This is a genomic window from Streptococcus marmotae, from assembly GCF_001623565.1.
GTDB lineage: Bacteria > Bacillota > Bacilli > Lactobacillales > Streptococcaceae > Streptococcus > Streptococcus marmotae.
Map to the genome: position 1 here is coordinate 1137501 of NZ_CP015196.1, position 57671 is coordinate 1195171.

Here is a 57671-nt window from a genome sequence, read left to right on the forward strand (position 1 = left end):
GTCTTCTCTTTTTTGATGTTGACGCAATCAAAATCCGCTTTTTGAAGTTTTCATCTTCCGAAATCCAAAGGCATTTCGTTTAATGACTTTGATAAGATTGTTGGTAGCTTCCAATTTAGCGTTGGAATAAGGTAATTCCAAGGCGTTTAAAATCTTGTCCTTATCCTTTAGAAACGTCATAAATACCGTCTGGAAAATAGGGTTAACAGTGGCTATTTCTTGTTCAATTAGGTCAAAGAAATGATCTGAGTTTTCTCTTGGAAATGGAATAAAAGAAGTTGATAGAGTTCATAATGTTGTCGTAACTCATCTGAGTAGGATAGGAGCTTGTCTAAGATTTCCTTATTGATCAAATGCATGCGAAAGGTCGGGCGGTAAAACCGCTTGTCACTGAGTTTACGACTGTCCTGTTGGAGTAAATCAGTCCAGTGGACTGATTTAGCCCGAGCTCAGAAATAAAAAAGCGAGGTTTCCAGTAGCGTTTTAAGACACAGTATTTCTGGGATTTTCTGTCGAATTGATTCATGATTTGTATGCGGACACGGTTCATAGCACGACTGAGGTGTTGTACAACGTGGAAGCGATCAAGTACTATTTTGGCATGTAGGAGTGAAACGGTCTGGGAATAGACTGTTTCAGCCTGAGCTCAGAAATTGGCTCTTTTCAGAGTTTGATGTTAAATGAGTGTGACTTGAATTTTTTCTATACTTGTTTAAAGATGCAAAACCGATTCTTAGTTTGAGTAAGAATCGGTTTGTATTTGATTTAAAAATGTAATTCATCTGGTAAGACAATTGTTTCCTGGCCTTTTTTATCAATTACAAGTAATTTTCGTGGATAGAGTGGGTCATATGGAATCTGTAAGTCAATGGAGATAGCATTTTGATAATGCTCTTGTGAAAAGGTGATAGTTATTTTTCCTTTGTTATTTGTGAGTTGAAATCGGATAATGGATTTCAAGGGGATAACGTGTTTTAGGTAGTTGTCAATGATATACCAAATGCTATCTATGACGTTTCCTGGTAGTGAGGTGACAGTGCTGAAGCTAGCATATCTGCCGGTAGTATTTGTAAATGCCATAATTATTCCTCTTATTTGTAAGAAAAAAGCCTGAAAATCAGGTTTTTCTGCATGCAACTTTAACGATTTCGTAGTTCTAAATATCGTTTGTACCAAATATTGACATAGGCTTGAGAGAAGGGGCCGCGTTTGTTATTGATCCAGTCTACGAGGATTTTGACGTTTTCTTTGAGAATGAAGTCAATGTCAGCTGGATACTTCATCTGTCTACGGTGACGTTCGTATTCATCAACATCTAATAAGCGTTTTTCCCCATCGACAAAGACTTTGACATCAAGGTCGTAGTCAATGTATTTGAGGGCTTCGTTGTCAAGAACGAAAGGACTTGCTAGATTGCAGTAATAGGAAACACCGTTTTCACGGATCATGGCAATGATGTTAAACCAATATTTCTTATGAAAATAGACAATGGCGGGTTCTCTAGTGACCCAACGTCTGCCATCATTTTCGGTGACCAAGGTATGATTGTTTACACCGATAATAGCATTTTCTGTTGTTTTTAGTACCATGGTATCGCGCCAGGTGCGGTGCAATAAACCATCATGTTTATAACTCTGAATTGTAATAAAGTCGCCTTCTTTTGGTAATTTCACTTGGTTACCAACTTTCTACAATTTAAGTTTAATCTCCATTATTATATCATAACTTTTAAGGAATAGGAAAAATTTTTACTGGCTCTTGTTCTTTGTTCGGAAATTGAAGGCTTATTTGTCAGAGAAATTCGCGTAAGGCACTTTTTAGTTGCTGGTAATCGTAACCTTTGCGCATGAGAGCTTGTATTAAGCGTTGTTTCAATTCATAACCGTCGTATTTGCGACTATATTTGCGGTATTGTTTCTCAAGTTCTTTTTGAAGGAGTTCTTCTTCTAGTTCTTCATCGGATGTCAATTCGAGAGAGCGTTGAGCAGCCTTCGCTTGTGTATAGGTAAATCCTTTTGTCATCAACGATTGGATTAACTTATCCTGCAAAGCTTTATGAGGGAGTTTGCTGGAATATGTTCTGCATACCTTTTGGGCAACACGCTCTGCAATTGCTGTAAAATCCATCTTTTGGAGTTCTTCTTCAATGAGTGAAAGAGCAATACCTTTTTGAGACAGTTTTTGCTTGAGAACGTGTGGTCCCTTGTCGCCGGATAATTGGTTTTGGTATAGAAAGGTTTCAACATATTTTGAGTCATTAATCCAATTGTCAGCCTCAAGGTTGTCAAGAATTTTAGGAATAATACTTGGTTCAAGCTCGTATTTCTCCAAATAGAGTTGGACTTCCTTGCGGGTACGTTGTTTGAAAGAGAGATAGTAGAGTGCAAGATTTTTTCCGTAGGATAGCTGGGCAAAGGTTTGAATTTCAATCAGTTCTGCTGGTGTGATGTCCTTGTCTTTGCTGAGCATGAAACGAACAATGGTATCTTCTGTAATGTAGAGTTGCTGTTCCTTATCTAGTTCGAGGAGATAGAGTCGCTTTTTCTTTTCAAGTTTTGTAATTTTCATTCTTTCATTATACACGAAATTTAGGTAAAATAGTATCATGAGAATACAAGTAAAACAACGGTTTGCCCTAAAGATTAAGCGAATGGGGATCAATGGCGAAGGAATTGGTTTTTATCAGAGGACCTTGGTTTTTGTTCCTGGAGCTTTAAAGGGTGAGGAAGTCTATTGTCAGGTGACGGCTGTCAAACGAAATTTTGTCGAGGCTCGGTTGCTCAAGGTCAATCGTCCTTCCAAGTTTCGAGTAGAGCCAGAATGCCCTTTATATGAGGCATGTGGTGGCTGTCAAATCATGCATTTGCGATATGATCGTCAGTTGGACTTTAAAACAGATTTGTTGCAACAAGCACTGAAGAAATTTCAACCAGCTGGTTTTGAAGGGTATGAGATTCGGCCGACAATTGGGATGAAAGAGCCGAAATATTATCGTGCTAAATTACAGTTTCAAGTGCGTCCGATTAAAGGGAAAGTACAGGCTGGCTTGTATGCGGAGCATTCTCATCGCTTGATTGCCATTCAGGATTGTTTGGTACAAGATCAGGTGACACAGGCTGTAATCAATCACGTGACGATTTTATTAACCAAGCACCGGATTCCGATTTATGATGAGCGTAGGAGTGGTGGCATTCGGACGGTCATGGTAAGACGAGCTCGGGAGACTGGTGAGATTCAGTTGATTTTTGTGATCTCTAGTCAAGTTAACTTAACTCGATTAGTAAAAGAACTTGTAGAGGAATTTCCAAAAATTGTGACGGTAGCAGTCAATTGGCACACCAAGAAGTCCAGTGAGATTTATGGCGATAAGACAGAAATTATTTGGGGTCAGGAGGCTATTCGTGAGTCTGTCTTGGATTATATATTTTCCCTTTCTCCGCGTGCTTTTTACCAGTTGAATCCAGAGCAGACAGAAATTCTGTATGGGGAAGCTGTTAAGGCACTAGATATTCAAGGGCATGAGCAGTTGATTGATGCCTATTGTGGTGTAGGAACGATTGGCTTTGCCTTTGCAAAAAAGGTGAAGAGTTTGCGTGGAATGGATATTATTCCAGAAGCCATTGAGGATGCGAAACGCAATGCGGCAGTGCTAGGATTGGATAATACCCATTATGAAGCAGGATTTGCGGAGGAGATTATTCCACGTTGGTACAAGGAAGGGTATCGGGCTGATGCCCTCATTGTCGATCCGCCGAGGACAGGATTAGATGAGCGATTACTTGAAACCATTGTGCGTTATCAACCAGAAAAAATGGTCTATGTATCCTGCAATGTATCAACCTTGGCACGTGATTTGGTTCAGTTGGCAAAGGTCTATCAAGTAGACTATATTCAGTCAGTTGATATGTTTCCCCATACCGCAAGGACCGAGTGTGTGGTGAAGCTACAAAAAAGGGATGCTGAAAAACCTGTATTTTAAGCAGATTCTCCACTATTATATTTTTAGTTAGACATTAGTTTTGAAGATTTACGTAAAGATGATATGTTAGATTTATTTTTTGGCTTGCTAAATTTCAAGTTCAAGTTAGCCAGTCTGTAAAAATTCTCTAGGAGATTTGTAACCCAATATCTTCTTTGGATAGTTATTAATCCAGTTTTCAATAAATGCGACTTGTTGCTGCGTCGCAGTTTTGCTTCCCTTAGGCAACCAACGCCGGATGAGTCTATTATGATTCTCATTAGTTCCTCTCTCCCAAGAGGAATAAGGATGGGCATAATAAATGTTCTCAGGATCAAAAACATCTGCCAAGCGACTGAATTCAGGCCCGTTATCAGCTGTGATTGAGTTAATTTGATACTCTCTGAGGATCATTTTCAGAGCTTGATTGACTGAAGACGCGGACTTATCGGGAATAAGCGGGAATAAGTCGGATGATTTGATAACGACTCTTTCTATCAGTTAGAGTCAACAGACACTCGTTTTTTGCCCGTGTTTGAATAACCGTATCAATTTCAACATCACCAACATTCTCACGCTGATTAATGCTTTTTGGCCGTTCCTCAATCGATTTTCCAGCCGGCTTAAAGTTGGGACTCGCTTGCTTTTTCTTCGTTTTCTCTTTTCGAGGATAAAGCATGTCATCCTTGGTCAATCCTAAGTGTCCATGATGAATCCAGTAGTAAATGGTGGAGACGGAGACAGGTATCCCTTTTGCTTTTACCATCATCTCAGGAGAGTATTTCTGTTTGATGTAGTGAAGAATCTTTTCTTTGAGTCCCTTGGTTAGGGAAGCCTGCTTCACAGAATGTTTACGATTGTTTTGATAGGCTTCTTGAGCGAAGTCAGCTGAGTAGATTATTTCAAATTTTCCTTTACGCACTTGTTGTCTAACCTGACCACGTTTGACTTCGTTGTGAATAGTTTGAGGAGCTTTTTCTAATCTTCTAGCGATTTCACGATTTGAGAACCCTTCTTGAAGCCAACGCTCAATCATTCTACGCTCAGCTAGTGTCAAATGTCTTCTTTTTGGTGTATAATAGTTTTGCATCTCAGAATCTTTCTAATTGTTGTTGTGGTGATTACAATTATATCTTTCTGAGATGTTTTTTAATGCCCTTGACTGGCTAACTTCATTTTAGAACTTTCGTTATTTTTTGGCTTGAGTGGAGTTTTCATTCGTTTTTTAGAATTACCATCATACTGAAAGATAGTACATTAAAAGAAAACGAATATCCTAGCACTGCACTCCAATAATGAGGCAATAGAAAAACATTTTTTATGCACCCAATTTCCTGTACTTTACAGGAGACGGGTCAGTTAATCTCTGTTGAATTCTATAAATCAAAAAATCTAAAGCTGTATAGTGCTAACTCTGATACAATAGATGATTTTTTAAGGTTTGTTTGATTAGAGTAAGTAGATGACAGTTTGAGGAAAGAACTTAATAAGATCCAGAAAACCTTAAATAATCTACATCGTCAGGGGAAACAACTGGTAACGATGAGACTAGAGAATTGAGTGATGCAATATATCAAGCTAAGTATTCCAAAATACCAAACATACTAAGAGTAGTAGTGAAGAAAGCTCCGACGAGAGAGAGTACTCACTACTTTTTCTTTATGTTAAAGTAGAAGTGTCTTATTAAGTCGTGCTCTCTTTAGGGGCTAGACGTCGCATCAAAAACTGGCAAGACACCTGTTTGACATGTTATAAAAAATAAGTTGCCAAATACTTGCTTATCACGTTTAGATTCAAAAAGATTGACTATTATTGATTGCGTTATAATTTGGTTAGGATTCTTTTTTATACTGGAAGTGTAAAAAGATGAGGAGGTACAATATGACCATTCTTTTAGAAATCAAGGGGTTGACAAAACAATATCACAATCAGCTAGTGCTTAATCAAGTTTCCATTCAGGTGGAAAAAGGGACAGTTTATGGTCTATTAGGCCCGAATGGTGCTGGGAAGTCAACCCTCTTAAAATTGATTACAAGGACGATTCCAAAAACTTCAGGTGAGATTCTATTTGAAAATCACCCCTTAGAGGTCAGTGATCTACGGCGGATAGGTGCGATTATTGAACATCCAGCTATTTATCCTAACCTGACTGCTTATGAAAATTTAGAAGTGTTAGCTACCTTATTGCAGATAGAAAAGGCTAGAATCAATGAGGTACTCATGATTGTTTCTTTGAGTCAGACAGGTAAGAAATTGGTTAAGGAATTTTCCTTAGGGATGAAGCAACGGCTTGGAATTGCTATGGCCTTGTTGAATCATCCTTCTTTGTTGATTTTGGATGAGCCGACAAATGGTCTAGATCCTCTTGGTATTCAGGAGCTGAGAGAACTGATTCGTAGTCTTTCGCAGGAGGGGATGACCATCATTTTATCAAGTCATATTTTAAGTGAGGTTCAGCAGGTAGCAGATAAAATTGGCATTATCAATCAAGGGCATGTCAGCTATGAGGGAGAAAATAGTACTAGCCAAGCTGAATTGGAGAACTTGTTTATGGAGATAATCAAACGAGAAGGAGTGTCACAATGATGCGATACCTAAAAACCGAATGGATAAAAGAAAGGAGAGCTGCGAATGCCCAACTAGTCTATCTTGTACCCATTGTTTTTGTTGTTTTTAATGTGCTCATGGTCAGTCTTATGGGGGAAAGTCCAGCTGGGAAAAGTTATCTAATGGCTACGTCTTTTAATTGGTACCCTATTCTCATTTTACCGATTGTATTGAGTCTTTTAGTGGTCAATATCATTGGGAAAGAAAAAACAGAGCATCTTGATCTGTACCGTAGGCAAAATGTGAGTATGGTAGGGCTGTTGCTATCTAAGCAACTGATGGTCATTGCTGAACTCCTACTGATTTTTGTTTTGTCCTCCCTTGCAGTCTATGCTGTTGGAAGACTCATGTTTCATGAAGTTATCTTTCTTAGTATGCTTGCGTTAGCAACGCTATGTCTCTTTATAGGGAGTTTACCGATTGTTGCTCTATCATTTTTGTTAATGAAAGTGATCCAGAAAAAGATACCAGTTATTCTCATCAATTTTATCTGTACCTTTCCAGCTGCGCTGATTGCACCGACTAGCAAATGGTTTTTCTTTCCTTGGTGCTACAATTTGCGAATATTGAGCCCAGTGGTTGGCGTACATCCAAATGGAACCTTTCTGGAAACAGGCTCTCCCTTGTTGCATTTAGAGGCGACTTATCTGGGATTGGTTCTGAGCTTACTGGTTTTTCTTCTTACTATCTTGTTGACAGTAGTCATAGAAAGGAGGTTCAGTCATGCTTAGGATGCTCCAATCGTACTGGCAGAGAACTAAGCGAACACCCGTAAGAATAATCATCTGGCTCTGTCCGTTAGTGTTTGCTCTCGTCTGTATTGCCTATATGTCTAGTTCACCAGCCATCAAAGGCCATGAAGTTGATGCTTTCTTTGAGGGGTATGCTATCGTTGCTTCTTTTTCGATTAGCTTTTTTGTTCCGATGTTGTACGAAATTGATCAACAAGCAGGTCGCTATGGCAATGAATTGCGCTCTGGCATATCTAGGACAATACTCTTTATAGCTCGTTTTTTATTTATCGCCTTGCTGCTAGCTGTGATTGAATTATTAGCGGTACTTCCTTTTCTTATGTTTCTACTATTTACAGGAATCACTGTGCACATCTTTGATTTTCTATGTTTACTAGCGCTGTGTCTTATTACGCTAATGAGCATAATTCCTACTTATCAATTTCTGAGCTTGAAATTCCAGTATTCAGGCAGTATCGGACTGGGGGCTTTCTTTACCCTAGCAAGTTTATTACTCGGGACAACGGAGTTAGGGCAGAATATTTGGTATTTCTTTCCCTATGTTTATCCGATTAAATTAGTATTTAGTTATGCGAAGCAGACACTTAGCTTAGAGGAATTGATGATGTTTGGCGTTTTTTCAATCTTTTTTATGTTCATTAGTCTTTTCCTATTTTCTTTTTGGTATAATAAATGGGATGGCACGGTCAAATTGGAGGAATAAAATGAAGCTGCTAATCATAGACGACGATGTGGATTTGTTGAAGTTGTTAAGACAGACCTTTGAAAAAGAATATCAGGTGGAGACTCTTGATGATGCTCGAAAACTTGAGCCGAACCAATTAAATAGATATGATTTGATGATTCTAGATGTGATGATGCCTGGAATGAGTGGTTTTGATTTTTTAGAGAAATACCGCTCGCTTATTGATGTCCCAGTTCTCTTATTAACGGCAAAAGATTTTGAACAAGACAAGGTTGAGGGCTTTGCCCTAGGAGCGGATGATTATATAACCAAACCGTTTTCTCTGAAAGAAATCAGAGCAAGAGTTGCAGCGCATTTGCGGAGGGAACGACGAGAAAAGCATACAAGACTGGTTGATTACCCAGTATCTTGTGATTTGCTCTCGAGACGAATCTATGTAGACAATCTTGAAATTCCTTTAACCAGTAGCGAATATGAAATTTGCATATTATTGTTGAACAATAAGTCACAAGTATTTTCCAAGGAGAGAATCTACACAAGTGTCTATGGATATGATGCAAGTGGTGATAGTACAACGACTATTACAGAGAGGATAAAGTTGATTCGCAGTAAATTTGAAGAGGGACAAATCAATCCAATTAAAACAATTTGGGGAGTGGGCTACAAATGGGAAATACAAAGAGTTTGACGTATTTAATCAGCAAGTATGCTATCTTAGAATTGCTGTATACCCTGTTGGTTATTGTGTCCTTTTTTCTTAGCTTGAATTTTCTCATCAATAGGGGCTGGATTTATCCCGCTAATCATGCAGATAGGGTCTCAAGCAAGATTGGAACAGCCTTTCAAGATCCTGATTGGACACCGACAGAAGTCCCTTTTTATTATGATATACTCTACGTAGAGAATGGAGAAGTTCTAAAAAATACCATAGAGAAAAGATTTGATGATCAGGTTATCAAAGCCAGGAAAGATGGACAGGTTATAGGAGATGAGATTATTGGCTCCCGCGTTTTTAAGTTCTATCAAGTAAATCAGAAAGAACTAGTTCTCAGCTATACGATTAGTGTCATACCAACTTCTGAAAAAATGTATCGATTCTGCAAGAATTTTGAAGTCGTGTATCTGACGACTTTTTTCGCTGTTTGGTTATTAGGATTTGCCGGCATGATTATCCGCTCTTCAGGCATTTTAAAAAAGGAAATTCGGAAGATTTCCGAAGATAATGATCATATCAAGAATATGGAGTTAGATTATGAACGTTCCTTTTCTCAGTATGAAGAGATTGATGGAGTGCTACAGTCGCTAGATATTCTGTCTCGTGATTTAAAGGAGACCTTGAGTGCGCAGTGGGATATGCAGATGCGGCAAAAAGAGATGATTGAAGCTGTTACCCACGATATTCGCACTCCAATTACCTTGATTAGAGGGAATATCGAACTATTGCAGGAAGACTATCCTGACCTTTCTAGCGAGCGTGTGTCTGATATTGTTAATGGCATGGAGCGCCTAGAAAGCTATATTGAAAAGTTGAAACATTTCTCCTATTTGATTGAAAATAAGAAGGAAGAGGTGCGCGCAGAAGTTTTGGATTATTGGATTGCTCTCTTATCTAGTATGTGCCGTGCCAATGGTGTTGAATTAAGCATTCTTCAAAGAGAGAAGAGTCTAGTTCAATTGGATAAGGAGGCAATTGCGGTTGCTTTACAAAATCTCCTAACGAATGCTATGGAACATTCAGACAAGGGAAGTTGCATTTCGGTATCCTTTTGTGATAGCAGAAATGAGTTTTCCATTCTGGTCAGAGATGAAGGAAGCGGATTTGATCGAGCTCTATTGCCTGTTTTGACCAAAAAATTTATTTCCAGTAAGACCAGCGAGGTGGCTAGTAAACACGGTTTGGGCTTATCTATTGTCAATAAGATTGTCACCGCAAATAATGGCAAGCTGTATTTGAGTAATCGTGTAGATGCTCCTAGAGGTGCAGAAGTGAAAATGGTGTTTCAAAAAGAAATGAAAGCTTAGTTTTTTAAGGAAGCAAGTACCTATCGGGCTTCCTTTTTTATTTGACTGTCTTTCAGATTTCATGTATGACGTCGTTGTCTTTCCTTATCGAATGCCAATGTTAAATTAAAACGGCGAGTTAGCAAATATAAAACGTTTTCTTTTGAAAAATTCTTACATGAAATTTTCAAATATGATAGAATAGTCCTTTAGTAATATAAAGGAGATAAAAATGCCGAAAAATTTTAAGGAAGCATTCTTGTTTACCACCTTGATGTGTGGTTTGATGGTTTTTGGAATGAGCTGTTGGAATCTGTTTTTGGTTGGGAAACTGTCATGGAGTTCCCTTGTGATGGGGTTTGGCCCCGCTTTTCTTGTTGCTTTTGCCCTAGATATGCTAGTTGTAGGACCAGTTGCGAAAAAAATTGCCTTTAGCTTATTGGGCAAGCTGCCCGCTCCTGTCAAGGATTGGCAGAAAATCCTTATCATTTCAGGGACAATTGGCCTTTTTATGGTGTCGTTCATGTCCTTTTATGGACTTGTCATAAATGGAGTTCCTTTAAGTTTTGCTCTTTATGGTAAGGCTTGGTTGAGCAATGCAGTTATGGCGCTACCGTTAAATTTCTTGGTAGCAGGTCCACTCGCACGTTTGCTATTCAGGCAGATGATGTTTCTTGTTGCGTCACGGCCAGAGGGAGCCTAGGGAATTTTTTGAAGTGGGGGGCTCTTTTAGCTTGCATTTACTAGGGAAATGCCCTATACTTAAGGTGGTTATGACCAATAAAGGAGAAGATGACATGGCTGAGATATCTGGAACAAAGCCTCTTTACCTTCAGCTTGTTGAGATACTTGAAGCAAAAATTCGTGAGACGATGGAGGCAAATGAGAAACTACTTTCTGAGAGAGAATTGACTCATGTCTATGGAGTCAGTCGGATTACAGTTCGGTTAGCCTTGCAAGAATTAGAGAAACGTGGCATGGTTTACAAAGTTCATGGGAAAGGAACCTTTGTTTCAGAAGTAAGTAGCCCGGCGGTTGACTTATCTACGGCTTACAGCTTTACAGATCAGATGCGACGTGTCGGTCGTGTTCCGAAAACGAAGATTTTATCTTTCCAGCGCATTCAGGCAACCGATTATTTAGCTCAGCGTCTGCAGGTCGCACTTGGTGAGCCAATCTTTGAATTGGAGCGTTTGCGGTTGGCGGACGGTATTCCAATGATGCTGGAGCGGACTTATGTACCTGCTTTGATTTTTGATTCTTTGTCGGAAAAAAAATTGCAATCAAGACCCTTGTATGAAATTTTTGCGGAAGATTTTGGGCAAATTATTCGCCTTGCGGAAGAGGAATTTTATGCTAGTATAGCCTTAGAAAATGAGGCCCGCCTACTCGGCATTCAAAATGGTGATGCAGTGCTGCATTTGATTCGTAAGACCTATAATGATAAAAATCGTATCATTGAATATACGTTTAGTATTGCGCGTGCTGACCAATTTCGCTATAAGATTAGCCATACACGTGGAGAATAGTACTTGTCAACTCATCTTGAAAAATTGTTGGGAAAGCATCTCTCACAATTGTCAATAGTATAAAAGAACTGTAAAACGGAGCCGAAACAGGCTCCGTTTTAATGTTTATTCGCAACAATTTCAAATTTAAAGAACTTCCAATGCTTGTAGGTTTCAATATATTCCAGTACTTCCTCACTTCCATTTCTTTTAGTGGTCCGAATTTGAAGAATACTTGGTTCATTGGGCTGGAGTTTTAGATGTTTAGCTACTTCTGATGGAGTTGGGAAGGCTACTTCGTTTGTTTCAGAATAAAGTTCTTCTGACATGTGAAGATTAAAGTCCAATTTGAAGCGTTGATAGATAGAGCGGAAATGCTCTAAGGGTGCTTCTGGCTCTTGAATGTAACGAGTTGGGATATAGGATTGATGATAGATGTAAGGAACACCGTCGGCAGATCGGACTCGGATAATTTTATAGTAGTAATCATTTTTATCAAGATGCAATTTCTCTAAGATGCGTGGGTCATTCCCCTTTTCACAAGAGAGTACCGATACGCTATCCTGCTCAAGCGGAAAGATCTCTACATCAGAAAATTCGACCAGTTTCCCTTTTCGCGAACGAGAAACAAAGGTGCCTTTTCCCTGCTGGCGGACGAGATAGCCGTCTTTTACGAGCTCGGTAACGGCTCGGATAACAGTGATTGAGCTGACATTATAGAGTTTGGTTAATTCTGTTTCAGTATAAAACTTATCTCCGTTTTCAAATTTTCCTGAGATGATTTGTTGACGCAAGTCATTTTGCACCTGTTGGTACTTAGGGATTTTCATGATGATTCCTTTCTGTTAGTATTTTCTATTTATTATACTAAATTTTTTCAAAAAAAGAAACTTTTTTCAAAAAAACAACTGGACATAACCACACATTTGTGTTAATATATTGATAAAGATAAGAAAACGGTTACAAGGAGGGTATTGTGGATACTTTTCAAGTTAAAGAAGACTTTTACCTAAATAATCAACCGTTTAAGATTTTATCTGGAGCGATTCATTATTTTCGGGTACATCCAGATGATTGGTATCATTCCCTGTACAATTTGAAAGCACTAGGCTTTAATACAGTAGAAACCTATGTTCCGTGGAATTTACATGAACCACAAAAAGGGGCTTTCACTACAGAGGGAATAGTGGACATCGAACGCTTTTTAAGCATAGCGCAGGAACTTGGTCTATATGCCATTGTTCGCCCCTCACCTTACATTTGTGCAGAATGGGAGTGGGGTGGTTTACCAGCCTGGCTATTAGCGGAGCAGGTGCGTGTACGGTCAAGTGATCCAAGCTATTTGAGGCATGTAGAAGACTATTACGCTTTCTTATTGCCAATACTAGCTAAGCACCAATTATCGCAAGGTGGCAACATCTTGATGTTCCAAGTGGAAAATGAATATGGTTCCTATGGAGAAGAAAAAGCCTACCTGAGAGCAATCGCAGAATTGATGAGAAAGTACGGCTTAACAGCACCTTTCTTCACCTCAGATGGTCCATGGAGGGCAACCTTACGAACTGGAACGTTAATCGAAGATGATATCTTGGTGACTGGGAATTTTGGTTCTAAGGCAGCTGAGAATTTTGACCAACTACAAGCCTTCTTTGATGAACATGGCAAGAAGTGGCCGCTCATGTGTATGGAATTCTGGGATGGCTGGTTCAATCGTTGGGGTGACGAAGTTATTCGCAGAGATCCAGATGAGCTAGCTGTAGCTGTCATGGAGACCATTGAACGAGGAAGTATCAATCTCTATATGTTCCATGGTGGCACCAATTTTGGCTTTATGAATGGCTGTTCGGCCAGAGGTCAGGTGGATTTACCACAAGTCACTTCTTATGATTATGATGCGATTTTAGATGAAGCAGGAAATCCAACTAAGAAGTTTTATAAATTACAAGAGCTGATGAAAAAAAGCTATCCGCAACTTGATTATGCAGAGCCATTGGTCAAAGAAGCGAAGGAGTACCCAACGGTATCCTTAAATGATAAGGTGAGCTTATTTTCTGTTCTTGAAAATGTAAGCGATCGCCAAGAAGCCTTCTACCCCAAATCAATGGAAGAACTTGGTCAGAATGTTGGTTATACGTGTTATCGCACGCGGATTGAGAAAGATAAGGTAGAAGCAGAACGCTTGAGAATTATTGATGCTAGGGATCGCGTGCAGGTATTTCTAGCAGGTGAGAAAGTTGCGACACAATATCAGGAAGAAATCGGTGAGGATATCTTCTTGAATCAGCTAGCAAAAGAAACAGACTTGACGATTTTAGTCGAAAATATGGGGCGCGTGAATTATGGTCATAAGTTGACCGCACCGACGCAACGAAAAGGACTAGGTCGTGGGGTTATGGCAGATTTACACTTTATTGGTCGGTGGGAAATGTATCCACTGCCACTTGATAGGATTCAGGAGCTAGATTTTACCAAAGCATGGCAAGAAAATCAGCCAGCCTTCTATCGCTATCAGATCCATGTGGAACAGCCTCAAGATACCTATCTTGATATGACTGGTTTTGGAAAAGGTGTTGTCTTTGTAAATCAACAAAATATAGGTCGTTTCTGGGAACGAGGACCAATCCTTTCCCTCTATATACCAAAAGGATACTTAAAGAAAGGAGAAAATAACATTATTGTCTTTGAAACAGAGGGCACATATAGAGAGAATCTTCGTTTCTCATCAGAACCAATCTATAAAGATATATTATAAAATGCAAAAGGAGAGTATACTATGGCAATTATAGGAGTTCGTATTGATGGTCGGTTGATCCATGGACAAGTAGCCAATCTTTGGACTACAAAATTAAATATTTCACGGATTATGGTAGTAGACAATGATGTTGTCAACAATGACATTGAAAAATCTGGTTTAAAACTAGCTTGTCCAGCAGGAGTGAAATTGTCTATTTTACCGGTTGAGAAAGCTGCAGCAAATATCTTAGCAGGAAAATATGATTCCCAACGTCTCTTTATCGTGGCAAAACGTCCAGCTCCAATCTTGGGCTTGGTCGAACAGGGCGTGACAATTCCAGAATTAAATGTCGGAAATATGTCTCAAACACCTGAAACACGTTCTGTCACTCGTTCAGTAAACGTGGTAGATGAGGATATCAAGGTCTTTGATGGCTTGAATGCCAAAGGCGTGAAATTGATTCATCAAATGGTGCCAGGTGACACTGCAAAAGACTTCTTACCATTGCTTGCGAAGGTGAGATAAGATTATTCGGTTACATTTGTCTTTGTTTCGACTTCGGAATGAGGGCATGAAACAATTATAAAAAATTTTTAGGAGGTTACATCATGATTCAATGGTGGCAAATTCTTTTACTTACCTTGTACTCAGCTTATCAAATCTGTGATGAGTTGACCATCGTATCATCTGCTGGTTCACCTGTATTTGCAGGATTCATTACTGGTCTTATTATGGGAGATTTGAAGACTGGTTTGTTTATCGGTGGTTCACTTCAATTGGTAGTGCTTGGTGTTGGTACTTTCGGTGGTGCATCTCGTATTGATGCGACATCTGGTGCGGTCTTGGCAACTGCCTTCTCAGTAGCGCAAGGGATTGAGGCTGAGCTTGCAATCTCAACAATTGCGGTACCAGTAGCAGCGCTCCTTACTTATGCCGATATTCTCGGTCGTTTCTCAACTACTTACTTTGCTCACCGTGTGGACGCTGCAGTTGAACGCTTTGACTACAAAGGAATTGAGCGCAACTATCTTCTAGGTGCGATTCCTTGGGCAGCTTCCCGTGCAGTTCCTGTCTTCCTTGCTCTAGCTTTTGGTGGTGATTTCGTTCAAACCATGGTTACAGCTATTGATAGTGTAAAATGGGTTGCAGCTGGTTTGACTCTTGCAGCTCGTATGCTTCCAGGTCTCGGATTTGCAATCTTGCTTCACTACCTTCCACTTAAACGCAATCTTCACTACCTTGGTATGGGATTTGCGATTACTGCCATGATGACAACTGTATTTGGTGGTCTTCAAACTCTTAGTGGTGCTGTTGGCACACTTGCAGGTGCTTACAATGAATCAGCAGAAGCAGCAATCGGCTTCTCATCATCAGCATTTGATAAAGGTTTACCAATGGTTGCAATCGCCGTAATCGGTATCGGTCTTGCAGTTCTTCATTATAAGAATGGCCAAAATGTGACTGTCGTTGCAGCTCCGACTAATGCAGAAAGTGGGGAAATTGAAGATGATGAAATCTAATTACAAACTGACTAAAGAAGATTTTAATCAAATTAACAAACGTAGCATGTTCACCTACCAACTTGGTTGGAACTATGAACGGATGCAGGGTTCAGGTTATCTCTATATGCTTTTGCCACAACTTCGTAAAATGTACGGAGATGGCACTCCTGAGCTAAAAGAAATGATGCAATTGCATACCCAATTCTTTAATACATCACCATTCTTCCATACGATTATCGCAGGGATTGACCTTGCCTTGGAAGAAAATGAGGGTGTTGCTTCTAAAGATGCGGTAAACGGTGTGAAAACTGGCTTGATGGGACCATTTGCTCCTATCGGAGACTCAATCTTTGGTTCTCTTGTTCCGGCGATTATGGGATCTATTGCAGCGACTCAAGCAAAAGCTAACTCTCCTATCGGTATTGCCATGTGGATTGCTGTAGCAGTTGTCTATGATATCTTCCGTTGGAAACAGTTGGAGTTCGCGTATAAAGAAGGGACAACTCTTGTCACAACAATGCGCAGCAAATTGACTGCCCTTGTTGATGCAGCTTCTGTTCTTGGGGTCTTCATGCTTGGTGCGATGATTGCAACCATGATTAACGTTGATGTGACTTGGACACCACATATCGGTGACAAGGCAATCATGATTCAAGACATGATCAACCAAATCTTCCCACGCTTGGTACCAGCAGTGATTACAGGTGCTATCTTCTGGTTGCTAGGTCGTAAAGGTATGACTTCTACAAAAGCAATCTTGTTGATTATTGCAGCAGCACTTACTCTATCAGCTCTAGGTCACTTCGCATTTGGAATGATGTAAGGTATCCTCTATGAGTAAACATTTAGTATTAGTAAGCCATGGACAATTTTGCGAGGGCTTGAAGCAAAGTACCGAAATGATTATGGGTCCACAGGACAATATTCATACTGTATCTTTGCTCCCTGCAGAAGGTCCAGAAGAATTTCAGGCAAAATTTTTAGATACGATTGAAGGATTAGACGATTTCGTTGTCTTTGCAGACTTGCTCGGTGGGACACCTTGTAACGTAGTTAGTAAACTCATTTTAGAGGGACGCACGATTGAGCTATACGCAGGAATGAATATGCCAATGGTCATTCGTTTTATCAACGATGCTCTTCTTGGTACGACATCACGCTATGATGAAAGCACGTCAGAATACGTCCAATATGTGAATGATGTATTAAAAGGCATGTTAGATGACGACGATGATGAATAGTCTTTAAGTATCCAAAGGGTGACCCGTAATGAAGCGGGTCCTCTTTGATTTTTTCTTGTTTTTGCTGATGCTCAATGAAAATCAAAAAATAGCTATTTCATCTTATAAATATTTATTCTTTAAGAAAATGGATTAAACGAAGTGATCTAAAGGGTACATTCGAAATAGTGGAAAGGCTAGCAATAGCAAAGTAGTTGCTAGTCACGGCATTTTTGAGACCCTGGGATCAAGATTGCTTGCGAGCGCACTATTTAAGAAAGTATCCCAAAGTGCTGATTTTGATTTTAATTGAGTATGAATTGGTGTATAATAAAAAATAAGAGTAAAGGAGAAACGATGATTGAAATTTGTCCATTTGGAAGTGAGAAAGCTAAAAAATATTGTTTGGTCAACGCAAGAGGAATGCAGGTGACTGTGACGAATTTTGGAGCACGGATTGTGGAAATTTTGCTTCCTGTTGAAGAAGATGGTAGCTTACGCAATATCAGCCTATCTGCTTCTTCAGATGAAGAATATAAGACAAAAGATCCCTATCCTGGAGCGACGATTGTACCAGTTGCAGGTCGCATTTCAAAGGCACAGGCAGAGATTAAAGGAAGGATCTATCACTTTACAGAAAATGAACCAGGTCGAACTTTGCATGGTGGTGTGAATACGGCTAATGAACAGTATTGGGATGTGGAACTTGATGAAGTGGCTAATGCTGTTTGTTTTTCAATCGAGCTGGCCGATGGTTTCAATGGCTTTCCGGGGAATGTGCGGGTCAAGGCCTGCTATCGCTTGACCGAGGAGAATGCACTTGAGATTAGCTATAAAGCTCAATCAGACAAGGATACGATTTTTAATCCGACTAATCATGTCTACTTTAATCTAACCGGAGATGTTCGGCAAGATGTGGCTGACCACCAGATTCGCATTGCAGCCGAAACCTATGCGCCACTAGGAGAGGATAATCTGCCTCTTGGAAGATTAGAGCCTGTTGAGGGGACACCATTTGATTTCCGACTTGGAGGAACGTTTGCCCAAGGATTTACCTTGGAACATCCGCAAAATCAATTGGTTAAAGGTTATGATCATCCTTGGGTCTTGAATCAGGTAGCAGAGCCAGTTGAGGTGATTAGTCCAGATCAGCGTATTCGTTTGACGGTTACAACCAATCAACCAGCAGTTGTGATTTATACCTATAATTTTCCAAGTCAGGATATGGCAGTCTTTCATGGTGCCTTTAGTTTGGAATGTCAAGGGCTACCCAATGCTTGTAATCTAGCTGATTTTGGTCCAATCTTATTAGAGAAAGATCAACTATTCCAGCATAAGACGATTTATAAATTTACGTGGGAGTGAAGTAGACAATAAAACACAGGAAGTAGTTCCTGTGTTTTATTGTTTAAATTTATACTGACTATATCCACCAAATACGATAATCCAAATTGTTGATCCGATTGCTCCCCAAATGGTTGCTTCTTGGAGGAACAAGGTTGCAAAGACAAAAAGGAAGAAAGTAATCGTAAGGGGATTCAGGATACGATAGGCGGGCATTAAGTAACCGTCTGCGAGAAAATCTGTTGATTTTCGGTAGTTGAGATGGGCGAGCATGACGAGGATATAAATAGCGATATAGACCCCAGAAGAAGAGGCTGTAATGAGGGTAAAGGCGTCAGATACTCCTGGTAAGACACTGATAGCAGCGGCAAAAGCAATGACAATTGCCGAGGCAATAATGGCATTTTGTGGAACATTTTGCCGAGAGAGGGTATGAATGTTTAGTCGTTTCAAGAAGCTGTTAGGCGAATCATGAGCAATCTGATAGAGATGACGTCCTGTTGAATACAACGTTGAATTGAGGGCAGATGCTGCAGAAGTCAAAACCACAAAATTAATCAATCCAGCAGCCCATTTGATACCGGCTAATTCAAACACAGTTACAAAAGGAGAACCAGCAGTTGCTAAGTTTCCCCAAGGGATGATTGCCATAATCGCAAGCAAAGCTCCTCCGTAAAAAAAGACAATGCGTAAAGGGATTTCCTTGATAGCTTTTGGAAGAACTTGACGGGGATTTTCTGTTTCAGCTGTTGTTACACCGATGAATTCCATCATGAGATAGGCAAAAAAGACCATTTGAAAGGCAACGATAAAGTTTAGAGTCCCATTTGGAAAAAGAGTAAATCCTTCGCTGATATTGCTTAGACTAGCAATGCCGAATGGTGTTTTGAACCCAGTTAAAACCATGAAAATAGCAGTAGCAATGAGGGCTAGGATAGCGATGATTTTAATCATTGCAAACCAAAATTCGACTTCCCCAAAGATACGTACCGCAATTAAATTGACAAGGCTTAATAGTAACAAAAAGACTAGTTGAATGATCCAAGAGGGCCAAGTTGGAAACCAGAATTGAACATACTCAGCGACAGCAGTAATTTCTGCCATGCCAATAAATACAACAGATAGCCAGTAGGACCAGCCGGCAAAATATCCCCACCCTTTTCCAAGGTAATGGGTAATAAAATTAATAAAGGTATGCTGGTCTGGATCACGATAGAGCATCTCTCCAATCGCTCGCATCATGAGATACATAAAGCCGCCTGTTATCATATAAATAAAGAGGATAGAAGGACCTGTCAAACTGATAGAGCGGCCTGCTCCAAGGAATAATCCGGTTCCAATTGTGCCTGCGATGGCCATGATTTGGACGTGTCGATTTTGAAGGCTCCTGTCCATCTTATTCGGTGTCTGGTGCGATTTCTCACTCATAGTTTGTCTCTCCTTAACGTCATTGTATGGTATGAATTTTATCATAAATTGTGCTTATTGTAAGCTATGGGACATTAAGTAAAACGTTTACCTAAAATGTTGTCAGAAGAAAGCGTTTTTTACTGTAAAACTTCCCTATTTTTCTCCCTTTTCCCATTGGAATATGCTATAATGGGGGAAAAATGAATAAAGGTGGAAACATGAATACGATTGATCTTTCCATTCCTGTGGCTCAAGTCATTGAAGAACATCCTGAGGTACTTGAGATTTTAGTTGAACTTGGTTTTACTCCGCTAGCAAATCCTTTGATGCGTCAGACACTTGGAAAAACGGTGTCGCTCAAGCAAGGAGCTAAGATGAAAGGGATTGATTTGACCTATATCCAGTCAACTTTAGAGTGGAATGGCTATGATGTCATTGGAGGACAAGCATGACAGACGAACGCATTCAGATCTTAAAGGATATTTTACTGGATTTGCACCAAGGGGCGAGTCCAGATAGTGTTCAAGAGCGATTTAATCAAGCCTTTGCTGGGGTATCTGCCATTGAAATTTCGCTTATGGAGCATGAATTGATGAATTCTGATTCGGGAGTGACCTTTGAAGATGTCATGGCCTTGTGTGATGTCCATGCCAATCTATTTAAACAAGCGATTCAGAATGTAGAGGTGGCAGATGCTGATCAGGCAGGTCATCCGGTACGTGTTTTTAAAGATGAAAACTTAGCCTTACGAGCAGCTCTAATCCGGATTCGCCGTTTGTTAGAGAGTTATGAGCAGGCAGAAGATTCGGCCATTCGCACGGAAATCATCAAAGGCTTGCAGCGTCAACTAGTCTTGTTAGGGCAGTTTGACAACCATTATCGGCGCAAGGAAGAATTGTTCTTTCCCTTGATGGAGAAATACGGACATGATTCACCACCCAAGGTGATGTGGGGAGTGGATGATCAAATTCGGGACTTGTTTGCGCTTGTACAAAAGGACAGTCAGCAATTAGAAGAGCAAGGAATTGAGGCTTTACAAGAGAGTTTTGAAGCTTTTGCAGTCGAATTTGAAAGTATGATTTTCAAGGAAGAATCAATCTTATTGCTGATTCTGCTCGAATGCTTTACGCAAGATGATTGGCTACAAATTGCAGGAGAAAGTGATACATTTGGCTATGCGATTATTCGTCCCAAGGAGAAATGGACACCAGAAAGACAACACTTTACCTCAGAGAGAAAAGAAGAAGCTGTTTCAGAAGTCGTAGGGACTGAGCAGGTGATTCATCATAGGATTGATACACCTGATGGAGAATTAAGCATTTCCTTTACGCCTAAAAAGCAATCAGAACAAGAAACACAGGCCTTTGGAAATGGCTATTTGTCTGTTGAACAGGCGAACTTGATATTGAATCATTTGCCCATGGAAATTACCTTTGTGAATAAGGATGATATTTTCCAGTATTATAATGATGCGGTACCGAGCGAGGAGATGATTTTCAAACGCACGCCAAGTCAGGTTGGACGGAATGTAGAGCTGTGCCACCCGCCTAAATTATTACCAAAGGTACGGGCGATTTTCACCGCCTTGCGTGAGGGGCGTAAGGACAAATTTGAAATGTGGTTCAACTCTGAATCCCGTGGTCAATTTGTTCATGTGACCTACAAAGCTGTACGTAATGCTACTGGTGAATTTCAAGGAGTCTTGGAATATGTTCAAGATATTGCGCCCTATCGGGCAATTGAAACAGATGTGTATAGGGAGATTGACGAATGAGTTATGAACAGGAATTTCTAAAAGAATTCGAGGCTTGGGTCAATACTCAAGTGATGATCAATGAAATGGCTATGGAAGAAAGCCGCCGCGTCTTGGAAGAAGACAAGGATGAGCGTGCAGCGGATGCCTACATTCGCTATGAAAGCAAGGTAGATGCCTATCGCTTTATTCAGGGAAAATTCGCCAACTATGCTGCGGGCAAAGGATTCCATGATTTACCGGATGAACTGTTTGGCAAACGAAGTTATTAAGGATAAGATAAAAGGAGATTAGGAGAAAAATGGCAAAGAAAAAAGTAAACCGTAAAAAACAATTAAAACGTGAATGGGCAAAATTGAAAAAAGCAGGTCGTGAGCGTTTGGAACAAGTTGTTGATGTAGCTGAAACAGTAGTTGATAAGGCTGTTGAGCAAGTTAAGGAAGCTGTTGCAGAAATCAAGGAGCAGGCGACGACAAGTTTAGAGGATTTCCAAGCACTGCCAGAACTTGAGGCTATTCCTGCTAGTCGTTTGGAAACATTCTACCAAGCAGGCATTCAGAGTGTGGCTGATTTTGCAACATGGACAGAAAAAGATTTGCTAGCTTTAAAAGGAATTGGTGCAGCAACGATTAAGCAATTGAAAGAAAAAGGGATTGCTTTAAAGGATTAAGACTGGTTTGAAGTAAGAGAGGGCTAAGGGATGAGTTGGCTTGCAGAGTTGATTGGTGAGTTGCTGATAGGGGTATTGTTTGATCGGGATGCAAAAGAATTTCGCTCTTCTAAAACTCTCGTCTTCTACGCAATCTGTCGGAATCTCTTTCATCTTGTTTTGATAGCTCTTTTGGTTACGCTAATCTGGTATACAACCACTCAAGGGGGCTGGGTCAACTATTTCTTTGCTCTATTTTGCTTGATCGTACTGCTTTTTCAGATAGGCTCTTTTTATTCATGGAATAAACAGTGTGTTAAGCAATTTCGCTTACTGAAATCAAGAAGAAGCTGAGTGGATACTTGCAGGCAACAGAGCTAACTCACAATGAAATCACAGGTGAAAGCTCTTAAAGGGGCAATCTTGGAGCCTGGGGCCAGCAAAGCACCCAACCAAACCAATTAAGCTTGAGCTAGAAAATGTTCAGGTTGTAAAGAGCCATATAACAGGCTCGGGCTTTGCCGAAAAGGCAGATAGCTTATGGGAACCCACTGAAAAATTCATCAAATTGATGGCTTTTTCAGTGGGTTCCTTTCGTGCTCCTTTTTTTTCTTCAGAAAGTAGTTTTTAGGCTACTGTTTTGATTTGATATGTGACAGGTTGAGAACCAGAGGTGTAGCCCCTCATTACTATAAAACTAGTTACAGCTGCACCTTCGTTGTTGCTATCTCTTTTTTGTAGGATAGCGACATCATAACAAGATTGAATTGGAGATTTTATCACAAGAAAAGGGCTCTTTATCGCCTGTAGTGGGTGACAAAGAGCAATATTTATGTGAATCGATATCTTTCCAAATCAATTATCTGATTATAATCCGTTTCTGAATCAATATGATGAGCAACTTCAATCAAAATGATAGGTAATTGCAACAGCAATTGCCTCACTTGATGTGCGTTGTCTTTATCCAAGGATGCTGTAATCTCATCTGCCAGCACAATATCTTTTTTCCGAAGCAGGCAACGGACTAATTCTAGCCGTAGACGTTGTCCACCTGAAATGTTTTCTCCGTTATTTTTTAGTTGATACTCTAGAATATTTGTGATTTCATTCGTTAAACCAACCTGTTCTAGATAATAGAGTAATTCTTGGTCTGAAATCTCCTGACCTAAAGTCAAGTTTTCCCGAATGCTCCCATGGCTGAAAAATGGATTCTGAGAAATATAAGCCACATTTCCTTGATAGTGATTAAATTCTTGTCCAGCTTTGTCACGCACGAAGATTCGACCATTATTCGGGGCTACCTTTCCTGCCAACAGGCGTAGGAGAGTTGATTTTCCAGTACCACTAGCTCCCTTTATTAAAACTTTGCTTGGCTTCGATAATCTGAGTGAAAAATTGTAAAAGAGTACTTGCTCTCCAATCTGTTTTGAAACATCGACTGCAACAAGTTCTGCCAAAGATTCGACTGTCGTATAAGATGTTTCTAAACAAGGTTCTTCTAGCAAAGAAAATATTTTTTCTTTTACTGCCTGTGAACGCTGAATATCAGATACACTATACATAATCTTTTGGATAGGTCCGCTAAGATTCATTGTGGCTATATACATAGCGACTAAACTGGCTGTTGATAGCTCTCCACCCTTTTTTTGTAGTAACAGACCAAGAGCAAGAGGTAGTACCTGACTAAGAAATTCTAAAGGCCCATTGAAAAAATAAACGACATTACCAGTCCATTCATTTTTCCAGCGAGTGTTCTCATAACATTCATTGTTTTTTGTCAACTTGGCAAAATTTTCTTTGATAGCACCATAAAAATAAATCGTATCAGCTCCCTTAAAAAAGTCTCCTACAGATAGATGGAAAGCCTTTTGCTTTTCAGAAAAATCTGCTCCACTGTCTATTAAACGATTGTTCATCAACCATTGAGGTAAAGGACGAAGAAAAGAAAAGACCACAAAAACTAGACCAAGCCAAAAATTTTGAACCAAAATAAAAGTAATTGTTGTACAAAGTATAAACACTCTTCCAACTATCATATCTAAAGGTAAAAAGAAGCGGTTATACAGTACTTCCATATCTTGTGTAACAATTGAAACTTTTTCATCATACACAAAGGATTCTTGAAAAAATAATTTAGTAATAAGCTGATTTTTTAAGCGAACTTGAAGATGGCGTTGCAGATTATTACTGACAAAATTTGCTAACAACATCGTGCTATAAAAAAATAAATGCAGACAAAATCCATATATAATAAAGTTTAGTATCGTATCAATTGTAAGTTGTCCTTCACGAATACTCAACAACTTATCCAATAGTAATGGCTTAATGAGAATCATCCCACTATTCAAAAACACTCCGATTAAAAAATAAACAAAGATGTTAGTTTTTATATATTTTAGCAATTTCATAAATAAACCTATCTAAAAATGAAGCGAATATTCATAAAAACCTCAGTATAATAGTTGTACACAAGCCAACTTTAACTGAGGCTATCTAATATTTTAGTGAGCTAGTATCTGATGTTACTTATTAAGAGTGATTATCTTTTGAATCAGACTCACCAAATTGCAATTAATTATTAAAAAATAAACTAAAACTCATTTCCATCCTCATCGCAATAATGATCACGCATTGCCAATATATCAAATTGAGTAGTGTTCTTATTTTCAATTACAATCATTTTTACACCTCCTCTCTTTTTACATCAAGATAATCACAATATTCCTTGTTTAGTATAAATAATTCAAGATTTTTATCAATTTTCTTTTTTACTTGATTACATAATGTTCTTTGTTTATTACTTCTATGTTTAGGTGGGCAAAAGCCTGACTTACAAATTAAAGCATTTGGACACTTCTGACATTCTGAATCTATAGTCAAGTACCATCTGTCAAATTTTTCATGATTAAATTTACCATGTACACTTCCAAAGATATTAGAATTAGAATACAAGGCAATAGTACATGTTTGAATCACACCTTTTACGTTAAAAGTATAGTGATTTTTTCTGTTTGCATAACAGTTGAACAAATTCGTTATTATACCTCTAGCAGCGGGGACATTATATCCTTTTTTTATAGCAAATTTTGATAATTCAAAGCTAGCATCTGGATCAGGCAATGTCACTTTATAATTTCGAGAACGCTCCCCACATCCCCAACTACCTACGTTATAAAAAAAAATCTAAATCGTTTATCATGCTTAAAAGATTCCCCATCTGATTCCAAAAAAATCTTAACATTATTGAAATTTTCTTTTGATATATTAAATCTTAAATTACAACAAAAATTCAAATTTGAATTTTGTAAACATCTAATATTCTCGAGTATCTTACTATATGAACCTTTTCCATTGTGTAATACTCTTTGGAAATTATGACTTTCCTCATCTCCATCAAGTGTTATTTGAAAACTACTAACGCTATATCCTAAAATTAACTGATGAATAATTCGTTCATTAAGCAGATATCCATTAGTTGTTATACTAGCAGAATAATCAAGTCCATTTTGAGAACAAATAGTCATAAATTTTTCTGAAAGATTCTTTATCGTTTTTAGCCCCAATAAAGGTTCTCCTCCAAACCATGATACATGCATATATTTAAACATAGATTCAGCTAATAATTTTTCTGTAAATTCGACTATCGCAGCCTCAGTTTCCTCGCTCATTTTTATATTTTCAAATTTTTCATAACAATATTTACATCTAAAATTGCAGTCTCCATGTGTTAAAATTGTAAATTCTAATGTCTCCATTTCAGTATTTCTAACATACTCTATTGTCTTCTCAAATTCATTTTCTTCTTGAAAATAATTATACTTACTCAAATAATTTTCATACTGCCCCTTAACCACTAAATCATTTTCAACAGCATCTAATAAATCATTTGTAATGAAGCAAGAGTGATTATTTTTACTATTAAAAAATAGCTCCCCTGTTTCGGTTTTCTTTCTTAAAATATATGGAGATAGTATCTGCATTTTAAATACCTCAAAATTCATAATAATGGTAATAACTTCTATCACTATAGACAATTCAATACAGCTCAACTAGTACATTACTTTTGTGTTACCTAGTGAATTTCCAATGATAATTTTACCAAATCATCATTTCGAGGTGATTTTTTCCCATATATGCTGACTAACTATTTTCGGTTAACATTTTTTTCAAATGTCCTTCATAGGTCTGTGCCAAGTGGTCACTACCTGCTAACTTCATGGCTCCAATGCACTTCTTCATTTCAATAATCGCCAATTTACTTCCTGTTTTGCGATAACGATAAAGACTTTGAGCATAAAGAAAAACAAGTCTTTCATAAATTTCTGTTTCGATAAAGAAGGACTGTTTCAATTGCTTCTCAAAATACAATGCATCCATAAAATTTTGTCGCTCAATACAGGTAATATAGGCATTAAGTAACATGGTCGAAATCAAGCGTCGATTAGTAGGAATTTCTTTATAAAAGTCTGAACGTCTAGACATTTCCCTTGCTAAAATCATGAAAACATCATGTTTAAGGACATCTAAAGTGTTTGAAAAAATCAAAAGTTCATAATAACCCCAGTATTCTACACTAAATAAATAATCAGTTAAATTCTCTAAATCCTGTTCATCGTAATAATTTTCTCCTGATAAATCTTGCAGGCGAATTTTCAATAAAATAATATTGATTTGATGAAATTTCTCACGTTTTTCTTCCGCTTCCATCTGAGAATAAAGAAGTTTTTTCATTCCTTCTACGTCTCGAGTAGACACAAAATGACGTACTTTCGATAAGAGTTCATTTAATTCATCTCTATGAAAATCATGAACTGCATACATAAATTCATCAACTGGCATGTTTATTACATCTAAAATGAGCATAAACTTTGAAATGGTTAAATCAGTTTCTCCTTTTTCAAACCGAGATAGTTGAGATGTTGATATGCCAGCATTTGCGACATCTTTTAATCGTAATCCCCTTGATTCTCGAAACTTTTTAAAAATTTCTCCAAAATTTTTCATCTCTCTTCCTCCTGCACGCATATATGGGAATAATTTTTAGTTTGTTTCATAATAGCATACAATAAAGAAAAACAAAAGTGAGGATTATCACATGAAAAACACCATTTCTTAGCTCTTCTTCTTGCTGTTTTAGAAGGTATTATCGTCATTGTTGTAGGTTAAAAAAATCTAGTTGCTCGAAATGAACAACTAGATTTTTTGTTCCTGTTATAATAAAAAATAAGTAGTAATAGACGAAATGATCATTTTTGAAATTAAATGAGTATCAGAGAAAATCTTAGTCTAGAACTCAAGTAAAGGATTTTTCGTTAAACAATCCTATCCTAAGATTTCAGTCCGTTATTTTTTAGTGAAACACTCTATTCTAGGGTCACAGTAAAGTGCTTTCAATAGATAACTTTTCTTTTTATTTTTCAAAGTCATTAATTGATTTATACCTATATTATGATAGAATGGAAATAGATTTATGAAAGGGGTATCATTGCTGTTGTTACAGTCATTAGCAGATGTTTCACATTTAGTATACCAATCATCGGAAGATGATGTTACAGCCCCTATTGATGAGCTCGTTTTGGCGGATGTTTTTCTGAAGGAAGTAGATCGACAGAAAGGGCAACTCATCTGGCATCTCTGGCCTCTTGAAAGAACGGTTATTTTGGGAATGGCTGATTGCCGTTTGCCCCATTTTGAAAGAGGTGTAGAGCTGATTCGTCAGCATGGTTATCAACCGCTTGTTCGTTCTATCGGTGGGTTAGCTGTTGTAGCAGATGCGGGGATTATCAATCTTTCTTTAATCATCCCTGATCATCTGGGAGGGAAGAAGTTAGATATGAGACAGGCCTATCAGCTTATGGTAGCTTGTCTCAAGGAGATTCTTCCAGTGGCTGCTCATAAAGTAGAAGTCCGTGAAATAAGTGATTCCTACTGTCCAGGGACCTACGATTTGAGTATCAGAGGCCAGAAATTTGCAGGCTTGGCGCAAAGACGCATCAAATCGGGTATTGCTATTTCAGCCTATATTAGTCTATCTGGTCAGCAGGAGGAACGCGGTGTGTTGATTCGGGAATTTTACCGGGTAGCTGCAGGGGATTCAGTGCCCCAACCAACCTATCCAAAAGTCAATCCTGCTTCGATGGCGACCTTATCTGATTTGCTCGATCAGCCTGTTCGAATGGAAGATGTTGTGGGAGGGTTACACCAATTGATACAGAACCTAGGACAAAGATCGATAGACTATCATCTGAGTTTGGAAAATTTAGCAGATTTTGCGAAAGGTAAGCAAGATGCAATAGAACGTCATCAGAAAGTAGGGATAGGTTAATATGGTAGATATAAGTCGCTTATTTACACCATTTTCTATGGGAGATGGTATCGAATTGGACAATCGCTTTGTTCTATCGCCCATGGTGACTAATTCCTCTAGCAAGGAAGGTTATGTTAGTCAGGATGATTTGGCTTATGCGAAGCGCCGAGCAGCAGCTGCACCCTTGCAAATTACAGGCGCAGCCTATGTCAATCCTTACGGTCAATTGTTTGAATTTGGCTTTAGTGTATCCAAGGATGAAGATATTGCTGGTCTTCGTCAATTAGCACAGGCCATGAAAGCAGAAGGAGCAATAGCTATCTTGCAACTGACGCATGCGGGACGTTTTTCTTCGCATACACTAGCACGAGAAGGCTTTGTCTATGGTCCAAGTCCGATGCATTTGCAATCGCCTATTCCTCACGATGTTAAGGCTCTAACAGTTGAACAAATCAAGGATATCGTAGAGGATTATCGTCAAGCAACAAGACGAGCCATTGAAGCTGGATTTGATGGTGTGGAAGTGTCTTCTGCCCAACGCTTACTTATTCAGACTTTTTTCTCTACTTTTTCCAATCAGCGTGCAGATGATTATGGTGCGCAAGATTTTTCTAGTAGGGCACGGTTAACCTTTGAAGTGTTGGAGGCTGTTCACGGGGTAATCGTTAGTGAAGCAAGACGTCCTTTTCTGCTTGGTTTTCGAGCAACTCCTGAGGAAACGAGGGGGCATCAGATTGGCTATTCGATTGACGAATTTCTCCAATTAGTCAAGGAGGTAATGGACAGAGTGCCTCTTGCTTATTTGGCGATTGCTAGCTGGGGACATGATGTTTTTCGGAATCGCATTCGCTCTACTGGTCGCTATCAAGGACAATTAGTCAACCAAGTGATTTATCAACAGTTGAAGGGACAGATTCCCATTATGGCAACAGGCGGTATCAATAGTTCTGAAAAGGCGATTGAGGCCTTGGCACATGCAGATTTGGTTGGAGCTTCAACTCCCTTTATCGTGGATCCTGAGTTTGTTCAAAAGATAAGAGAAAATCGAGCGCAGGATATTCATTTGAAGATTAAAGCTGCGGACTTGCCTTCCTTAGCGATTCCTCAAGCTTCTTTTAAGGATATTGTTCCGTTAATGGATTATGGAGAATCCTTGCCTGCTGATTCGCGTAGTTTGTTTCGAGAGTTGGCTATCAATTATGAGAAGGAGGAAGCATGAAGTTTGGTATTTTAGACTATGGGGTTATTGATGAGGAACAGACAGCAGAGGAGGCCTTACAGGCGACAGTGGCTTTAGCTATACGGGCTGATGAGCTTGGTTTTCATCGTTTTTGGGTTGCAGAGCACCACAATCTTCCTGCTTTTTCAATTAGCACTCCAGAAATCGTGATGGCTCATTTGGCCAACCAAACCAAGACAATTCGAATTGGTTCTGGTGGGATTATGGGGTTACATTATAGCCCCTATAAGGTGGCAGAAATTGCCCGTACCCTAGCTGCCTTGTATCCAGAACGGATAGATATTGGCTTGGGCAATTCATTGGGGACAGCTCTCGTTCATCAACATTTAAACAGCCTCTATACTAGTCGAGAATATGGTATCTGGTTAGAAAAGCTATTGAGTTATCTGAAGGATGAAACTGCAGCTATTACAGCTAGTCCCAAGTCCCAATCTCCAGTCGAATTATTCGTTTTAGGAACGGGAGGTCGTTCGGTTCATGAGGCGGTACGATTAGGAATGGGCTTTACCTATGGTAGCTTTCCGTTCATCGTTCAAAATCCTCTAGAAACAGCAGCTACATTAGGGACAGCCTACCGCGAGGGACATCTAGCTTCTACTCAGAAACAAAGGAAATTCCTCCTAGCTTTGTTTGTTGTGATTGCCGAGACGCAGGAGCAAGCAGAAGAGTTGGCTCGTCCCTTGGATTTATGGATGTTGGGGAAAAATGATTTTAATGAATTTTCCCATTATCCTAGTGGGGAAACAGCTAGAACATATATCGTGACGGATGCTGAAAAAGTTCAGATGGCAGCAAATCGTACACGAATGTTGGTTGGAGATGTCGCTATGGTTCAGCAGGCAGTTCAAGAATTGGTTACAGTATCAGGAGCGGATGAAGTAATCTTTATTCCCCTTATTCCTGACCAGACTAACCGAATGAAAGCCTTGGAACTGTTAGCGACTATTGAAATAGATGATAAATAAGAAAGGAAATCGTATGAAAAAAATTGCAAATTATCTTTGGATTGAACAAGAGGAAGAACAATATGTCATCAGCATGACACCAGAATTACAAGATGATATTGGAACCATTGGCTATGTGGAATTTTCAGAAGGGGATGTGCTGGAAAAAGACGATGTAATTTTAAACTTAGAGGCGTCAAAAACGGTAATGGCGATTTTGAGTCCATTAGCTGGTAAGATTGTTGAGTGTAATACGGCAGCTTTAGAACAGCCTCTCTTATTAAATTCAGCAGATCCGGCAGAGCATTGGTTGATTAAGTTGACAGATGTCGATGCTCTAGAATTTGAAGCTCTCGAAGATGCGTAAAGAACGGGAATGTCAACTGTTTAAGCAAATGATTGGTTTCTTAGGTGGTGAAGAAGGAATCAGCGAGGATAGGGAGGAGTTGTTTCTTATCTGGCGAGGCTTAGTCAATCAACGACCAGCTGGTCCTCTTTCAGAAGAATACCTCGCTTGTGAAAAAGAATTTCTAACCGCCTATCATCAGCAACACCAGTGTTCTCTAGCAGATTGTGAAAAAACGCTTCATCCCAATATCTTACTCTACTATGGGGATATTTGTCATTTGCAGGTAGATGCCATTGTCAATGCGGCAAATAGTGAGTTATTAGGTTGTTTTCTGCCCAATCATGGCTGTATTGATAATGCTATCCATTTTTATGCAGGAGCAGAACTCCGCAATGCGTGTGCGGAATTGATGAAACAACAAGGGCATAGAGAACCAGTAGGACAGGTAAAGGTCACAAAGGGGTATGCCCTACCTGCCAGGCTAATCTTTCATACGGTAGGCCCAAGAATTCCAGAAGGGAGGAGACCTTCTCCTATTCGGGAAAATCTCCTAAGACAATGCTATCTATCCTGTCTCAACCGAGCGCGTGAAGAAGGTCTTGCGACAGTGGCATTTTGCGCGATCTCAACAGGAGAATTCGCTTATCCTAAAAAAGAGGCAGCAGCACTTGCTATTCAAACGGTGGACGATTGGTTGAGCGAAACAGCTTATCCACTGACCGTTATCTTTACCTTGTACACAGAAGAAGATGCTAGTTATTATGAAGAAGAACTAAGAGAAAAGGAGAAGTCATGACGCAGTGGAAAGCACTGGAGAGTGATCAGGATGAGCCTGAGAAATTAGCTGCTCTGATAAGGGAGGCAGATGCTGTCGTTGTGGGAATCGGAGCAGGAATGTCAGCTGCAGACGGTTTTACCTACATCGGAGAACGGTTTGAAACTGCCTTTCCTGATTTTATTGCAAAATATGGTCTTCTAGATATGTTGCAGGCCAGTTTGTATCAGTTTGCGAGTTTAGAAGAATATTGGGCTTTTCAAAGTCGCTTTGTCGCCTTGAACTATCTGGATCAACCGGTCGGACAAACCTATCTATTTTTGAAGGAAATCCTTGAGACAACCTCCTATCATATCATTACGACCAATGCGGACAATGCCTTTGCAGCAGCTGCTTATGATATGGATAAAGTGTTTCATATTCAAGGTGAGTACGGCTTATGGCAATGTAGCCGCTTTTGCCACCAACAGACCTATCGGGATGATGCATTGATTCGTAAAATGATTGCGGAACAAAAGGAGATGAAGATTCCGCGGGATTTGATTCCTTATTGTCCAAGGTGTGAGCACCTTTTGAAATCAATAAGCGTAATGCAGAAAAAGGAATGGTTGAGGATGCAGATTTCTTTGAGCAAAAAGAACGCTATGATCGCTTTTTAGCAGATCATGAAGGACAAAAAGTCCTCTATCTGGAAATTGGAGTCGGCTATACAACACCACAATTTATTAAGCATCCTTTTCAGAAGCAAACCCAGGAAAATCCTGCCGCCCTCTTTGTAACCCTGAACCAAAAGCAGTATCGGATTCCACCAGCTATTCAACCTCAAAGTGTTCAACTAACCAGCCATATCGCAGATTTAATTACTAAAACGAAAGAATATTTGATGAAAGAAAGGAAAAATGATGTACCTTATTGAACCTATTCGCAATGGAAAATATGTTGCGGACGGTGCAGTTGCCCTTGCTATGCAAGTTTATGTCCAGCAACATGTCTTTTTAGATGATGATATTTTGTTTCCTTATTATTGTGAGTCAAAAGTAGAGATTGGTAAGTTTCAAAATGCGCTTGTCGAGATCAACGAAGACTATCTCAAGGAAAACAACATCTTGCTTGTTCGCCGTGATACTGGGGGAGGTGCAGTATATGTTGATTCTGGTGCAGTTAATGTCTGCTATCTGATTCAGGATAATGGTATCTTTGGTGATTTTAAACGGGCCTATGCTCCTGCCATCCGCGCCCTCAATGAATTGGGAGTAACTCAGGTTGAACAAACTGGTCGCAATGACCTAGTGATTGAAGGTAAAAAAGTCTCTGGCGCTGCCATGACTATTTCTAACAATCGGGTTTACGGTGGGTACTCTCTCCTCTTGGATGTAGACTATGAGGCGATGGAGAAGGTTCTTCATCCAAACCGAAAGAAAATTGAATCAAAAGGGATTAAATCAGTTAGAAGTCGTGTCGGCAGTATTCGTCCTTTTTTAGCAGATGAGTACCAAGCTATTACAACGGATGAATTTAAAAATCTGATGACATGCAAATTGCTGGGAATTACTAGCCTTGATCAAGCAAAACGCTATGAATTGACAGATGACGATTGGGCTGCGATTGATCAATTGGTTGCTGATAAATATAAAAACTGGGAATGGAATTATGGCAATTCTCCCCAGTACAGTTACCACCGAGACGGTCGTTTTGCAGCTGGAACCATTGATATTCACTTGGATATGGATAAGGGACGGATTGCACATTGTAAAATCTATGGTGATTTCTTTGGAAAAGGTGATGTGGCAGAAGTTGAGCAAGCTTTAATAGGACATCGAATGGAAAAAGACGATATTCGTATGGTTTTAGAGACAATTGATTTGTCACGCTATTTCGGTAAAGTATCAGCGGATGAGTTGCTCGAGTTGATTTTTAGCTGAGTCAGAAGCAGTTGCAATTTCTCAGAAAATCTGCTACAATAAAGCCAATCAGAGGGATAGTGAGTTTGTCTGTTACAGAAAGCGGTGGCGCTGAGAAATCCGCACAGATGTCAGTATGGGTTGCTGAGGATTGAGAATAGAAATAAGAACAAGAGCGGGCATTTGCCCGAATTTGGGTGGTACCGCGGAAATTAGCATTAACTTTCGTCCCTGTCGTATGGCAGGGGCGTTTTTGTGTCAGATGAGAGAAAGTGAGGCAAGTTATGCTAAAGATTTTAGAAGCTTATGATGGCAAATCATTGCCTAAAGTGGAAACCAATCGTCTGATACTACGTCAGCGGACCGTGGAGGATGTCGAAGATCTGTTTACCTATGCGAGCTTGCCTGAGGTTTGCTTACCAGCGGGTTTTCCACCGGTAGCGACGCTTGAGGAAGAACGGGAGTATATTAAAAGCAAGTATCTCGAAAATCTTGTCAAAGAGAACTTACCGTCTGGCTACGGCATTACCGTCAAAGGGAGCAATCGTATCATAGGCTCTTGTGACTTTAACCACCGCCGATCTGATGATGTCTTTGAGATTGGCTATTTGCTTCATCCAGACTTTTGGGGCAAGGGCTATATGCCAGAAGCAGTTGCGGCGCTGATTGAAGTTGCTTTTACCCTTCTTCATCTCCACAAGGTCGAAATCAGATGCTACAGCTCCAACCAGCAGAGCAAACGAGTTGCTGAAAAACTCGGTTTTACCTTAGAAGCGACGATTCGTGACTATAAAGACTTAGAAGGAAATCGAGTAGACGAATTGGTTTACGGATTGTTGAGGACAGAGTGGGAGGAGAATCGGCATGTGACAGCTAGTTAAGAAAGGTGGGAGATAGTATGCTTCATCATATCGAAATCAATGTGGCCAATCTCGCAACTAGCCGTGTCTTTTATGAACAGCTTTTTGCAGACTTGGGCTATGAACTGGATCAAGAGTGGGAAAAGGGCTTTAGCTATCGCTATCGGAATACCTACCTCGTCTTTGTCCAGAACGAGGAAGATTACAGAGAGCCAAGTTATCACAGAAAGCAAACAGGCCTCAATCACGCCTGCCAACCAAGGTACAGGTTGATGCCCTACACGAGCGCTTGCGAGCGGACGGTGTACCCCTACTCTATGATGACCGCTACCCACAAGCTGGAGGACCAGACCACTACGCCGTCTTTTTCGAAGACCCAGATCGGGTGAAGATTGAGGTGGTGTGGGAGAGGTGAACTAACTAATGAATTTTACAATTGAAAATATTATTTCCTTTGTAGGAGCTATGGGAATTAGTACGATTATCGGAACAGTTATTTCATTTGTTCAAACTAATAAAAAGCATAAATTAGATTTAGTTACAAGGGAGCGTTCTGAATGGAGAAAGCAACTAAAAAAAATTATAAAAAATTTAGATGATGAAAATAATAGGGCGATAGCGATAAGTGAGTTGAAAAGTCAAATTAACCCATATGGTAGAAATATGGATATAAAAAATACGAAGCCTTATTTTATGAAAGATGGACATATTTGGGATATGTTAGAAATGGGGGAAAAAGTCAACTATGAGAAGCTGATCTTTTTTGTGGAATTGCTATTAAAATATGATTGGGAGCGGTCAAAAAAAGAAGTGGAGGTTAAACCGTATGAATTGATACATGGAATGATAAGATTTACTTTAATAATACTACATTTTTATTCTATATATCTGATTTATAAAACTGTTACTAAATTAGGCGACATAATGGTATCAATAAATATTGGTATATCTGTGCTAGTCGTGCTTCTTCTGTTAATGCAGAGACTAGTGACAACAGCTATAATTTTAAATCCTTCAAAAAAACGTAGTGAGCAATTTTGGATATTTATGCTCTTTTATGCCTTGCCGTACGCTTATGTAGTGAATAATTTAGTGGATTATTTAAGTATTAGAGAATCGGCAGCAATAAAAGTTATTGCTTTAATAGGGATGTTTATATATGAGGTTTATTATTTATCTTTCTTTGATTCTTATGAAGATAGGTATGTTAAAGAAATCGAGCGATACTTAAGTGTTAGAAGTAGAAAATATCAGGAAAGTATTGAGTTAGCAAATCGAATTCGAGGCAGAGAGGACAAATTATATCAGTATGAATATAATATTTCTGCCATTCATAAGATGAATAAAAAGTTGAAAAAAATCAAAAAAAAGCTGACGAAGAAAAAAAGACCGCAAGAATATTGGCTTCACCCTATTTTATTTTTTAAGTACAGAAGAAATAGAAAACGAATTATAAGAGAAGTCAAAAAATGGAAGAAGGAGATTAACTAATGTCAAAAGAACTATCACCAAAATACAATCCAGCCGAGGTTGAGGCTGGTCGTTATGCGAAATGGCTGGAGGCAGATGTCTTTAAGCCGTCAGGAGACGAGAAGGCTAAGCCTTACTCTATCGTGATTCCACCGCCAAACGTGACGGGAAAACTCCACCTTGGACACGCCTGGGACACGACTTTGCAGGATATTATCATCCGTCAAAAACGCATGCAGGGCTTTGATACTTTGTGGTTGCCAGGGATGGACCATGCAGGGATTGCCACTCAAGCCAAGGTTGAGGAGCGTCTCCGCGAGCAAGGCATTACCCGCTATGACCTCGGTCGTGAGAAGTTCCTAGAGAAAGTCTGGGAATGGAAAGACGAGTATGCTGCGACCATTAAGGAGCAGTGGGGCAAGATGGGTTTGTCGCTTGACTACTCGCGTGAGCGGTTTACCCTTGATGAAGGTTTGTCAAAAGCTGTCCGTAAGGTCTTTGTTGATTTGTATCAAAAAGGCTGGATTTACCGTGGCGAATTTATCATCAACTGGGATCCAGCAGCCCGCACAGCCCTTTCAGATATTGAAGTTATTCACAAGGATGTCGAGGGTGCCTTCTACCACATGAACTATATACTTGAGGATGGCTCTCGTGCGCTTCAAGTTGCGACAACACGTCCTGAGACCATGTTTGGAGATGTTGCGGTTGCGGTCAACCCAGAAGACCCACGCTATAAGGACTTGATTGGACAAAACGTTATCTTGCCGATTGTCAATAAAGCCATTCCAATCGTAGCCGATGAACATGCGGATCCAGAATTTGGAACAGGGGTTGTAAAAATCACACCTGCCCATGATCCAAATGACTTCCTCGTAGGACAACGCCACAACCTCCCACAAGTCAACGTCATGAACGATGATGGAACGATGAACGACTTGGCGGGTGAATTTGCAGGGATGGATCGTTTTGAAGCTCGTAAGGCAGTCGTAGCTAAGTTAGAAGAGCTTGGTGCTCTAGTAGAAATCGAAAAACGTGTGCATTCTGTCGGACACTCTGAGCGTAGCGGTGCTGTGGTTGAGCCACGTTTGTCTACTCAGTGGTTTGTCAAAATGGATGAATTAGCTAAAAATGCTATTGTCAACCAAAAGACCGAAGATGAAGTGAAATTCTATCCACCACGTTTCAATGACACCTTCCTTCAATGGATGGAAAATGTCCATGACTGGGTGATTTCACGTCAGCTTTGGTGGGGTCACCAAATCCCAGCTTGGTACAATGCAGAAGGTGACATCTATGTTGGGGAAGAAGCACCAGCAGGTGACGGATGGACTCAGGATGAAGATGTGCTTGATACTTGGTTCAGCTCTGCCCTTTGGCCATTTTCAACGATGGGCTGGCCAGATGAGGACAACGCAGACTTCAAACGCTACTTCCCAACCTCAACCCTTGTCACAGGCTACGACATCATTTTCTTCTGGGTGTCACGGATGATTTTCCAATCTCTTGAATTTACAGACCGTCGTCCGTTTGAAAATGTCTTGATTCACGGTTTGATTCGAGATGAAGAAGGTCGGAAAATGTCTAAATCTCTCGGAAATGGGATTGATCCGATGGATGTGATTGACCAGTACGGGGCAGACAGTCTCCGTTGGTTCTTGTCAAACGGCTCTGCACCAGGTCAGGACGTACGTTTCTCTTACGAGAAAATGGACGCCTCATGGAACTTCATCAATAAAATTTGGAATATTTCCCGCTACATTCTCATGAATAATGAGGGCTTGAGCCTTGAGGAAGCGCGTGAAAATGTTGCAAAAGTAGCCGCAAGCGAGGCTGGAAACGTGACAGACCGCTGGATTCTCCACAACCTCAATGAAACCATTGCTAAAGTCACTGAAAACTTTGACAAGTTTGAGTTTGGTGTGGCTGGTCATATCCTCTACAATTTCATTTGGGATGAATTTGCGGACTGGTATGTCGAGTTGACCAAGGAAGTGCTTTATAGCGACAATGAGGCAGAAAAAATCATGACTCGCTCTGTGCTTCTTTACACCTTGGATCAAATATTGCGTCTGCTTCACCCAATCATGCCATTCGTAACAGAGGAAATCTTTGGGCAAATCTCAGAAGGCAGCATTGTGACGGCAAGCTATCCAGTGGCTCGTCCTGAGTTTGAAAATCATGCAGCGGCAAATGGCGTAGAAGCACTGAAAGACGTGATTCGTGCCGTGCGCAATGCGCGTAGCGAAGTCAATGTTGCCCCAAGCAAGCCAATCACGCTCTTGATCAAGCCAACGGACAGCCAGTTAGAAGAATTCTTCAAGGCAAATGTCAACTACATCAAACGCTTCACCAATCCAGAACACTTGGAAATTGACGCAAGCCTAGCTGCACCAGAACTGGCTATGTCAAGTGTCATCACAGGAGCTGAAATCTATTTACCGCTTGCAGACCTGCTCAATGTCGATGAAGAATTGGCTCGTCTTGAAAAAGAACTTGCCAAATGGCAGAAAGAACTCGACATGGTTGGCAAAAAACTTGCTAACGAAAAATTCGTTGCCAACGCCAAACCAGAAGTCGTCGAAAAAGAACGCGCTAAACAGCTTGATTACCAAACCAAATACGATGCGACCAAAGAACGCATTGCAGAGATGGAGAAGTTGGTGAAATAGCTGGAACAATAGTGAATAGGCATCAACTGTCATAAGAACTGGCCATAGTATGGAGAGAATTAACAGGATTCTCTCCTTTTTGCTGTTCATCCTTATTGAATTTCAAAAATAGCTCTTTTATATTCATCAAAAATCAAAATTTGACATCGATAACTCACCTTCCTTACTGAACCCTAGTTCTATCTGTAGTTTCGTTTCCTAGTCAGATTTTGATTTTTATAGAGTGTTATCTGTGTCTGCTTATTTTTGCTATAAAAAGGAGTATATGAATAGGCATCAACTGTAATAAGAAAAGCCCTTACTAGGAGTACATACCTAATGAAGGCTTTATGTGAGTTTTCATATGTTTGTGGGTGAGCGCGTCGCGCTCCCTCGCTACATATTATCGTTTAATCAGTCTGATACCGGATTTTGGAAAACAAAAAACGAGGGCTATAAAATCGATTTCTAAGCTACAATCTTTTCGTCAAAACAGAATGGCTACCCCTCCATATATTCTTTTAGTTGCTCTCCTTGTAAGCCGACATTCAGTGCGATGAGGAGCTTCAATCTAGCTTTAGGAGCGTTTAGTTCTTTGACAAAGAAGATGCCTTTTTGATGGAGATCGACTCCACCTCCGTCATAGGCATAGACTGGTTCTGCAATTCCGTTGAAACACCGTGAAACAAGGGCAATCGGAATTCCTGCTTCTAGGAAATCAGTTAGTTTGTCCGCTACTTCTTTGGGAAGATTACCCGCACCAAATGCCTCAATGATTAAGCCGTCCAGGTTTTGGGAATCTAATATATCGAGCAATTCGGTCTTCATCCCAGCATAGGTTGGAATGATGGGAACGAGGCCTGAAATCTGTTCTAGGTCGAAACGAACGCGGGGTTCCGCATTTTTAAAGTAGAGAATTTCCTGTTTCATCACAAGTCCTAACGGTCCATGAGTTGGTGTTTGGAAGGTACCAACGTTGGTCGTGTGGGTCTTTGTAACATATTTTGCAGCATGAATTTCATCATTCATGACAACAAGAACACCCTTATCTTTTGCTTTGTCGTGGCTGGCTACTCGAAGGGCATTGAGGTAGTTATAGACGCCGTCGCTTCCTAGTTCATTAGATGAACGCATGGCTCCTGTTAAGACGACAGGAATAGCAGGTAATTCCATTGTATCTAAAAAATAAGCTGTTTCTTCTAGCGTATCTGTTCCATGAGTGATGACAACTCCGTCATACTGAGTCGCTTTCTCTTTGATTGTCTGATAAAGAGTGAGCATGTGCTCAGGTGTCATATATGGGCTAGGGAGATTAAAGATGTCTAGTGCTGTGACATGGATACCATTTAGAGGGACAGAAACATGATTCATCGGATTTTCATGATTGGTTGTCACCTTACCTTCCATATCTGCCTGCATAGAGATAGTACCGCCTGTGTGTAAGACAAGAATATTTTTCATAAACTTTCAGATTCTTTCCAATTGTGGTATACTAATTGTATCATAAAATGCAGGAAAGTAGGTGAGATGTTGAAGATTAAGGCAGTATTTTTTGATATAGATGGAACCTTATTGACAGATAATCGTACAGTCAGTCCTTCAACAATCTCAGCTATCAATCAGCTACGTAGACAAGGGATTTTAGTTGGGCTAGCAACTGGTAGGGGGCCACGTTTTGTACTCCAATATATGGCTTCTTTGAGTTTAGATTTTGCAATCACCTACAATGGTCAGTACATTTTGTCGCGCGAAAAAGTGTTATTTATGCAGGAGCTACCCAAAGAAGATATGCCAGCCTTGATTGAATATGCTAGACAATATAAAAAGGATCTTTCTTTTGGGACAGCGTTTGGTGTTGCAGGAAGTCGGATTATGAGTTTCGGTGGAGGAAATCTAGCTTATCGACTAACACGGATGGTTCCTGCTTCCTGGGCTGGATTTGTTAATTTTATTTTTAACCGATTCATTCGCAAGGTCAGTCCTCAAAATGAAGAGCAGTTGCGGATTATTTCAGAACGTTCTATTTATCAGATGATGTTGTTAGCGACAGAAAGAGAGACTAGACGGTTAGCTTCGCAGTTTCCGAGATTAGCATTTACTCGTTCAAGCCCTTATGCGGTGGATATTATTTCAAAGGGAAATTCCAAATTAGTAGGGATTGAGCGTATTGGTGCCCAGTACCAATTTAGTCTTGATGAAGTCGTTGTGTTTGGCGATTCAAACAATGACTTGGAAATGCTGGCTGGTATTCCACATTCTGTTGCCATGAAAAATGGAACAAAAAAAGCTCGTCAGGCGGCCTTTTATATTACAGATAGTAATAATCACGATGGTATTTTTAAGGCCTTAGTGCATTTTGGTCTCGTAGAAGGAGCGTCATATGTTTCAGAGTAAGGATAGCCGGTTTAATGCAGTCAAGGACTTTCATGCGAAAATGGATGAAAGAACGCAAGAGTTCCCGCTTGCCTATGAGCCTCAGTCGGCACTGTATCGTGCAGATTTCAAATTAGAAGAAATTGTTGAATTTTTGTATGCTACTGCAAGGAATAATGAAGAGTTTGATGAGATGACTCAGAAACTTCACAGAGCCTTGGATAAGGCGGCGAAAAAGTCGAAACAGAATGAAAGAACAGCTGATCCCTTGTTAGGACAAGTAGATGCTTTACTTGATTTGTTGTATTTTACCTATGGTTCCTTTGTGTTAATGGGAGTTGATCCAGAACCGATTTTTGACATTGTACATCAAGCGAACATGGGAAAAATTTTTCCAGATGGCAAGGCACGTTTTGATCCGATTACTCATAAAATTTTAAAACCAGAGAATTGGTCAGAAAAGTATGCGCCAGAGCCTGCCATTCAAGAAGAATTGGTCAGACAATCTAAAGTTCATCAGAGGCAGGAAGATAAAAACTAAGCACCCGTTTTCACGGGTGCTTATACTTTATTAAGATTACATTGTCTTATCCTTATCTCGCACAATGAGTAAATCAATTGTCGTGTGGCGTAGGATGTACTCTGATGAAGAGCCAATGAGGAGACGTTCAAAGGTATTGAGCCCCGTTGCCCCTAAGAGCATTAAATCAGCACCAGTTTCCTCTGGAATATCATGGGCAAGTAGTGTTTTAGGATTACCAAATTCAATCACAATTTGAACTTCTGAAAGTCCAGCTTGTAGCGCCTGTTCTTGATAGTCCTTGAGGAGGGTCTGAGCTTCTTGCTCAAGAGTTTCGTAAATTGCTGCATCAAAGGCTGCAATATTGTGAAGTGCGCGAGTGTCAATGACATGGGCAATAATCAGTCGTGCTTGGTTGCGTTTTGCAACGTGAATGGCCTTGTGTAGAGCTAATTCAGCTTCTGTTGAACCGTCGACAGCGACTAGGATAACTTGGTAAGATTGTGTCATAGGTCTTCACCCCTTTCTTTCCATATATATTATAACATGTTTTTAGGAAAAAGGCAAGTAATTCTTGTTATTTTAAGGGATTTAGGCTAAAATAATACCAATAGAAAGTCGAGGTAAGCTTGATGAGACAGTTTGATAAATCGATGAAATTAGACGATGTAGCTTATGATATTCGTGGTCCGGTATTAGAAGAAGCGATGCGTATGCGGGCAAATGGTGAGCAAATTCTGCGCTTAAATACGGGAAATCCTGCTGAATTTGGTTTTACAGCGCCAGATGAGGTAATCCATGATTTGATTCACAATGCGCGGAAATCAGAAGGCTATTCTAATAGTAAGGGGATTTTTTCAGCACGTAAGGCCATTATGCAGTATTGTCAATTGAAGCATTTTCCAAATGTGGATATTGAAGATATTTATTTAGGAAATGGAGTTAGTGAGCTAATTGTTATGTCCATGCAGGGGCTGTTGGACAATGGTGATGAGGTCTTGGTACCTATGCCGGATTATCCTCTTTGGACAGCAGCAGTTAGCTTGGCAGGTGGAAATGCAGTTCATTATGTTTGTGATGAGGCGGCTGATTGGTATCCTGATTTGGAAGATATGGAAGCTAAAATTACCTCGCGGACTAAGGCGATTGTCTTAATCAATCCCAATAACCCGACAGGTGCCCTCTATCCAAAAGAAATCCTTGAGGGAATTGTTGATATTGCGCGTCGCCATGAGTTGATTATCTTCTCGGATGAAATTTATGACCGTATGGTTTTTGATGGAGCAGTGCACATTCCGATTGCGACCTTGGCGCCAGATTTATTTGTCGTGACCATGAACGGTTTGTCCAAATCCCACCGGATCTGTGGTTTTCGGGTCGGTTGGATGGTTCTATCAGGACCAAAACGACATGTAAAAGGCTATATCGAAGGCCTCAATATGCTATCGAATATGCGACTTTGTTCAAATGTCTTGGCACAACAAGTTGTGCAAACGTCCCTTGGTGGCTATCAGTCTGTTGATAAGCTCTTGATGCCAGGAGGTCGTTTGTATGAGCAACGGGAATTTATCACGAAAGCAATTAGTGATATTCCTGGCCTATCTGCAGTGAAACCTAAGGCTGGTCTTTATATCTTTCCTAAAATTGATCGCGAAATGTACCGGATTGAAGACGATGAGCAGTTTGTCTTGGACTTCTTGAAGCAGGAGAAGGTTCTCCTCGTTCATGGACGAGGCTTTAACTGGAAGGAACCAGATCATTTCCGCATTGTTTACCTTCCACGAGTGGATGAATTAGCAGAAATTCAAGAGAAAATGACACGTTTCTTGCGACAATATCGTCGGTAGAAGGCAATCATTCGTTTTATCTTGTTTGAGTGTCATTCTATCAGGTTTTGCTAGGAAAAGTTACTGACTAGACAGTTATTTTACCAAAACGTTACAAATCTAACGCTGAGTGAATTTATATGAAACGGAGGTTGGGGAGTTTTCCAGCCTCATTTTTCTTATCAGACTGCATATGGAAGTTAAATTGTAGTGGATTTTAAAACAATATGTAATTTTCTGATAATTATTGAAATTACCTGCTGTTTTTGATATAATGAAAGCAATTACAGAATAAAGAGGATTGTATGACTACATTATTAGAAAAGACGCGAGACATTACGTCTATTTTGAAGCGTTCAGAAGAGCAATTGTCAGAAGAATTGCCTTACAATGCGATTGCAGAGCACCTTTCAGAGATTATTGATTGCAACGCTTGTATTATCAATAGTGAGGGAGAAGTCCTAGGTTATTATATGAAGTATAAAACCAATAATGACCGGGTAGAGGAATTCTTTTTAACCAAGCAATTTCCAGATGGCTATGTAAAAGGAGTAGCGCAGGTTTATGATACTCAGGTTAATCTCCCAGCGGACAGTGAATTGACGGCTATTCCAGTTGAATCACGTTCTATGTATCCTAATAGTTTGACGACCATTGCCCCAATCCATGTGACAGGGATTCGTTTTGGAACCTTGATTATTTGGCGCCATGATGAACAATTTGACGAAGATGATTTGATTTTGGTTGAAATTGCAGCGACAGTGGTTGGGATTCAGCTTTTGAATTTCCAGCGGGAAGAAGATGAGAAAAACATTCGTCGCCGTGCGGCAGTCAATATGGCAGTCAATACTCTATCCTACTCGGAAATGAAGGCTGTTTCAGCGATTTTGGGCGAATTGAATGGCGATGAGGGGCAATTGACAGCTTCTGTCATCGCAGATCGTATTGGGATTACGCGCTCGGTGATTGTCAATGCATTGCGTAAATTAGAGAGTGCAGGAATTATTGAAAGTCGTTCCTTGGGCATGAAGGGGACATACTTGAAAGTCTTAATTCCAGCTATCTTTGATGAAATTAAGAAACGAGATTATTAACATGACGAAGGCTCTCATTTCGATTGATTATACGGTCGATTTTGTGGCAGATGGGGGAAAATTAACAGCTGGAGTTCCAGCTCAAGCTATTTCTTCTACTATCTATGATGTAACCAAACAGGCGTTTGACTGCGGGTGCTATATCTTTTTTGCAATCGATTTGCATGAAGAGGGTGATACTTTTCATCCAGAAAGCCGACTTTTTCCTCCACACAATCTCAAAGGAACAAGTGGCCGCCATTTGTATGGTCCCTTAGCTGATTTTTATGCAGAATACCAAGATGATGCGCGGGTTTTTTGGATGGACAAGCGCCATTATTCAGCCTTTTCGGGAACGGATTTAGATATTCGTTTGCGGGAAAGACAGGTTGATACGGTGATATTGACAGGTGTCTTGACGGATATTTGTGTACTTCATACAGCTATTGATGCCTATAATCTTGGGTACAAGATTGAAATTGTAGCCTCAGCAGTTGCTAGCCTGAATGAAGAGCAACATCAATTTGCCTTGAGACATATGGAACAAGTCTTGGGAGCAACTATACTGTAGTAACATAGAGGCTGGGACTTAGTGCCTAGTCTTTTTTGAGTGTTGAGGCTCTTTAGAAAAATGGCTGATGAAACTCTATCCAAATCAGCATCTGATTAGCCAACGAAAACGCAGGAAGTTGAAATCGAAACTGTATTCAGCTCCAGTCTTTCTCATTAGAATCATTAAAAACAGATTAAGGTAATGGCTGATTGACAAGTATGAGATGGCAATTTATTGAGGAAGAGACTAGATTTATGGTAAAATAAGAGGAATACGATTCGTGGAAAATCGAAATGAAGGGTATTGTTTTACTGATTTTTGGTTTTCTTAGAGAATGAGTAAGAAAGGATTCGATGATGAAAATTACAGAAGAAGAAGTTCGTCACGTGGCTAACCTGTCCCAACTAGCTTTTAGTGCGGAAGAAACGGCAGCTTTTGCAACGACCTTGAGTAAAATTGTGGATATGGTCGAGTTGCTAAATGAAGTAGATACAACAGGGGTTCCTGTAACGACAACCATGGCAGAACAAAAAAATGTGATGCGGGAAGATGTTGCCCAAAAAGGAGAGGATAGACAAGAACTCTTCAAGAACGTTCCTGAATCTCAAAATCATTTTATTAAAGTTCCAGCTATTTTAGACGGGGGAGGAGATGCCTAATGAGTTTTAATCACTATTCAATTGATGAGTTGCATAACCTTCTTGTCAAGAAAGAACTATCCGTTCTTGAGTTGACCAAGGCAACCTTGGAGGATATTAAAGAGCGTGAAGAAGCGGTTGGCAGTTTTATTACGATTGCAGAAGAAGAGGCCTTGGCACAAGCTGCTAAAATTGATGAAAAAGGAATTGATGAAGCCAACGTCATGGCGGGGATTCCGCTAGCTGTGAAAGATAATATTTCTACCAAGGGAATTTTGACAACAGCGGCTTCAAAGATGCTCTATAATTATGAGCCAATATTTGATGCAACATCTGTTGCCAATGCGTATAAAAAAGATATGGTGGTCATAGGAAAGACAAACATGGATGAATTTGCCATGGGTGGTTCGACCGAAACGTCCTACTTTAAAAAGACTAAGAATGCTTGGGATCAGACCAAGGTTCCAGGTGGCTCATCTGGGGGTTCTGCAACAGCAGTAGCTTCTGGTCAGGTGCGCCTATCACTCGGTTCTGATACAGGAGGTTCGATTCGCCAGCCGGCAGCCTTTAATGGGGTGGTCGGAATGAAGCCAACCTATGGAACGGTTTCGCGTTTTGGTTTGATTGCTTTTGGTAGTTCCTTGGATCAGATTGGTCCTTTCTCACAAACGGTCAAAGAAAATGCGCAGTTGCTCAATGTGATTGCAGGCCATGATGTGAAAGATGCGACATCTGCTCAACCTGGGGTGGCAGATTATGCTAGCAAGATTGGTCAAGACATCAAGGGCATGAAAATTGCACTGCCGAAAGAATATATTGGCGAAGGAATTGATCCACAAATCAAAGAGTGTATCTTACAGGCCGCAAAACAGTTAGAGAACCTAGGTGCTATCATTGAAGAAGTCAGCCTACCTCATAGTAAGTACGGTGTAGCGGTTTATTATATTATTGCTTCGTCTGAAGCAAGCTCAAACCTGCAACGTTTTGATGGTATTCGCTATGGTTTCCGTGCAGAAGATGCGACAAATTTGGATGAGATTTATGTCAATACACGTAGCCAAGGTTTTGGTGAAGAAGTCAAACGTCGCATTATGCTGGGAACTTTCAGTTTATCTTCTGGTTATTATGATGCTTACTACAAGAAAGCTGGTCAGGTCCGCAGCTTGATTATCCAAGATTTTGAGAAGGTCTTTGCAGATTATGATTTGATTTTAGGCCCAACTGCTCCAACGGTAGCTTATGGTCTTGGTACCATGAATCAGGATCCCGTTGCCATGTACTTGGCGGATCTTTTGACGATTCCAGTCAATTTGGCAGGGCTACCGGGTATTTCGATTCCTGCTGGCTTTGTAGAAGGGTTGCCAGTCGGCTTACAATTGATTGGACCAAAACATAGTGAGGAAACGATTTATCAAGTGGCAGCAGCCTTTGAAGCAACAACCGATTATCATAAGCAACAACCTGTTATCTTTGGAGGTGAGAAATAATGAACTTTGAAACCATTATTGGACTTGAAGTCCATGTTGAATTGAATACCAATTCAAAGATTTTCTCTCCGTCATCTGCCCATTTTGGAGAGGATCCCAATGCCAATACCAATGTGATTGACTGGTCCTTCCCTGGTGTTCTACCTGTCTTAAATAAAGGTGTAGTAGAAGCAGGTATCAAAGCGGCGTTAGCTTTGAACATGGCTATTCATAAACAGATGCACTTTGACCGCAAGAATTATTTCTATCCAGATAATCCTAAGGCCTATCAAATTTCTCAATTTGATGAACCAATTGGGTATAATGGTTGGATTGAGATTGAACTAGAGGACGGATCGACCAAGAAAATCCGTATTGAACGAGCACATTTGGAAGAAGATGCGGGGAAAAACACTCACGGGACAGATGGTTATTCCTATGTTGATTTGAACCGTCAGGGTGTGCCCTTGATTGAGATCGTTTCAGAAGCGGATATGCGCAGTCCAGAAGAAGCCTATGCCTACTTAACAGCTCTGAAGGAAATTATCCAGTATACTGGTATTTCAGATGTTAAGATGGAAGAAGGCTCCATGCGTGTCGATGCCAATATCTCTCTTCGTCCGTATGGTCAAGAGGCTTTTGGTACCAAGACTGAATTGAAAAATTTGAACTCCTTTAACTATGTCAAAAAAGGATTGCAACATGAAGTGGAGCGCCAAGCAAAAATCTTGCGTTCTGGTGGTCAAATTCAGCAGGAAACCCGTCGCTATGATGAAGCAACTGGGGAAACCATTCTCATGCGGGTCAAAGAAGGTTCAGCGGATTACCGTTATTTCCCAGAACCAGACTTACCATTATATGAAATTAAAGATAGTTGGATTGCCGAAGTTGCGACAAGTTTACCGAAGTTTCCGAAGGAACGCCGAGCAGATTATATGGAGCGTTTGGGCTTGTCAAGCTATGATGCAAGCCAATTGACGGCTACCAAGATTCTGTCTGATTTCTTTGAAGCAGCAGTAGCTCTTGGTGGTGATGCCAAACTTGTTTCTAACTGGTTGCAAGGTGAGGTAGCTCAATTCTTGAATGCAGAACAAAAGAGCTTATCAGAGATTGCCTTAACTCCTGAAAATTTGGTTGAAATGATTAGTTTGATTGCAGATGGTACGATTTCATCCAAGATTGCTAAGAAAGTTTTTGTTCATTTGGCGAAAAATGGCGGTTCTGCGCGTGAATATGTGGAAAAAGCTGGTTTGGTACAGATTTCAGATCCAGCAGTCTTGATTCCAATTATTCATCAAGTCTTTGCAGATAATGAAGCAGCGGTGGCAGACTTCAAGTCTGGAAAACGCAATGCGGACAAGGCCTTTACTGGTTTCTTGATGAAAGCAACTAAAGGACAAGCCAATCCGCAAGTGGCTCAACAACTCTTAGCCCAAGAGTTGCAGAAACTATTAGAACAATAAACAGTATTTAAAAACGAGTCAGTTGAAAAGAAAAAAACGTATAATGGACAGTATAAAAAGCGATATACTGTTCATTTTTTTTTTTGAAAAAATGTTTAAAAAAGGATTGACCTTCACGTATCGTTAGGGTTTATAATAAGATAGTCAGGAGGAAGATATGTATTTAGTTAAAGAAGTTGCGCAACTTTCAGGCGTTTCCATCCGAACGCTGCACCACTATGATCGTATTGGGCTTCTCTGCCCACGGAAGGCAGAAAATGGCTATCGCTACTATACAGAAGAAAATCTTGCACAATTACAGCAGATTCTCTTCTATAGATATCTGAGATTTCCACTCAAGAATATCAAGGAGCTCTTGGGAAACGACACAGATAATCTTGCTCAACTAGAGGAGCAATTCCTCTTATTGACCGCTGAGCAAAAGCGATTAACCACCCTTATTGACACCCTGGCAAAAACGATTCAAACAAAGAAAGGAATGATTTACATGACAACAGAAGAAAAATTTGTAGGTTTTCGCTACGAAGATGGCCTCGCCTATCAAGAAGAAGCCATTCAAAAATATGGCAAAGAGATGATTGAAAGTAGTCTGGACAAGCAAAAAGGACAGGAAGCAGAAGTAACGGAGGGGTTTAATACCATCTTCCAACAATTTGCAGATAATCTAGTCGCTGGACTGACAGTTGAAGAAAAAGAAAATCAGGAACTAGCAGGTCAACTTTTGCACCACATCCGTACCTATGGCTTTGATTGCTCGCTTGAAGTTTTTGCTTTTATCGGCAAAGGCTATGTAGGTAATCCAGAATTTCAACGCAACATTGACAAATTTGGGCAAGGTGTTGCCCAATATGTCTGCGATACCATTCAAATTTATGTGCAAAAAGAAAGTGAAGCATAAAAAGATTGAAATGAAAAGAACCTCTTATTAATGGACAACATAAGAGGTTCTTTTTAAATTGGCTCGTTTATAGTAAACATAATACTAAGTAGTCGAGTTCTGCACTCATAAAAGGGTCAGTTTATTCAAGTCTTTAGAAGGGCGATGGTCTCCAGTTTTCTGTGTTAATAACTATTTTTTTGTTTAAACTGAAAAAAATTAAATAAAAACTATTGACAAAGCAAAAAGAACGTCATATAATTCAATTACAACTAAATTTAATTCAGTTGAAACAAAATATAAAGGAGAATCTAAATGAAAACATTAGGTTGGAAAATTAAGATTATTATTGAGAAAGATTAATTGATTATAGTCAGCAGATGCGATGTGAAAGTCGTAAGATGGATAGACAGCATTTTCTATCTTACGGCTTTCAACCGTATCATATTATGAAAGAGAAGTAAGGGAGAGAGTTATGAAGTTATTCCATTATCGAAGTGTCCGATTGGCGATTCTAAGTATTATTTTGCTCAGTTTTTTAGAGGTAGCAATGTCCTATTCCTTGTCATTACTAGTTGTAGAAAGCGTGGATCAATTAGTAAAAAATGCTTGTATCGTTATGGGGATTTACCTGCTTTATGCACTGTTTTTCTTTTTGAGTATGAAAGCGAAAGCGCTAGCTACCTATTTTGTGACTCAAGACATGAAACAAAAAACGGATAAATGGCTGATTCATTTGACTGCTAAAGAGTATCATCTCAAGGATCATGGTGAGCGTTTATCGCTTTATGTCAATGATGTAAATAAGGTGCTAGATTTGACGGTTGGTAAGTATTTGTCCATGGTGGAAAAGGCAGCTGTAACGGTATTTGTCTTCATTTCTTTATGGCTGATTCATTATAGTATGGCATTGATTGCCGTTATTTCTTTTGTTGTGATGGCTTTTGTTCCTAGCTTATTTCAGGGAGCACTTTCGACCCATATTCTAGGTGTGCAAGAAGCTAAAGAAGGCTATCTCGCTAAGATGAGAGAATTATTGCAGGGATTTGATACCTATCTGGAAAATACAGCATTTTCAGTATTTTTAGAAAAATCTCGTAAAGCTGCCTATCGGTATGCTGAGGTTGTCTTAAAAGCAGATAGTTTTACAGCATTGATGAGTGCTAGTCTAACCTTTATTAATTCATTTGTGACAATTGTTGCGCTAGGAATCTTATCTTACAATGTATTACAAGGGAAAGTGGCAGTGGGAGCTTTTTTATCAGTGACAGCCTTGTTGCCAAGTTTCGGTTCAGCGGTGATGGAATGCCTGTCGGACAAGGAATTTTTCATGTCTGGTCAAACCTTATATGAGGCGAAATTTGGCAGGATGAATCAGCCTGCATTTGAAGAAAAACGGTTTTGTCATTCAATCAGTGCATTTAAAGAGGTTCCGTTGCCTCAAAAGGAAACGGAAGAGCCTGCACTTCAAACGATTCAGGCTATACAATTGGAAAATATTCGTTTGGACTATGATGGAAAGGTAGTGACATTTCCAGAAGAGCTTCAGTTCCGTCAAGGGCAAAAATATGCTATAATGGGCGAAAGTGGCTGTGGAAAATCTAGTTTGCTGAAAGTGCTGATTGGGCAAAATACGGATTATACAGGAACTGTTTTAGTAAACGGGAAAGTCGCAAAGCAGCCCCTTTTTAGTAGCCTGTCCTATGTTAATCAGACGACCTTTTTGTTCAATGATACGATTCGGCACAATATCGATTTGTTAGGACAACATGAATCGAATGAGTTGCTAGCAGTTTTGCAATTATTGAACTTAGAACATTTGTCTTTGGACGATAGGATTGAAGACAATGGGAAAAATTTGTCTGGTGGACAAAGACAACGATTAGCAATCGCTCGAGCACTGTTGCGTTCGAAAGATTGTATTGTCTTAGACGAAGCAACGGCGAATTTGGACCGAGAAACAGCTGAGAAAATCGAAGAATACATTTTAGGCAATGTGGGGCTGGTTATTATGGTAAGTCATCATATGACAGAACATATTCGAGAAAAAATAGATAAGGTAATTAGGTTAGCATAAAATGTCCTTAGTATCAGAAAAAAGTTATATTGTTGATTTTTTACAATCCTTTAGCCTGCTGTATGAGATAAAAGAGTGGGATAATGGGCAGGAAACAGTCTTAGATCGGATAATGGACAAGAATTATCAGGATCTTGTGCGCCAGTATGTTCATGAAATCAGCCGTCATAAACCGATTCTCTCACAGTTTGTGACGAAAGATTATAATATTTTGTGGCTTTTTCTATCCGTACAGGCTGAAATAAGGCATTTTACGGATTATCTGGAGGGGGTACAGCAAGTCTCCCAAGAACAATTTTTACAGTTGTTAGCAAGAGAATTTTCAGAAGAAGGGAAAGGGTTTACTTTGGTTGATTTAGATCGTCAAGCTTGGTCAGCTTCCTCTAAATGGAATTTAGTTCTCCTTCAAGAGGAGTTTCAGGCTAAGCGAGGGGCACTACTATCAATTTTACCGAAACTCTATCAATTGTATGGTGAGTATGCTAGGATGCTTGAGACTCAATTTGAGAAAAAGATCCAAACAGCTCAATTACACCTGACAACAGAGAAATCTTATCAGCTGATTTTCAAAGATTATCTAGATGAAAAAACATTCCAAACGGTTCAAGATCAGCTGGTCTTACTTATCTCGAGTCATAAGGTCTTAATTCATCTAAAACAACCCCACCCTTTGTTAGGAATAGGGGTGCATGTGTATGATTATTTTGAAGAGCAACAGCGTCAGGCTTTGTTAGATGAAGTCAGCATGCAGAACATACTAAAGGTATTGGCTGATCAGACGAGATATGGGATTATAAAGGTGATCGGGAAGGGAATGACTTCCAATAAAGAAATCGCTAAAGCCTTTTCGATCTCACCTTCTGGTGTAACCTATCAATTGAACTTTCTAGTAGACAATCATATTATCCAGAAAGACGATGAAACAAAACAGTTTGTCGTTAATCATGACCTTATCAGGTCTGCCTTACTTGCTGTTTTAAATGACTTAGACATTCCGACTCGCTAATCAGACAGAATAAAAGGCTCAAAGCCAACAGTAACTTGTTGGTTTTGAGCCTTTTAGATTGCTTGAATCTTTACAAACTACTATCTCTCAAGGTTAATTGGGTACCCAGTTTAACCATGCGGGGGTGGAAGTTGTTTGGCTTTTTGAGCATAGCATCTATCAGCTCCACAGCCTGAATGCCCATTTCTTCAGTGAAAACGGTGATGCTAGACAGGGCAGGATAGACTTGCTTGGTAATGGGCGTATCATTAAAGGTAATGACTTGGACCCGATTAGGTACAGCGACTTGAGCCTCTTGCAAGGCGCGGAGGGCACCGACAGCGAGGCTATCATTGGCAATGAAAAAGGCTGTTGGTAACTCTTCTTTTAAGGTATCAATCGCTTCCTTCATGAGCTGATAACCAGATTGGCTGGTAAATGGGCCAGTAAAAACAAAGCGTTCGTGATAGAGATTACAGTCAGTTAGGTATTGTTTAAATGTCCGTAGTCTAGGGTCTAATAAAATCAGTTCCTTGTCGTAGGTCTCTTCTTGGCCTGCAATCATACCGATTTCCGTAATTCCTTGTTTAAGGTAGTGATCAAGAACTTGAATGACCGAGCGATTGAAATCTGTCGTTACGCAAGAAAATCCCTCTGCTAGGGTATCAAAATCGACAAACACCAATTGCTTGTGAAAATCGGCTAATTGTTTCATTTGTTGCTGGCTAAATTTTCCAACGGCAATCAGAGCGTCTACTTCTTTCAACAGAGGGGAGTCAATATCGTGGAAACACCGAACGATCTCATAACCTAATTCAAGCGCGCGTTGTTCTAGGCTAATCCGAATAGAATAGTAGTAGATATCATCCAACTCCCTACTTTCGGTATACCATTGTAGGATCCCAATTTTTCGTGGCACGCCTTCCACAAGAGATTTTGTTAGGTGCTTAGTGTAACCCAGTTGTTTGGCAATTGCAAACACTTTTTGTCGAGTATCAGGGCTAACTGATAGACTCGTATCTTCTTTCAAAACGCGTGAAACGGTAGCAGTTGATAAATTCGTTTTTTGAGCAATATCTTTTAAGGTAACCATAATTTTCTCCTCAATTCCCTTCCATTATACCATAGTTTAGTAAAAATAGTAGGCTACTAAAATCAAATTTATTTAGTAAAATTTACTAAAATCATTGACAAAAAGGCAGAATCAGTTTACAATAGAATAAAAACGGTTACAATAGGAGGATATAAAATGAAGGTAGTAGAGCTTCAACAGGCTTTTAAAGAGATTTTTGAGAAGGAAGCGGATGCGACTTTCTTCTCCCCAGGACGGATTAACCTAATTGGGGAGCATACAGACTATAATGGTGGTCATGTCTTCCCAGCAGCGATTACCTTGGGGACCTATGGAGCAGCTCGCAAACGTGACGATCAACTTCTGCGCTTTTATTCTGCTAATTTTGAGGAATTGGGAATCATCGAGGTTGATTTAGAGAATTTGGTCTATGATAAGGCGGATAACTGGGCCAACTATGCCAAGGGAGTCTTGCACTATTTACAAGAAGCTGGTCATCGCATTGATACAGGACTAGATGTATTTGTCTATGGCAATATTCCAAACGGATCTGGCTTATCCTCATCTGCTTCCTTGGAATTATTGATTGGGATTATAGCAGAGGAATTGTTTGACTTAGACTTGACTCGTCTTGACTTAGTCAAGATTGGGAAACAGACGGAAAATCATTTTATCGGTGTCAATTCAGGAATCATGGATCAATTTGCAATCGGAATGGGGGCAGATCAAAGAGCCATTTATTTAGATACAAATACACTTGACTATGAATTAGTACCGCTTGATTTGGGCAATCATGTGATTGTCATCATGAATACTAATAAACGCAGGGAATTAGCAGATTCTAAGTACAATGAGCGCCGAGCAGAATGTGAAAAAGCTGTAGAAGAATTAAATGCGGTATTAGACATTCAAACCTTGGGTGAGCTCGATGCACAGACCTTTGACGAATATAGTTACTTGATTAAAGATGAAAATCGAATGAAGCGAGCTCGTCATGCTGTCTGGGAAAATCAGCGGACTTTGCAGGCTAGACAGGCTTTAGAAGCTGGTGACTTACAACAATTTGGTCGCTTGGTCAATGCTTCTCATGTATCCTTGGAGCATGATTATGAAGTCACTGGTCTAGAATTAGACACCTTGGCTCATACCGCTTGGCAGCAAGAAGGTGTGTTGGGTGCTCGTATGACAGGAGCAGGTTTTGGTGGTTGTGGCATTGCCATTGTTGACAAGGATAAGGTGGAGGCTTTCACGACAAATGTCGGCAAGATTTATACAGACATCGTAGGCTATGCGCCAAGTTTCTATATCGCTGAAATTGCAGCAGGCTCTCGTGTTTTATCTCGAAAATAATAGGAAGTGAAAATGACAAGAAGTGTAGTGGACAGGTTCGTAGATGGCCTTATTTTAAGCAGTCGCTATGAGGAGTTAGACCGTATCTATCTAAAAAATCGTGTGATGGCTCTAGTGGGCGAGGTAGGTGTAGAGCAAGATAGTCATGCAGAAACACTTGTAGAACTGAAAGATGAGTTGGTTGCCCTTGCAGTAAAAAATGGCCACGTCGGGGCCCTGTTAGAAGAGCAGGACATGTTGGGGGCGGAGTTAATGGACTTTATGACTCCTAGCCCTAGTCAGGTGAATCAGCAATTTTGGACCTCTTATGAAACGGATCCTGAACAAGCTATTGCTGATTTTCATAACCTCAGTAAGCGCAACGACTACATCAAGGTGGGGGCGATTGCAAAGAATATCTACTATCAGGTAGCGACAGAATATGGGGATTTGGAAATTACCATTAACCTATCAAAGCCTGAGAAAGATCCTAAGGCTATTGCCGCTGCTAAACTTGTTGAAACGTCAGACTATCCCCAATGCCTTCTTTGTATGGAAAATGAAGGTTATCAAGGCCGTGTCAATCATCCTGCACGGGCGAATCATCGGATTATTCGATTGAATTTGGGGCAGGAAAAATGGGGCTTCCAATACTCGCCCTATGCCTATTTTAATGAACATGCGATTTTTCTAAATACGGAACATGTGCCCATGGCGATTACACCAAAAACGTTTGAACAATTGCTAGATTTAGTGGCGTTATTCCCAGGGTATTTTGTGGGATCAAATTCCGACTTACCGATAGCAGGTGGATCTATTTTGACACATAATCATTATCAAGGTGGCCGGCATAGGTTTGCTATGGACTGCGCAGAAATTGGGCAAGAACTCGTCTTTGCAGACTTTGAAGATGTGGTGGCTGGGATTGTTAAATGGCCCATGTCCGTCATTCGTTTGTCAGGTGAAGATAAGAGTCGCTTGGTGGCATTAGCAAGCAAGATTTTAGAAAAATGGCGGAGCTACTCTGATGAGGCGGTACAGATTCTTGCTTCTTCAAACGGCGAGCTACATCATACCATTACACCAATTGCGCGCAGAAAAGGGGATTGCTTTGAGTTGGATTTAGTCTTGCGGGATAATCAGACCTCAGCAGCATTTCCAGACGGCATCTATCATCCACATCCAGATGTTCAGCATATTAAAAAAGAAAATATTGGTCTGATTGAGGTGATGGGACTAGCGATTTTACCCCCACGTCTCAAAAAAGAATTGCAAGAAGTTGTAGACTATTTGCTAGGCGAGGTCGACCAAGTTGCAGCTTATCATCAAGAATGGGCAGATAAATTAAAATCACAAAACCACGTCCAGTCATCAGAACAAGCAACCCAAGTTGTCCAAGAAGCGGTTGGTCAAGTTTTTTGTAGGGTCTTAGAAGATGCAGGTGTCTACAAACGCACGCCAGAAGGACAGGCAGCTTTTCTACGCTTTGCAGATTATGTTGGTTTGGCGGATGAGAATATCTAGTATATGTCAATCATAAAGCAAGGGGCTAGGCAAACTGTCTGGTCTCTTTTTGACAGCTTTGAGTTCTTTCTCGCTTCCCTTTATGTTACAATAGAGTGACGTTGAAACAGAGGAGAGATAGGGTATGAATGAGAAGATGAAAGGAACGCTGTTGACCTTGATCGCTGGCATTGCTTGGGGCTTGTCGGGAGTGAGTGGGCAGTTTGTGATGGCAAGAGGAGTAACTGTTGAGGCCCTAACTGCTTTACGTTTAGTTGTTTCTGGTGTTCTGCTACTGATCCTAGCTAGCTATAAAAATCCGCAGCAGTTAAAGAGCCTATTGTCTGACCGAAAAGCCTTGATTCGCGTAGCTTTATTTTCCATTTTTGGACTTCTTTTGAATCAAATGGCCTACTTGACCGCTATTTACCATACGAATGCTGGGACGGCGACGGTGTTACAATATCTCTGTCCCATTTTGGTTTTGGTATATGTCTGTGTAAAGCAAGGTCAAAAGCCAACGATGATTGAGATTCTAGCGATTATTTTAGCGATTGGTGGTACTTTTCTCATCGCAACGCATGGTCAGATAACTAGTCTAGCCTTGACCCCGCAAGGTTTGTTTTGGGGCTTGTTTTCTGCAGTAACCTATGCGCTATATATTATTTTACCGACGAGCATTATCAAACAATATGGTAGTTTAGTTGTCATTGGCGTTTCTATGTTACTCGGTTCGCTTGAAATGGGATTGTTATTTCAACCTTGGCAGCATAGCATGCCCTTTACAGGTGAGATTTTTTGGGGATTAGTAGGTATTGTCGGCGTTGGAACTGTTTTTGCCTACACAGCCTTTTTAAAAGGCGTGAGCATGGTTGGTCAAGTAAATGGTAGTTTGCTCGCTTCGATTGAACCACTTGCTTCTGTCTTCTTTGCAGTATGGTTACTAAATGAGACTTTTTATACCAGTGATATGATTGGGATGTTTCTGATTCTAGTAGCAGTGTTGCTCATCTCTGTAAAAGATATACTAATGGCACGCAAAATAGGAATAGCACAAACAAAGGAGTAGGTGAGTCACTTACTCTTTTTTGTGGTATACTAAAAGAGAAGGTTTACATAACAGAGGGCTACGATGAAAGAATTTTGTGCAGAGAATCATGTGCAAGTTGCGCGTGCGATTGCCTTAGGAGCAGGACGGATTGAATTGTGTGATAATTTAGCAGTAGGTGGTACAACCCCTAGCTATGGAGTGATAGAGCTGGTTTGTCAATTGGCACATGAACAAGGGGCGACCGT

At 40.1% G+C, this 57671-nt stretch carries 53 protein-coding genes and 4 pseudogenes (2 of these 57 cut by a window edge); 43 read left to right on the forward strand and 14 right to left on the reverse strand.

Features of this window, described 5'->3' with window-relative positions; genetic code table 11:
* The 4 genes and pseudogenes from A4H00_RS05875 to recX all read right to left on the reverse strand — a co-directional run.
* Positions 1–604, reverse strand: a pseudogene (locus A4H00_RS05875) (transposase); its annotated part reaches 25 nt to the left of the window's first position; the annotation flags it as partial.
* 161 nt (positions 605–765) lie between these two features.
* Entirely contained in the window at positions 766–1080 is a 315-nt protein-coding gene (locus A4H00_RS05880; RefSeq protein WP_067088119.1) for a DUF960 domain-containing protein, read from the reverse strand.
* 59 nt (positions 1081–1139) lie between these two features.
* Positions 1140–1673 carry a nucleoside tri-diphosphate phosphatase gene (ntdP, locus tag A4H00_RS05885; RefSeq protein WP_067088121.1) on the reverse strand — a complete coding sequence of 178 codons (534 nt, stop codon included), beginning with the start codon at positions 1671–1673 and terminating at the stop codon, positions 1140–1142.
* Between the two features lie 118 nt (positions 1674–1791).
* Positions 1792–2568 (reverse strand): recombination regulator RecX, encoded by a 777-nt coding sequence (gene recX / locus A4H00_RS05890; RefSeq protein ID WP_067088123.1) that lies wholly within the window; start codon positions 2566–2568, stop codon positions 1792–1794.
* 37 nt (positions 2569–2605) lie between these two features.
* Here recX and rlmD point away from each other — a divergent pair, with 37 nt between their 5' ends.
* Entirely contained in the window at positions 2606–3979 is a 1374-nt protein-coding gene (gene rlmD, locus A4H00_RS05895; RefSeq protein WP_067088124.1) for a 23S rRNA (uracil(1939)-C(5))-methyltransferase RlmD, read from the forward strand.
* 105 nt (positions 3980–4084) lie between these two features.
* On the opposite strand, the pseudogene A4H00_RS05900 reads toward rlmD, so the two are convergent.
* Positions 4085–5048 (reverse strand): annotated as a pseudogene (locus A4H00_RS05900) (IS30 family transposase).
* A gap of 791 nt (positions 5049–5839) precedes the next feature.
* Here A4H00_RS05900 and A4H00_RS05905 point away from each other — a divergent pair.
* The 7 genes from A4H00_RS05905 (at position 5840) to A4H00_RS05935 (ending at position 11532) form a co-directional block, all read left to right on the forward strand.
* Positions 5840–6544 (forward strand): lantibiotic protection ABC transporter ATP-binding subunit, encoded by a 705-nt coding sequence (locus A4H00_RS05905; RefSeq protein ID WP_067088126.1) that lies wholly within the window; start codon positions 5840–5842, stop codon positions 6542–6544.
* The gene (locus A4H00_RS05910) at positions 6541–7296 is read left to right on the forward strand and encodes a lantibiotic immunity ABC transporter MutE/EpiE family permease subunit (protein ID WP_067088128.1); all 756 of its coding nucleotides are present in this window, start codon (positions 6541–6543) and stop codon (positions 7294–7296) included. The genes A4H00_RS05905 and A4H00_RS05910 overlap by 4 nt, the downstream gene beginning before the upstream one ends.
* On the forward strand, positions 7289–8020 hold the full coding sequence (locus A4H00_RS05915) for an ABC-2 family transporter permease (protein WP_067088129.1): 732 nt from the start codon (positions 7289–7291) through the stop codon (positions 8018–8020). Before A4H00_RS05910 ends, A4H00_RS05915 begins: the two co-directional genes overlap by 8 nt.
* 1 nt (position 8021) lies before the next feature.
* A complete protein-coding gene (locus A4H00_RS05920; protein ID WP_067088131.1) occupies positions 8022–8690 on the forward strand; it encodes a response regulator transcription factor in 669 nt (222 codons plus the stop codon).
* Positions 8669–10024, forward strand: coding sequence for a sensor histidine kinase (locus tag A4H00_RS05925; protein WP_067088133.1), 1356 nt, complete (start codon positions 8669–8671; stop codon positions 10022–10024). The genes A4H00_RS05920 and A4H00_RS05925 overlap by 22 nt, the downstream gene beginning before the upstream one ends.
* Before the next feature lie 211 nt (positions 10025–10235).
* Positions 10236–10706, forward strand: coding sequence for a DUF2798 domain-containing protein (locus A4H00_RS05930; protein WP_067088134.1), 471 nt, complete (start codon positions 10236–10238; stop codon positions 10704–10706).
* Positions 10707–10800: 94 nt separating this feature from the next.
* Positions 10801–11532 carry a GntR family transcriptional regulator gene (locus tag A4H00_RS05935; RefSeq protein ID WP_067088135.1) on the forward strand — a complete coding sequence of 244 codons (732 nt, stop codon included), beginning with the start codon at positions 10801–10803 and terminating at the stop codon, positions 11530–11532.
* A 98-nt stretch (positions 11533–11630) separates the two neighbouring features.
* Here the strand turns inward: A4H00_RS05935 and A4H00_RS05940 are convergent, their stop codons facing one another.
* Positions 11631–12341: a GntR family transcriptional regulator gene (locus tag A4H00_RS05940; RefSeq protein ID WP_067088137.1), complete on the reverse strand. Its 711-nt coding sequence runs from the start codon at positions 12339–12341 to the stop codon at positions 11631–11633.
* Positions 12342–12487: 146 nt separating this feature from the next.
* Between A4H00_RS05940 and A4H00_RS05945 the strand changes: the two genes are divergently transcribed.
* From A4H00_RS05945 to A4H00_RS05970, 6 genes are all read left to right on the forward strand, one after another.
* Complete coding sequence (locus A4H00_RS05945; RefSeq protein WP_067088139.1) at positions 12488–14263, forward strand: glycoside hydrolase family 35 protein; 1776 nt, start codon at positions 12488–12490, stop codon at positions 14261–14263.
* 21 nt (positions 14264–14284) lie between these two features.
* Positions 14285–14770, forward strand: coding sequence for a PTS sugar transporter subunit IIB (locus A4H00_RS05950; RefSeq protein ID WP_067088141.1), 486 nt, complete (start codon positions 14285–14287; stop codon positions 14768–14770).
* An 83-nt stretch (positions 14771–14853) separates the two neighbouring features.
* A complete protein-coding gene (locus A4H00_RS05955; RefSeq protein WP_067088143.1) occupies positions 14854–15765 on the forward strand; it encodes a PTS mannose/fructose/sorbose/N-acetylgalactosamine transporter subunit IIC in 912 nt (303 codons plus the stop codon).
* On the forward strand, positions 15752–16570 hold the full coding sequence (locus A4H00_RS05960) for a PTS system mannose/fructose/sorbose family transporter subunit IID (RefSeq protein ID WP_067088145.1): 819 nt from the start codon (positions 15752–15754) through the stop codon (positions 16568–16570). The genes A4H00_RS05955 and A4H00_RS05960 overlap by 14 nt, the downstream gene beginning before the upstream one ends.
* Before the next feature lie 10 nt (positions 16571–16580).
* Entirely contained in the window at positions 16581–16988 is a 408-nt protein-coding gene (locus tag A4H00_RS05965) for a PTS sugar transporter subunit IIA (RefSeq protein WP_067088147.1), read from the forward strand.
* Between the two features lie 336 nt (positions 16989–17324).
* Positions 17325–18332 carry an aldose epimerase family protein gene (locus A4H00_RS05970; protein WP_067088149.1) on the forward strand — a complete coding sequence of 336 codons (1008 nt, stop codon included), beginning with the start codon at positions 17325–17327 and terminating at the stop codon, positions 18330–18332.
* Between the two features lie 36 nt (positions 18333–18368).
* Here A4H00_RS05970 and A4H00_RS05975 read toward each other — a convergent pair whose 3' ends face one another.
* Complete coding sequence (locus A4H00_RS05975; protein WP_067088151.1) at positions 18369–19739, reverse strand: amino acid permease; 1371 nt, start codon at positions 19737–19739, stop codon at positions 18369–18371.
* A gap of 200 nt (positions 19740–19939) precedes the next feature.
* Between A4H00_RS05975 and A4H00_RS05980 the strand changes: the two genes are divergently transcribed.
* From A4H00_RS05980 to A4H00_RS05995, 4 genes are read left to right on the forward strand one after another with little or no spacing between them, the layout of a single operon-like run.
* The gene (locus A4H00_RS05980; RefSeq protein ID WP_067091519.1) at positions 19940–20173 is read left to right on the forward strand and encodes a DUF1858 domain-containing protein; all 234 of its coding nucleotides are present in this window, start codon (positions 19940–19942) and stop codon (positions 20171–20173) included.
* The gene (locus A4H00_RS05985) at positions 20170–21495 is read left to right on the forward strand and encodes a DUF438 domain-containing protein (RefSeq protein ID WP_067088153.1); all 1326 of its coding nucleotides are present in this window, start codon (positions 20170–20172) and stop codon (positions 21493–21495) included. Before A4H00_RS05980 ends, A4H00_RS05985 begins: the two co-directional genes overlap by 4 nt.
* The gene (locus tag A4H00_RS05990; protein WP_067088155.1) at positions 21492–21746 is read left to right on the forward strand and encodes a DUF1912 family protein; all 255 of its coding nucleotides are present in this window, start codon (positions 21492–21494) and stop codon (positions 21744–21746) included. The genes A4H00_RS05985 and A4H00_RS05990 overlap by 4 nt, the downstream gene beginning before the upstream one ends.
* Before the next feature lie 29 nt (positions 21747–21775).
* Entirely contained in the window at positions 21776–22144 is a 369-nt protein-coding gene (locus A4H00_RS05995; RefSeq protein ID WP_067088157.1) for a helix-hairpin-helix domain-containing protein, read from the forward strand.
* 809 nt (positions 22145–22953) lie between these two features.
* On the opposite strand, the gene A4H00_RS06005 is transcribed toward A4H00_RS05995, so the two are convergent.
* The 4 genes from A4H00_RS06005 to A4H00_RS06015 form a co-directional block, all read right to left on the reverse strand.
* The gene (locus A4H00_RS06005; RefSeq protein ID WP_067088161.1) at positions 22954–24531 is read right to left on the reverse strand and encodes an ATP-binding cassette domain-containing protein; all 1578 of its coding nucleotides are present in this window, start codon (positions 24529–24531) and stop codon (positions 22954–22956) included.
* 274 nt (positions 24532–24805) lie between these two features.
* On the reverse strand, positions 24806–25249 hold the full coding sequence (locus tag A4H00_RS12175; protein ID WP_237334189.1) for a radical SAM protein: 444 nt from the start codon (positions 25247–25249) through the stop codon (positions 24806–24808).
* A 38-nt stretch (positions 25250–25287) separates the two neighbouring features.
* Positions 25288–26103 (reverse strand): radical SAM protein, encoded by an 816-nt coding sequence (locus tag A4H00_RS12180; protein ID WP_237334190.1) that lies wholly within the window; start codon positions 26101–26103, stop codon positions 25288–25290.
* A gap of 160 nt (positions 26104–26263) precedes the next feature.
* On the reverse strand, positions 26264–27127 hold the full coding sequence (locus tag A4H00_RS06015; RefSeq protein ID WP_067088163.1) for a helix-turn-helix domain-containing protein: 864 nt from the start codon (positions 27125–27127) through the stop codon (positions 26264–26266).
* Positions 27128–27593: 466 nt separating this feature from the next.
* Between A4H00_RS06015 and A4H00_RS06020 the strand changes: the two genes are divergently transcribed.
* From A4H00_RS06020 to A4H00_RS06070, 11 genes and pseudogenes are all read left to right on the forward strand, one after another.
* Positions 27594–28448 carry a lipoate--protein ligase family protein gene (locus A4H00_RS06020; protein ID WP_067088165.1) on the forward strand — a complete coding sequence of 285 codons (855 nt, stop codon included), beginning with the start codon at positions 27594–27596 and terminating at the stop codon, positions 28446–28448.
* Between the two features lies 1 nt (position 28449).
* Positions 28450–29649 carry an NADH-dependent flavin oxidoreductase gene (locus A4H00_RS06025; RefSeq protein WP_067088167.1) on the forward strand — a complete coding sequence of 400 codons (1200 nt, stop codon included), beginning with the start codon at positions 28450–28452 and terminating at the stop codon, positions 29647–29649.
* Positions 29646–30635, forward strand: coding sequence for an MsnO8 family LLM class oxidoreductase (locus A4H00_RS06030; protein ID WP_067088169.1), 990 nt, complete (start codon positions 29646–29648; stop codon positions 30633–30635). The genes A4H00_RS06025 and A4H00_RS06030 overlap by 4 nt, the downstream gene beginning before the upstream one ends.
* Positions 30636–30648: 13 nt before the next feature.
* Positions 30649–30981 carry a glycine cleavage system H family protein gene (locus tag A4H00_RS06035; protein ID WP_067088171.1) on the forward strand — a complete coding sequence of 111 codons (333 nt, stop codon included), beginning with the start codon at positions 30649–30651 and terminating at the stop codon, positions 30979–30981.
* Positions 30974–31759, forward strand: coding sequence for a protein-ADP-ribose hydrolase (locus A4H00_RS06040; RefSeq protein WP_067088173.1), 786 nt, complete (start codon positions 30974–30976; stop codon positions 31757–31759). Before A4H00_RS06035 ends, A4H00_RS06040 begins: the two co-directional genes overlap by 8 nt.
* Positions 31756–32654, forward strand: a pseudogene (locus tag A4H00_RS06045) (SIR2 family NAD-dependent protein deacylase). The gene A4H00_RS06040 and the pseudogene A4H00_RS06045 overlap by 4 nt, the downstream one beginning before the upstream one ends.
* Positions 32641–33660 (forward strand): lipoate--protein ligase, encoded by a 1020-nt coding sequence (locus A4H00_RS06050; protein ID WP_067088175.1) that lies wholly within the window; start codon positions 32641–32643, stop codon positions 33658–33660. The pseudogene A4H00_RS06045 and the gene A4H00_RS06050 overlap by 14 nt, the downstream one beginning before the upstream one ends.
* 263 nt (positions 33661–33923) lie before the next feature.
* Positions 33924–34520 (forward strand): GNAT family N-acetyltransferase, encoded by a 597-nt coding sequence (locus tag A4H00_RS06055; RefSeq protein ID WP_067088177.1) that lies wholly within the window; start codon positions 33924–33926, stop codon positions 34518–34520.
* A gap of 17 nt (positions 34521–34537) precedes the next feature.
* Positions 34538–34888: a VOC family protein gene (locus A4H00_RS06060; RefSeq protein ID WP_418080443.1), complete on the forward strand. Its 351-nt coding sequence runs from the start codon at positions 34538–34540 to the stop codon at positions 34886–34888.
* A gap of 34 nt (positions 34889–34922) precedes the next feature.
* Positions 34923–35990: a hypothetical protein gene (locus tag A4H00_RS06065; protein WP_067088179.1), complete on the forward strand. Its 1068-nt coding sequence runs from the start codon at positions 34923–34925 to the stop codon at positions 35988–35990.
* Entirely contained in the window at positions 35990–38641 is a 2652-nt protein-coding gene (locus A4H00_RS06070; protein WP_067088180.1) for a valine--tRNA ligase, read from the forward strand. Before A4H00_RS06065 ends, A4H00_RS06070 begins: the two co-directional genes overlap by 1 nt.
* 480 nt (positions 38642–39121) lie before the next feature.
* Here the strand turns inward: A4H00_RS06070 and A4H00_RS06075 are convergent, their stop codons facing one another.
* Positions 39122–40081 carry an asparaginase gene (locus A4H00_RS06075; protein WP_067088182.1) on the reverse strand — a complete coding sequence of 320 codons (960 nt, stop codon included), beginning with the start codon at positions 40079–40081 and terminating at the stop codon, positions 39122–39124.
* 69 nt (positions 40082–40150) lie between these two features.
* Here A4H00_RS06075 and A4H00_RS06080 point away from each other — a divergent pair.
* Positions 40151–41534: pseudogene (locus A4H00_RS06080) on the forward strand (HAD-IIB family hydrolase).
* A 36-nt stretch (positions 41535–41570) separates the two neighbouring features.
* Here A4H00_RS06080 and A4H00_RS06085 read toward each other — a convergent pair.
* A complete protein-coding gene (locus A4H00_RS06085) occupies positions 41571–42023 on the reverse strand; it encodes a universal stress protein (RefSeq protein WP_067088185.1) in 453 nt (150 codons plus the stop codon).
* 122 nt (positions 42024–42145) lie between these two features.
* Between A4H00_RS06085 and A4H00_RS06090 the strand changes: the two genes are divergently transcribed.
* From A4H00_RS06090 to A4H00_RS06130, 9 genes are all read left to right on the forward strand, one after another.
* Positions 42146–43360 (forward strand): pyridoxal phosphate-dependent aminotransferase, encoded by a 1215-nt coding sequence (locus tag A4H00_RS06090; RefSeq protein ID WP_067088187.1) that lies wholly within the window; start codon positions 42146–42148, stop codon positions 43358–43360.
* 284 nt (positions 43361–43644) lie between these two features.
* Positions 43645–44433, forward strand: coding sequence for a GTP-sensing pleiotropic transcriptional regulator CodY (gene codY / locus A4H00_RS06095; RefSeq protein ID WP_067088189.1), 789 nt, complete (start codon positions 43645–43647; stop codon positions 44431–44433).
* 1 nt (position 44434) lies between these two features.
* On the forward strand, positions 44435–44983 hold the full coding sequence (locus tag A4H00_RS06100; RefSeq protein WP_067088191.1) for a cysteine hydrolase family protein: 549 nt from the start codon (positions 44435–44437) through the stop codon (positions 44981–44983).
* Positions 44984–45321: 338 nt separating this feature from the next.
* On the forward strand, positions 45322–45624 hold the full coding sequence (gatC, locus tag A4H00_RS06105) for an Asp-tRNA(Asn)/Glu-tRNA(Gln) amidotransferase subunit GatC (protein ID WP_067091522.1): 303 nt from the start codon (positions 45322–45324) through the stop codon (positions 45622–45624).
* On the forward strand, positions 45624–47090 hold the full coding sequence (gene gatA / locus A4H00_RS06110) for an Asp-tRNA(Asn)/Glu-tRNA(Gln) amidotransferase subunit GatA (RefSeq protein WP_067088193.1): 1467 nt from the start codon (positions 45624–45626) through the stop codon (positions 47088–47090). Before gatC ends, gatA begins: the two co-directional genes overlap by 1 nt.
* The gene (gene gatB / locus A4H00_RS06115; RefSeq protein ID WP_067088195.1) at positions 47090–48532 is read left to right on the forward strand and encodes an Asp-tRNA(Asn)/Glu-tRNA(Gln) amidotransferase subunit GatB; all 1443 of its coding nucleotides are present in this window, start codon (positions 47090–47092) and stop codon (positions 48530–48532) included. The genes gatA and gatB overlap by 1 nt, the downstream gene beginning before the upstream one ends.
* 157 nt (positions 48533–48689) lie before the next feature.
* Positions 48690–49430: a MerR family transcriptional regulator gene (locus tag A4H00_RS06120; protein WP_067088198.1), complete on the forward strand. Its 741-nt coding sequence runs from the start codon at positions 48690–48692 to the stop codon at positions 49428–49430.
* Between the two features lie 454 nt (positions 49431–49884).
* A complete protein-coding gene (locus A4H00_RS06125; protein ID WP_067088200.1) occupies positions 49885–51486 on the forward strand; it encodes an ATP-binding cassette domain-containing protein in 1602 nt (533 codons plus the stop codon).
* A gap of 1 nt (position 51487) precedes the next feature.
* Complete coding sequence (locus A4H00_RS06130) at positions 51488–52492, forward strand: winged helix-turn-helix domain-containing protein (RefSeq protein WP_067088202.1); 1005 nt, start codon at positions 51488–51490, stop codon at positions 52490–52492.
* A 70-nt stretch (positions 52493–52562) separates the two neighbouring features.
* Here the strand turns inward: A4H00_RS06130 and A4H00_RS06135 are convergent, their stop codons facing one another.
* A complete protein-coding gene (locus tag A4H00_RS06135) occupies positions 52563–53564 on the reverse strand; it encodes a LacI family DNA-binding transcriptional regulator (protein ID WP_067088205.1) in 1002 nt (333 codons plus the stop codon).
* A 156-nt stretch (positions 53565–53720) separates the two neighbouring features.
* Between A4H00_RS06135 and A4H00_RS06140 the strand changes: the two genes are divergently transcribed.
* The 4 genes from A4H00_RS06140 to A4H00_RS06155 all read left to right on the forward strand — a co-directional run.
* Positions 53721–54893, forward strand: coding sequence for a galactokinase (locus tag A4H00_RS06140; RefSeq protein WP_067088207.1), 1173 nt, complete (start codon positions 53721–53723; stop codon positions 54891–54893).
* Positions 54894–54905: 12 nt separating this feature from the next.
* Entirely contained in the window at positions 54906–56396 is a 1491-nt protein-coding gene (gene galT, locus A4H00_RS06145) for a UDP-glucose--hexose-1-phosphate uridylyltransferase (protein ID WP_067088209.1), read from the forward strand.
* Positions 56397–56520: 124 nt separating this feature from the next.
* Positions 56521–57444 (forward strand): DMT family transporter, encoded by a 924-nt coding sequence (locus A4H00_RS06150; protein WP_067088211.1) that lies wholly within the window; start codon positions 56521–56523, stop codon positions 57442–57444.
* Between the two features lie 63 nt (positions 57445–57507).
* Positions 57508–57671, forward strand: partial view of a copper homeostasis protein CutC gene (locus tag A4H00_RS06155; RefSeq protein ID WP_067088213.1) — the 5' portion only. The gene runs 463 nt beyond the window's last position; only the first 164 of its 627 coding nucleotides appear in the window; it begins with the start codon at positions 57508–57510; the stop codon falls past the right edge of the window.

Bases quoted from the DNA above. Each gene is read 5' to 3' on its own strand.
- A4H00_RS06090 (WP_067088187.1), top strand. From the start codon at position 42,146: ATGAGACAGTTTGATAAATCGATGAAATTAGACGATGTAGCTTATGAT.
- A4H00_RS06085 (WP_067088185.1), bottom strand. From the start codon at position 42,023: ATGACACAATCTTACCAAGTTATCCTAGTCGCTGTCGACGGTTCAACA.
- A4H00_RS05940 (WP_067088137.1), bottom strand. From the start codon at position 12,341: ATGAAAATCCCTAAGTACCAACAGGTGCAAAATGACTTGCGTCAACAA.
- A4H00_RS06140 (WP_067088207.1), top strand. From the start codon at position 53,721: ATGAAGGTAGTAGAGCTTCAACAGGCTTTTAAAGAGATTTTTGAGAAG.
- gatA (WP_067088193.1), top strand. From the start codon at position 45,624: ATGAGTTTTAATCACTATTCAATTGATGAGTTGCATAACCTTCTTGTC.
- A4H00_RS06100 (WP_067088191.1), top strand. From the start codon at position 44,435: ATGACGAAGGCTCTCATTTCGATTGATTATACGGTCGATTTTGTGGCA.
- A4H00_RS05915 (WP_067088129.1), top strand. From the start codon at position 7,289: ATGCTTAGGATGCTCCAATCGTACTGGCAGAGAACTAAGCGAACACCC.
- A4H00_RS05995 (WP_067088157.1), top strand. From the start codon at position 21,776: ATGGCAAAGAAAAAAGTAAACCGTAAAAAACAATTAAAACGTGAATGG.
- A4H00_RS05950 (WP_067088141.1), top strand. From the start codon at position 14,285: ATGGCAATTATAGGAGTTCGTATTGATGGTCGGTTGATCCATGGACAA.
- A4H00_RS05975 (WP_067088151.1), bottom strand. From the start codon at position 19,739: ATGAGTGAGAAATCGCACCAGACACCGAATAAGATGGACAGGAGCCTT.
- A4H00_RS06060 (WP_418080443.1), top strand. From the start codon at position 34,538: ATGCTTCATCATATCGAAATCAATGTGGCCAATCTCGCAACTAGCCGT.
- A4H00_RS05930 (WP_067088134.1), top strand. From the start codon at position 10,236: ATGCCGAAAAATTTTAAGGAAGCATTCTTGTTTACCACCTTGATGTGT.
- gatB (WP_067088195.1), top strand. From the start codon at position 47,090: ATGAACTTTGAAACCATTATTGGACTTGAAGTCCATGTTGAATTGAAT.
- A4H00_RS06040 (WP_067088173.1), top strand. From the start codon at position 30,974: ATGCGTAAAGAACGGGAATGTCAACTGTTTAAGCAAATGATTGGTTTC.
- A4H00_RS06070 (WP_067088180.1), top strand. From the start codon at position 35,990: ATGTCAAAAGAACTATCACCAAAATACAATCCAGCCGAGGTTGAGGCT.
- galT (WP_067088209.1), top strand. From the start codon at position 54,906: ATGACAAGAAGTGTAGTGGACAGGTTCGTAGATGGCCTTATTTTAAGC.
- A4H00_RS05925 (WP_067088133.1), top strand. From the start codon at position 8,669: ATGGGAAATACAAAGAGTTTGACGTATTTAATCAGCAAGTATGCTATC.
- A4H00_RS05935 (WP_067088135.1), top strand. From the start codon at position 10,801: ATGGCTGAGATATCTGGAACAAAGCCTCTTTACCTTCAGCTTGTTGAG.
- A4H00_RS06035 (WP_067088171.1), top strand. From the start codon at position 30,649: ATGAAAAAAATTGCAAATTATCTTTGGATTGAACAAGAGGAAGAACAA.
- recX (WP_067088123.1), bottom strand. From the start codon at position 2,568: ATGAAAATTACAAAACTTGAAAAGAAAAAGCGACTCTATCTCCTCGAA.
- A4H00_RS05960 (WP_067088145.1), top strand. From the start codon at position 15,752: ATGATGAAATCTAATTACAAACTGACTAAAGAAGATTTTAATCAAATT.
- A4H00_RS05955 (WP_067088143.1), top strand. From the start codon at position 14,854: ATGATTCAATGGTGGCAAATTCTTTTACTTACCTTGTACTCAGCTTAT.
- A4H00_RS05905 (WP_067088126.1), top strand. From the start codon at position 5,840: ATGACCATTCTTTTAGAAATCAAGGGGTTGACAAAACAATATCACAAT.
- A4H00_RS05880 (WP_067088119.1), bottom strand. From the start codon at position 1,080: ATGGCATTTACAAATACTACCGGCAGATATGCTAGCTTCAGCACTGTC.
- A4H00_RS06005 (WP_067088161.1), bottom strand. From the start codon at position 24,531: ATGAAATTGCTAAAATATATAAAAACTAACATCTTTGTTTATTTTTTA.
- A4H00_RS06050 (WP_067088175.1), top strand. From the start codon at position 32,641: ATGTACCTTATTGAACCTATTCGCAATGGAAAATATGTTGCGGACGGT.
- A4H00_RS05965 (WP_067088147.1), top strand. From the start codon at position 16,581: ATGAGTAAACATTTAGTATTAGTAAGCCATGGACAATTTTGCGAGGGC.
- A4H00_RS06125 (WP_067088200.1), top strand. From the start codon at position 49,885: ATGAAGTTATTCCATTATCGAAGTGTCCGATTGGCGATTCTAAGTATT.
- A4H00_RS05920 (WP_067088131.1), top strand. From the start codon at position 8,022: ATGAAGCTGCTAATCATAGACGACGATGTGGATTTGTTGAAGTTGTTA.
- A4H00_RS06015 (WP_067088163.1), bottom strand. From the start codon at position 27,127: ATGAAAAATTTTGGAGAAATTTTTAAAAAGTTTCGAGAATCAAGGGGA.
- A4H00_RS06030 (WP_067088169.1), top strand. From the start codon at position 29,646: ATGAAGTTTGGTATTTTAGACTATGGGGTTATTGATGAGGAACAGACA.
- A4H00_RS06120 (WP_067088198.1), top strand. From the start codon at position 48,690: ATGTATTTAGTTAAAGAAGTTGCGCAACTTTCAGGCGTTTCCATCCGA.
- codY (WP_067088189.1), top strand. From the start codon at position 43,645: ATGACTACATTATTAGAAAAGACGCGAGACATTACGTCTATTTTGAAG.
- A4H00_RS06065 (WP_067088179.1), top strand. From the start codon at position 34,923: ATGAATTTTACAATTGAAAATATTATTTCCTTTGTAGGAGCTATGGGA.
- A4H00_RS06135 (WP_067088205.1), bottom strand. From the start codon at position 53,564: ATGGTTACCTTAAAAGATATTGCTCAAAAAACGAATTTATCAACTGCT.
- rlmD (WP_067088124.1), top strand. From the start codon at position 2,606: ATGAGAATACAAGTAAAACAACGGTTTGCCCTAAAGATTAAGCGAATG.
- A4H00_RS05985 (WP_067088153.1), top strand. From the start codon at position 20,170: ATGACAGACGAACGCATTCAGATCTTAAAGGATATTTTACTGGATTTG.
- A4H00_RS05980 (WP_067091519.1), top strand. From the start codon at position 19,940: ATGAATACGATTGATCTTTCCATTCCTGTGGCTCAAGTCATTGAAGAA.
- A4H00_RS06055 (WP_067088177.1), top strand. From the start codon at position 33,924: ATGCTAAAGATTTTAGAAGCTTATGATGGCAAATCATTGCCTAAAGTG.
- A4H00_RS06025 (WP_067088167.1), top strand. From the start codon at position 28,450: ATGGTAGATATAAGTCGCTTATTTACACCATTTTCTATGGGAGATGGT.
- A4H00_RS06150 (WP_067088211.1), top strand. From the start codon at position 56,521: ATGAATGAGAAGATGAAAGGAACGCTGTTGACCTTGATCGCTGGCATT.
- A4H00_RS06130 (WP_067088202.1), top strand. From the start codon at position 51,488: ATGTCCTTAGTATCAGAAAAAAGTTATATTGTTGATTTTTTACAATCC.
- A4H00_RS05910 (WP_067088128.1), top strand. From the start codon at position 6,541: ATGATGCGATACCTAAAAACCGAATGGATAAAAGAAAGGAGAGCTGCG.
- A4H00_RS05970 (WP_067088149.1), top strand. From the start codon at position 17,325: ATGATTGAAATTTGTCCATTTGGAAGTGAGAAAGCTAAAAAATATTGT.
- A4H00_RS05990 (WP_067088155.1), top strand. From the start codon at position 21,492: ATGAGTTATGAACAGGAATTTCTAAAAGAATTCGAGGCTTGGGTCAAT.
- gatC (WP_067091522.1), top strand. From the start codon at position 45,322: ATGAAAATTACAGAAGAAGAAGTTCGTCACGTGGCTAACCTGTCCCAA.
- A4H00_RS06075 (WP_067088182.1), bottom strand. From the start codon at position 40,081: ATGAAAAATATTCTTGTCTTACACACAGGCGGTACTATCTCTATGCAG.
- A4H00_RS12180 (WP_237334190.1), bottom strand. From the start codon at position 26,103: ATGCAGATACTATCTCCATATATTTTAAGAAAGAAAACCGAAACAGGG.
- A4H00_RS06020 (WP_067088165.1), top strand. From the start codon at position 27,594: ATGAAAGGGGTATCATTGCTGTTGTTACAGTCATTAGCAGATGTTTCA.